This window comes from Campylobacter sp. RM12647 (assembly GCF_020138135.1).
Taxonomy (GTDB): Bacteria; Campylobacterota; Campylobacteria; order Campylobacterales; family Campylobacteraceae; genus Campylobacter_E.
Map to the genome: position 1 here is coordinate 1 of NZ_JACGAS010000004.1, position 57671 is coordinate 57671.

Sequence of the window (57671 nt, forward strand, 5' to 3'; positions counted from 1 at the left end):
GTGATTGCGATTTTATTAGCATCATTTTTTTCATAATTTAAAAATTCAAAAAATTCAGTTAAACCATTTTGCATAGCAATCATAGGATTTAAAGATTTTTTGATTAAATAGTATAAAATTCCTATAACTACAATAATAAATATTATAAACTCATAAATCGAATTCATCATACTATTGTGAATAGTATCATCAATATTTGCCTTTGGCATAATTGAGCAAACATCATATCCTGTTAATTTATCTTCTAAACAATAAGCTATATATTCTTTATCATTTTTATTAAATATAAAATTACCACTATTATCATTTTTATAATAATTTTGTAATTTACTTACAAATTCTTTTTTCCATTCAGGATTTCCTAAATCATCTTTATTAGAACTTGAAATAATCTCATCATTTTTATCCAGAATTATCGTGCTAGAATTTTTTAAAGAATTTGCTCTAGTAATCTCATCGCTAAAATCATCAATTAAAATATTACCACCAACAACAGCTACTATTTTATTATCAATTACTACAGGTGCAAAAATAGTTGTGGCTGATTTTTTACTTGAAACATCTTGATATACTGAAGATAAATTTGCTTGCTTTAATTCTAAAGCTTCTTTATACCAAGCTCTAGTTCTACCATCAAAATTAGGGATTAATCTAAAAGTTAAATCAGATTCAGCCTTATAAACATCGCCATTTGTTAAACCTACAAATAAACCTTTAAAATCTAAAATCTTATTATCATCTTCTATTATTTGCTTAATAAAATTTGGGCTTACATCTTTTGCTTCTTCAAATTTTTTAGCAATTTTTTTAATATTATTTAATTTTACATCTATATAAGAATTTATATATAAATTCTTTAAAGTTATATCATTTCTATTTAATTCATTGTAATTTGAATTAATAATAGTTTTAACTCTATTTAATTCGTATGAAGTTAAAATTACTGATGCAATTATTAAAACTGCGGTAAGATATATGGAAATTTTTTGTGATAGTTTCATTTAAATCCTTTTTTGTAATAATTTAAAAAGGCGTAGTATAAATAAACAAAGTTAAATAAAACTTAAGTAATAATAATTATTAATTAAAAATATTAACTAAAAGAATACAATTTTAATCCTATTTTAAACAAGAATTTAAAATAGGACTTTATATTTATTTATCAATATTTTTTAAAGCCATTACGAATTGAATTCTATTCTTAACCCCTACTTTTTGATAAATAGTTGAAGTTATAGCCTTTATAGTTCTTTCGCTAAGTTGCAAAATATTAGCAATTTGTGCGTTGTTTAATCCATCTTTTATATAATTTGCAACTACTTTTTCTCTATCAGTTAATAATTCATATAAATCATTATTATCTTGTTTATAGCTTTGATTAATAAGACTTATCATATTACTAATAATATCAGGCAATAACCATATACCGCCATTACTAATACAATTAATTGCATCTATAAAGTGAATTTTTTGCATTCTTGCGTTTGCATACCCTTTAGCATTGCCATTTAAAAACGCTTGAGATTCTATAAAATTTGGATTTTTTGATATAGCTAGACATTTAAAATTATATTTTGATAATTCTTTTATACTATCAATATTATCGCAAATTATAACATTAGCATCTTTGTATTTAGCTATTATTACATCTAAATAATTTGTTGAATATACATTAAAATCATTCAATATTTCTTCTAAATAAGTTCTTAGCTCTTTATCTTCTACATTTATAATTATTTGCATTATCTTTCCCTTAAAGCATTTTGTTTGGTTTTAAATATTGGTTTTAATAAATAATCTAATATAGTCTTTTTACCAGTAACAATATCAGCATTTACTATCATACCCACTTTGATATTTAGTGGGTGTTCATCTGTTCCTAGATGATTTTTTTCTGTTACGATTTTTACTAAATAAAAACTCTCTCCTTTATCATTGGTTTCTGTATCGGCACTAATTTGCATAACTTGTCCTTCAAGTCCGCCATAAATACTAAAATCATAAGCACTTACCTTAATAATAGCTCTTAAACCTTCTCTTAAAAATGCCACATCAGCAGGTTTAACCTTAACTTCAGCAATCAATCTATCATCAAGTGGAACTATTTCAGCTATATTTTCACCTGGCTTGATTACTCCTGAAACAGTATGAACATTAAGCTTTGAAACTATACCATTTACAGGGCTTTTTACTAAGGTTCTATCAACCCTATCATCAAGACCTATTTGACTTTTATTAATTCTAGCAATTTCAGCATTTGTTTCATTTAGTTCTTTTTTAGAATCATTAATAAAACCTAATCTTATTTCATTTAATGTAGCTTCTAATTTAGGTAGCGATAATCTTGCTTGAGATAATTCACCCCTAATATCATTTAATTGTCTGCTAATTTGTAAATATTCAACTTCACTCACACTACCTTTTTTATAAAGACTATAAGTCAAATCATTTTGTTTAGATACTAAATTATAACTCGTGCTTAAATGGTTGATTTTTGATTTTAGTTCCTTTATTTCGCTTTCTTTTTGAGAAATTTTTTCTTTTAATTGCTCTATATTACTCTCATATAAACTTTGTTCGTTTTTTAAAGTCTGTGGGAAAATTTTATTTACTTCATCTTCGCTTAAAATACTAATATCAAATTCTTTACTATTTGCTTGAGCAAAAAGCCTAATTTTTTTAGCCAAAAGCTCACTAATTTTTACTTCACTCTCGCCTAAAGAACTCTCAAAACTTTTATTATCAATCTTAAGTAATACTTGACCTTTTTTTACAACATCACCTTCTCTTACTAATAATTCTTGAACTATACCACCTTCTAGGTTTTGAACTACTTGATTTTGACCACTAGGCACTACCTTGCCCTGCCCCCTTGTAATCTCATCAATCTCTGCTACACTCATCCAAGCAATCAAACCAATTACACAAGTAATAATTATATAAAGCATAGTTTTTGTTTTTTGAGAGCTTTTTGATAATACAGCTTGTGATAAGCTATTCATAAAATCTAAATCATCTTTTGTATAGTTTTTCATTTACTAGCTCCTAACTTTGCTAAAACTTCTTCTTTACTTCCATCTAAAACTACCTTAGCATTATCAATTACAATTATTCTATCAACTAGATTAAGAAGTGATTGTTTATGAGTAATTACTATTAATGTTTTATCTTTGCAAGCTTCTTTTAAATTATTTATAACTTTTGCTTCTGTTTGAGTATCTATTTGATTTGTTGGCTCATCTAATAGCATAATAGGTGTATTTGTTATAAACGCTCTTGATATTGCAATAGCTTGTCTTTGACCCCCACTTATACCTTCTCCACGCTCATAAACAGGCATATCAAATCCAAGTGGGTGAGAATTTACAAATTCACTAACGCAAGAAATATTTGCAGCTTTTATAATTTCTTCATCACTTGCATAAGGTGCTTTATAAACTATATTTTCTCTTAAAGTGCCTTTAAATAGCATAATATCTTGAGAAACATAACCAATATGTTCTCTTAAATCCACTGGGTCAATTTGCTCAATATCAATACCATCTACATGAATACTGCCTTTACTTGGCTCATAAAGTCCCATAATTAATTTTTCTATAGTTGTTTTTCCACTACCATTTTTACCAATAATTGCAACTTTTTCTCCAGCATTAATCTTAAAGCTAACATCACTTAAAGATTCTTTTTTAGCTTCTGGATAAGCAAATGAAACATTTTTAAACTCAATACCACCTAAGAAATTATTTCTTCTTACGAATTTTTTGCCATTTTCACGCTCTACTGGCATATTCATAATATCATTAAGGCTCTTATAAGCTGTTTTAGTCTGCTCGTAATTTGATATAAGAGAAGCTACCTGACCCATAGGAGATATTGCACGAGAACTTAAAATCACACTAGCAACAAGACCACCCATACTAAGCTCCATATCCTTAATCATATAAACACCTAATACAACAATAGCAATAGTGTTAAATTGAACTAAAAACCCTGTAACCATAGGAATAGAACTAGATAATAATTTATTTTTTATACTTTTATTAGCAATTTCTCCTGTTGCTTCTTCGTATATCCATTGAGAAGAAGATGCTGCACCTAAAGTCTTAATTGTCTCAAGTGTATTTAAACTCTCAATTAAAACACCATTTTTAAATGCACTTGCTTGATATGTGCTTTCTATTGAAGTTTGTAAAGGTTTTCTAATACTAAATGTATAAATTAAAATAAGTATCATCACAACAACAGGAACTACTACTAAATGCCCTGCTAGAAAATAAATTGTTGCTAAAAATATTATACAAAATGGCAAATCCACAATAGCAGCAATACTAGCATTTGCAAAAAAACTTTTAAGCGTATCAAATTCTTTTAGATTTTGTGCAAAAGAACCAACACTAGCAGGTCTAGAACTTAATTTAATATCCAACACTCTTTCATAAATTAATGAGCTCATAATAATATCGCTCTTTTTTGAAGCTGTTTCTAAAAAATAAGCTCTAACTAATTTAATAATCATATCAATTGTATAAACAACAAATACTCCTAAAGCTAAAACCCATAAAGTCTCAATTGCATTATTAGGCACAACCCTATCATAAACATTCATTGTAAAAAGCGGACCTGCTAAAACAAATAAGTTTATGATAAATGAAGCTAGTAAAACATCTACATAAATTGATTTTGATTTTTTAAGCGTATCCCAAAACCAATGCTCATTAGGGTTATTTTTAAGATTATTTATTTCATTTTTAATAACAAATTCTCTTTTTAAATAAAAAGCATAGCCTAAATATTCTTCTTCAATTTCTGCTTTGCTAACCAATGTAGCTGCACCATCAAATCCTGGAAAAATAATACTTAATTTATCATTATCTTGAAAACTTTGTAAAATACATGCTTTTTGGTCTTTTAGCATTAAAATACAAGGCAATACTAAATTAGGAATATCTTTTAAATCTTTTTTCACTAATGTGCTAGCAAAACCAGCTCTTTTTGCAGCTCTACTAAAAAGAGATTTTTTATTATTTTTTGAAAATAGCTCTATACCGCCTAAATTTTTATCATAAGGCAACCCAGCCGTAAGTGCTTCGGCACTATAAGGATTGTTATAAAGCTTAGTAAGAATAACTAGACAATCTAGCAATTCATCTGTTTTTGTATTTATCATATTTCTTCCTTAACTTTACTTGTGTAATTTCCTTGAACTAAATTAATATTTAATTCTTTTATTTTGTTGTAAGTTTCTTCATCTTCTATACCTATTGCAATTATTTTTATTCCTTTTGAATTTAAGATAATTTCTAAAGCATTTTTAGCCCCACTAGCATTAACATCTTCTAATAAATCAAGCAATGTTCTTGCCTGAACTTTAATATAAGAAATATTTAATTCATTTAAAATACTTAAGTTTTCTTTGTTTAAAGTAAAATGGTCAAGCCCTAAAGCTATATCATAAGTCTTAGCAAATCTTGAAAACTCAATAAGATTTCTAATATTTAATTCCTTACTCATAGCAAGTTCTAAATAAACTTTTTCATTTTTTCTAGTTTTGAATATTTTTTCTAATTTTTGATAATTTTCTGCTTTTATTAAATCATTTGAAATATTTACAGAAATTCCTGATTTAAATTCTTCACTTAAAGCCTTACTTAATACATAAATATCTAATTCTTTTGATAAATTAAGCTCATTTACAATAGGCATAAAATAAGAAGCATTTTTTAATTCATTTTTATATTTTAATCTCAAATATAATTCTTTATGATATACATTATTATCAGTATCTAAAACTTCTTGGCTAGCAAAACAAAAATCATTATTATTCATAGCGTTATAAATAAATGTTCTAAATTGCTCTTTACCTAAGATAATATTATCAGAATTATTTGATTTGTTTAAAGAATAATTAGTCTTATTTTTAATTAACAATAAGTCTAGTTCAGCAAGAATTTCATTTAGCTTTTTTCCTTCATAAGAACTTAAAGAACTGCTTATTAAAAACTCACTATCATCAAGTCCAAATTCTTTAAATAAATCTTTTATTTTATTTAGATAATTTACGCAGTTTTCTTCAAAACCTAAAGAATTCTCGCCTAAAACAGCGAAATCATTTTCATTAATTGAAAACACACATTCACTATCAAAAACCTTATCATTATCTCTTAAAATATCTGATAATCTTCCTAAAAATTCCATAGATTTATTAAAACCTAAAATCTTTTTTAGATTATAAGTTTCTTTAATACTTAATAAAAAGCAATATCCATTTGAATATTCTTCCCTACTTTTAATTGATTCAAATTTATTTATAAAATATCTTCTATTAAATAGCTTAGTTCTTTCATCTTTATAAAGCAAATCATTGTATTTATCTAGTGTTTCACTCTCTTTATCAAATATATCTTTAACCTTACCTACCATTGAGTTCATTGCCATTACCATTTTTCTAACTTCTTGGGTAAATGGTAGTTTATTTTGTATTATAAACTCGTGTTCAAGTATAGCTTCTGCTTGTTTTCTAACCTTATTTAGTGGTGCTAAAATCGCTTTTAGTGAAAAATAAATTAAAATCATAGAAACTATAAAAATAATCACTAAATTAATAAACAATTCTTTAAGGGTTGTATAAAGTTGCTCGTAAGCAAATGCAGGGCTAATTTGCACATAAATAGTGCCTATTTTATTCCATTGTCTAATCTCAAAACTCTCAACAGGAGTGCTAATATTTACAAGTTTTACAAATAAATCACTAACTCCATAAAATACTTTTTCTTTACTTTTATCATAAACTATCTCATCATTTGCGTCAGTGAATTTAATTTCTTGATAATATCCACTATCAAAAATAGCATTAATCATAAGCTCAACGCTATCTTTATCAACATTATCTAAAGTAGCAATTGATAATCCTAGTGAAGTTGCTGTATGCTTTGCATTTGCACTTAATTGCTCGTTTATAAAATCATTTGTAGTTTGATAGTTTTTAACACCAACAATAGCTATTATAATTAATATAAAAACTATAGCACCTAATAAAATTTGCTTAAATAAAGTCATAAATCACCCTTTTTTAAATTCTCTAAATAACTAGACCAATCTTTTGTATATTTTGAAGATTTTGCCGATAATTTACCGCTTGATGCTTGTTGTGCTAAAAATAAGTCTTTAGCATTAAACGATAACACAGGCTTTAAATCAACTCTTTTATTTGCTCTTTTAATTGAATTTGTATTACTATCTAAAATAAAAGGAATATCGTTAGGTTTTTCATAATATGCTAAAACCATATGAGAAATCCATTTGCCATTTAAATTAGCATATACGTATGTAAAAAATAATTTTTCTTCACTAACTCCTAAATCAAGTAAAGTAAGATATTTTGCGATTACGAAATCTTCGCAATCTCCAAAACCCTTTCCAAGCGATTCAAATCTATTAGCCCAATAATCAGTCTTACCCCAAGTTATCATATCATCTTGCCATTTTATAATACTTGGGTCATTAAAAAATTCATTAACTTTTACTAATTTATTTGCATCATTTGTATTTTGTATATCTTGCATTAGCTTATCTAGTTTTTCAAGTCTTTTAACACTAACTTGTCCGTAAGTCTTCTCCATTCTAACATAAGTTTGTGGTTTAATGAACGAAGAACTAGATAAACTAATACCGATAAAAAGAGTGAATAAAATCACTCTTTTAAAAATTCTACTATACATCAATTACTTAATATCAGAGATTGAGCAAGCTTTATTAATGTATTGTTTTGCATAACCATTAACAAAACCTTCAGAAATTACACCCATATTATCAAGCATTTTGTATTGGGTTAATAAAATATTGCTCTTTGTATTAATTAATTCTTTAGCAGCTGAAAAATATTCGCTTTGAGCATCTAATACATTGATTAAATCTCTTTTACCAATTTTAAATTCATCTTCATAAGTTAAAAGTGTAGATTTAGCGTATTCAACATAATCATTTAAATAATTTAATTTATCATTACTAATTTTATATGAATTAAATGCGTATGAATTGCTTTCTTCTAATTCTCTTAAAGTAGCATTATAATCCATTTGACTTGCTAATGCCCCTATTTTACTTTTTTCAACATTTAGCTTATCTTGACCTTTATTAAATAGGTTGTATGAAAATCTTAAATAAGCACCTGCTGAAGTATCTTTAGTATCTGCTTGTAAATCTCTAAAGATTTTATCTTTTGCATAGTTTGCACTTAATTCTAAGTCTAATTTAGGTAAATAATTTCCTTTTTTAACCTTTGTTTCATATTCAAGCACATTGATATTTTCAGCTTGAATTCTCACACTTGGATTACATTTTTTACTAATTTCATTTAAGCCTTCAACTGAACTAGGAATTGCATAAGTAAATTCTGGCATTACAAGAGAATTAATATCTACATTTTTACCAAATAATCTTGTAAATCTTGATTCAGCATCTTTAAAATCGTTTTCTGCTGATAATAAGTTATTTTTAGCAAGTGCTAAACGGCTTCCTGCTTGTCTTTCTTCACTAGCTCTTGCAAAACCTGAACTTGTTCTATCTTTGATTAGAGCATAAATATCTTCGTGAGCTTTTACATTTTTTTGTGCTATTTCAAGTAATAGTTTAGTTTTTATCATATCTAAATATGCTTTAGTGCTATCATATACGATTTCATTTGAATTTTGAATTACTTTATAAGCTGTAGAATTTGTAATGTGGCTTTGTTGAGCCTTGCCATTCATATCTTTTCCACCATTAAATAAGTTTTCTGTTAAAACTATTGAAGCATCGTGAGTTGTGCCTGTTCCTTTTTGTTCAGGTTGTACATTAACTTTTTTCTTTTTATTAACATATCCACCATTTGCATATACATTTAACATTGGATAATATTCAGCACTTGCTATATCTAAGTCTTTTAAAGATTTTAAATATTCTTGTTTATAAGTATTTACACTTGGGTTTGTATCAAGAACACTAGCAATCATTTTATTTAAAGTAATTGAATTAGCGTCTTCAACATTGTTAAATGCAGGAATATTTAAACCATTATCATTTTTTTCATCTAAACTATCTAACATACTTGAAACAGATGAATTATTATCTACAACAGCTGGTTCGCTAGTTAATTCGTCATTGTTTAAATTAGTATCTACTTCACTATCAACCTTAGAAAATTTAGGTTCATTTGGTTTTCTAGTCGTAAAATAAGCGTCTTTATAGATAGAATTTGAGCGAAGATAGTTTCTAATCTCTGTTACTTTTGATTTAGACATATCAGCAGTTTCAACAACTACGGTGTGATATGTGCTATTGTTTACACTTTGTGGGTCACTAGCTCTTGCTTTTACCACCAATTCATTAGCGTATTTGCTACTATTAACAACTTTTTCAATATTTGATTTTATTTTGTTTAATGTAGCATAATCGTCTTTTTTAAAGCTGGCTATGAATATATTATATTCAGCTGCGTGCAAGCAACTAGCCGCAATAATAGATGTGATTAATGTTTTTTTCATCATTGTTCCTTAAGTTTAAAAATAAATTAAAGGTATTACTTTAATTAATTAAACTTAATATTTCCATAGATTTTTTACTTTTTTTTATAAAAAATTTTAATCTTATATAATTTTTAAGTAATTATTAAAAAATTATTTTATTTTTATAAAATTTAAAAATATTATTAATGATAAAACATCAGCACTTCCACCAAAACTAATGTTTTTACTTGAGTATAAATTATTTAATTTATTAATAATTTTTATTATTTTACTATCATCATATTTACTAAGTTTTAAGCAAGTATTTTTTACTTGTAAATAATTATCATAATTATAATTTAATCTTTTTATTAAACTCGTATCATCTATTAAATATACGATATAAAATAAAGTCTTTAACAAACTTATATCATTTTTAATCTCAAAAGCTTGATAGAATTTAAAAGCCTTAAAAGTATTTAAAAATCCTTTCTCAACCTCATCTCTTATCCCCTTAATCCCAAATCTTTGAAAGCAAATCCCACCGATTGAATTAAGGTTATTATTTAATTCATTTTGACATAGATTTACACATAAATCTTTTGTAATTTTTGAGATATTTTCAAGCGATAATTCATCTTCACTTTTGCTACAAGCAAAAATCATAATCGCAAACAAAAATAAAGCACCTTTATGAGTATTTATATTATTTGTGGCGTTAAACATAGATTTTTCTGCTATTTGACCTATTTTTTTAAGCCTAATAAAATCATTTCTTTTTGATAATTTTGCTAAAGTATAAAAGCTATCAAAATATTCTCTTAATTCACTTACGCTATCTAAAAAGGTATAAAAGTTCATATCATTATGAGAATTTGAACTAAATCTATCAACCAAGCCGATTTTAGGAGATAAGCTAACTTCATACAATAATGCCTTTAAAGCAGCTTTGCTAAAATTATTTTTAATACTTTTATTTATGCAAATATGCACATAAAAATCATCAAATAATTCATCAATTTTTTTATATATGCTAGATTTTGTATGAGTGTTATTTCTTTGACAAACTATGGCTAATTCATCACATAAAAAGCACTTCCTACCTGCATTTCTTAACTTAATTGTCTCGTTATTAAAATACACATCAAAATCAAATAATCTTGAAAAATTATATTTATTTTCTAAAGATATAGTGAGTTTTTTTATATTTAAAGCTTCATCATCAATCGCAAATAAGCAAAATAATTCATCTAAATTAACACTATAATTTATGATATTTCCTAAACTAAGCGCTTCGTTAATTCCGAATAAAAACAACTCTTTAACTTCACTAATATTAGCTATTTTATACATATAAGGAAGATTTAGACTAAAGCAAATTACAGGGGTTTTATAAATATTTTCGTATTCAAGTCTTGCATTAAATCTCTTTTCTTTTTGTTCTAAAACTAGCTGAAGCAAATCTTTTTGCATAATTTCAAATTCCTTAAATGATTTTAATATAATGTATCTAAAAAACTATTAGGAATTTTAAATGAGATTATTTACAAAAATTACTTTAACATTTTTTTTAATTTCTTTTATAGTTTTAAGCATTACTTCTGTTTTTATTTTTATACAAAGCAAAAAATTAATTGAAAACGAAATTACTCATAAAATAGAAGCAATATCAAAAACTCTAGCAAAAAATATTAATATAAATAATCCTAATTTAAATGAAGATATAAACACATTAAGTAAAGAATTAAATCTTGATTTCATAGTAATAATAGATAAAAATCAAAAGCGACTAACCCACCCTAATAAAGATTTAATAGGCACTTTAGTAGAAGGCGGGGACGCTAAGCAAGTCTTAAACGGACAAGGACATTATATCTCAATAGCAAAAGGTTCTTTAAAACGCTCAATTAGAAGCTTTAGCCCAATTTATAAAGATAATCAAATTATAGGTGCTGTAATAGTTGGAGTATTCGTAGATTATCTAAATCAAATAATTTTAGAAGAAAATAAATATAATTTTATTTTGATAATTATTTTTATAATAATCATTTTAATACTAGCAAAAATACTAAATAAAAATATAAAAAACATATTATTAGGTTATGAACCAAAACAAATAGCTAATTTAGTTGCAAGACAAAACGCTATCTTGCAATCCTTAAATGATGGGATAATTGCAGTAGATGATAAAAACACCATTACTTTAATAAATGATAAAGCTAAAGATATTTTTAAACTAGCCTTAGTAGATAATGATTTAATAGGAAAAAATGCCAATATTATCCCACATTCAAATATGCAAAAAGTATTAAATACAAAAATAGCTGAATTAAATCAAGAGCAAATATTAAACGAAATCACAATTTTAACAAATAGAATTCCATACTTTATAGATAATAATATAGCAGGAGTTGTAGCGTCTTTTAAAGATATAAAAGAAGTTAAAAAATTAGCAAATGAGCTAATAGATGTCAAAAAATACGCCGAAGCCCTAAGAGCAAATCATCACGAATTCTCAAACAAACTTCACATAATAAATGCCTTATTAGAAAATAATAATATAAATGAAGCAAAAAATTATTGTGATGAATTGATTTTAAAAAATAAAGAGAATTTAAATAAATTATTATGCAATATCAATGATAAAGTAATCCTAGCTTTTTGCGAAAGCAAATTCGCCTTTGCAAAAGAATTGAAAATCAATATAAATCTTAATAAAAAATCATTTTTAGATAATTTAAATGATAGTAATTTACAAAATGATATTATTAGCATTCTTTCAAATTTAATAAATAATTCAATAGACGCATTAAGCAATACAGAAAATAAAAATATAGAAATATTTATAAAAAATAATAAAAACTACCTAAAAATTCAATGCAAAGACAATGGCTGCGGCATTCAAAATAAAGAAAACTTATTTACTAAAGGCTATTCTACTAAGGGTGAATTTAGAGGATATGGACTTTATTTATGTGCTAAAATTGTTGCTAATTATGATGGAACAATAAGTGTTAGTAAATTAAAAAATGGAAGCTCTTTTAGTGTAATTTTAAGGATTAATAATGATTAAGACAATAATAGTTGAAGATGATTTGATGGTGCAAGATATTAATAAAAACATTCTTTTATCAGTAAGTGAGTTTAAATTACTAGCTTGTTTTACTAAAGTAGATGATGCTATAAATTATTTGCTAAGTAATGAAATAGATTTAATATTGCTTGATTTAACCTTGCCAAATACTGATGGAATTGAGCTTATTAGAAGAATTAAAAGTGAGTTTAGTAAGATTGATATTATTGTAATTTCTGCTAGAAATGATAGCTTAAGCTTACAAAAAAGCTTAAATCTAGGAGTAATTGATTATATTCTAAAACCATTTAAACAAAATAGGCTTGAAAGCTCGCTAAATCAATATAAGTTAAGAAGAAATCTACTAAATAGCAAAATCAATCAAGAAAATATTGATAAAGCTCTTTATAAACAAATTGATGAATTACCAAAAGGAATTGATAAAAATTCTTTAGCTCTTATAAAAGATAAAATAAAAGAATTTAATACTTGGTTTAATGTCAATGAATTAGAAAAACTAACAAATATTTCTAAAATATCTCTTAGAAAATATCTAACTTATTTAGAACAAATTAATTACATTACTTCAAAACTAGAATATAAAGCCAAAGGAAGACCACAAATATATTATAAATTAAACTAATTTACTTATTTTAATTATTTAAAAGCTTTTTTAAATTACTTAAATTTACAAAATCTTAATTCTTCTTAAAATGAAAACTCAAATTATTTTTAAAGGAGTTTTTATGAAAGAAAGACAAATAGGTGGTGTAAATTTATACGCATTTTGTGTATTTGCACTTATTGTATTTTTCACTTGCTATTTTGGAAAACTTCCTAAAGATATGGTAGGCGGACTTGCTATTACTATGATTTTAGGAATACTGCTTGGCGAAATTGGTATGAAAGTGCCTATTTTAAAAAATATTGGCGGACCAGCTATATTAAGCATTTTTGTTCCATCTTGTATGGTTTATTATGGTTTATTAAATCAAAACTCAATAGATGCTATAACATTTTTCATTAAGCAATCTAATTTCTTATACCTTTATATAAGCGTTTTAGTAGTTGGAAGTATATTAAGTATGAAACGAGCAATTTTAATTGCAGGGTTTTTAAAAATGTTTATACCTTTATTTATAGGAACTTTTTTAGCTATTATAGTAGCATATTTAATAGGTTCAATTACTAGTATAGGCGGAACTCACGCTGTATTTTATATAGCAATTCCTATCTTAAGTGGCGGAGTTGGAGAGGGAATTATCCCACTAAGTGTTGCTTATTCAGAAATTTTAGGAAATGCCAATTCATCAAATATAATAGCACTTCTAGCACCTGCTGCAATGCTTGGAAACTTATTTGCAATTGCTTATGCAGGATATTTAAAAAATCTAGCTCTAAAAAAGCCACATTTAAGTGGAAACGGGCTTTTAGTAAAAACTAAAGAAGAAAATATCAATTCTTTAAATAACGATACCTTGCCTTTTGATATTAAATTAATGGGTGCTGGTTTGCTCGTTGCGGTATGCTATTTTTTAATAGGAAAATTATTAAATATGATAATTTCAATTCCTGCTCCAATTATTATGATTATTATGGCTGCTATTACAAAAGTTTTAAACATAATGCCAAAAAGCCTAGAATACGGAGCTAATTTCATATATCAATTTGTAAGCAAAAACCTAACTTGGGCTCTTTTAGTAGGTGTTGGAGTTATTTGGACACCTTGGAAAGATGTAATTGCTGCAATTAATATTGCTTTTATAATAATTTGCTTTAGCGTAGTTACTACTATGGCACTTACTGGGTATTTTTGTGCAAAGTTTTTAAATATGTTTGAGATTGAATGCTCTTGCGTTATGGTTTGTCATTCAGGACTTGGTGGCACAGGAGATGTTGCAATTCTAGGCTCTTGTAATAGAATGGAGCTTATGCCATTTGCACAGATTTCAACTAGAATTGGTGGGGCTTGCACGGTTATAGCTGCTACATTTTTATTTGCACAATTTGGAGTTTAAGATGATTAGCGTTGGAACTATTGAATCAAATGATTGTTTAATTAATATTCAAAAACATAAGGAATTTCAAATCGTATTTATAAATGAAGAAGAAAATCCTTATGCAAAACATATTAAGAACTTAATTCAAAATTATTGTAAAGAACACAAAAATACAAATGTTTTAATAGAGATAAATGATAAAGGTTCTTTAGATTTTTGTATCTTAGCAAGGCTAAAAACAGCATTAGAAAGGTTAGAAAAATGAGAAGAACATTGCTATTTATACCAGGAAATAATGCAGGAAATATTCAAAACGCAGGATTATTTGGAGCTGATGCTATTATATTTGACTTAGAAGATGCAGTAAGTCCTATGCAAAAAGATAGTGCCTTAAATCTAGTTTGCAATGCCTTAACTATGCTAAATTATGAATGTGAAAAAATAGTTAGGATTAATTTAGAGTATGCAAAAAACGATATTTTAGCACTATCAAAAACTAAAATTAATAGCATATTAATCCCAAAAGCTGAAAATATAGAAGAGATTAAAGAACTTATCAAATACACTAAGAATTTAAATCCAAAAATTGAAATTTTACTTTTAATAGAAACTCCACTTGGCTTATTGAATGCTAAAGAATTAGCATTTTTAAATGGCGTTAGTGCTATTTGCTTTGGTGCAGAAGATTATACGAGCGAAATTGGTGCAAGAAGAAGTGAGAGTGGAGTTGAGATTGATTTTGCTAGAAATTATTTATTAAATGTATGTAAGGCTGCAAAAATAGATGCAATAGATACTCCATATACAAATATAAATGATGAAAATGGATTAATAGCCGATACAACTTATATTAAAAATCTAGGATTTGATGGCAAATTAGTAATTAGCCCAAGGCATATTGATATTATTCATAATTGCTTTAAACCTAGCGAAAAAGAAATAATCTGGGCTAATCAAGTCCTAAACGCTATAAAAGAAGCCGAACTTAAAAAAAGTGGAGTAATTTCACTAAATGGCAAAATGATTGATGCGCCTATTGTTAGTCGTGCTAAAAAGATTTTAAAGGAAATTCTATGAATATTGATTATATTAAAGATTATGGAGAAGTAATTGCTTTTAACGGAGCATTTAGCTTAAAACCTAAAGAAAAAGCATTTAAAAAACATATAAAATTATCAAACCCAACTGATAATAAAGTCTATACAAATGTAAAAGAATTAATCAAAAAAACAGGCTTAAAAAGTGGAGATACAATATCATTTCATCATCATCTAAGAAATGGAGATAAAGTAGTAGGAATTATCTTACAAGCTTGTGAAGAGCTAGGCATAAATGATTTAAAACTAGCAATTAGTGCAATTTTCCCAGCTCATGATTTTTTAGTAGAATATGCAAAAAAAGGAATAATAACTCAAATAGATACAAACTATTGCACAGGAAAAGTCGCAAATGCTATTTCTCGTGGAGAATTTAAAAAAGTAGCTATTTTTAGAACCCACGGCGGTCGTGCTAGAGCAATTTATGCTGGGGATTTAGAAATTGATGTAGCATTTATTGCAGCAAGTGCAACTGATAACACAGGGAATATAAACGGCACTATGGGCAAAAATGCCTTTGGCTCAATCGGTTATGCTATGCCTGATGCAGACTTTGCTAAAGTTAGCGTTGCAGTAAGTGATACTATATATCCTTATCCATTAAGCAATCCTAGTATTACTCAAGATAAGATTGATTATGTTTTAATGGTTGATGAGATAGGTGATCCAAATGGTATTAAATCAGGCACAACTGATATTACAAAAGACCCAATTCAGCTAAAAATTGCTAAAACAACGGCTAATTTAATAGATGAAAGTGGGCTTTTAAAAGATGGTTTTTCATTTCAAACAGGAGCTGGTGGGATAAGCCTTGCAAGTGCTCATTATGTAAAAGAAATTATGAAAGAAAAAAATATCAAAGGCTCATTTATTATGGGCGGAATAACTGCATATTTAGTTAGTTTATATAATGAAGGGTATTTTAATAATATTTTTGATGTTCAAGGTTTTGATTTAGAAGCTTTAAAATCATTGCAAACTAATCCTAATCATTACGAAGTTAGCTCAAGTTTGTATGCAAACATTCACACAAGCTCTCCTATAGTAAATAGACTTGATTGCGTTGTTTTAGGAGCAACTGAAGTTGATACTAATTTTAATACCAATGTAATGACTAGTTCAAATGGATATATTATGGGCGGAAGTGGTGGGCATAGCGACGCTGCTGCAGGAGCAAAACTAGCAATAATTACTACTAATTTAATTAGGACTAGAAAAGCTATCGTTAAAGAAAAAATAAACTCAATTACAACTCCAGGCGAAAGCATTAATGCACTTGTTTGTGAATACGGAATTGCACTAAATGATAAAACTTTGGCAAAAACCTTAAAAAACTCAAGGCTAAAAATACTTGATATAAAAGACTTAGCTAGTATTGCAAATAATATTTGTGGAGTTTGTGAATATGAAAAATCAAATAAAAGAATAGTAGCCGTCGTTGAATATCGCGATGGCAGTGTAATTGATGTAATAAGACAAGTCTAAAACAATTAAAGAATTTGAAAATTAATTTTCAAATTCTTTTTAATTAAAACTCTTGCCAATTATCAAGACCTAATTTTTTCATTCTTACAACTCCCCAAAAAGCTAAAATACAAGACAATAAAGTCCAAGCAGCAGGAGCAAATAAGCTAAATTTTGCTAAATATGTAATAATTGCCGGAGTAAATCCTGCAAAAAATATTGCAACTAAATTATAAGAAATACTCAAACCACTACTTCTTACATGAGCAGGAAATAATAAACTCATAATAGCAGGTGCTAATCCAACAAAAAAGCTAATTAATAAACATAAAATTATATGAATAGCAAATAATAAAAAAGCATTACTACTACCTAATAAAACATATAAAGCCAAAAATGGAATAAAAGATAAAAGCCCAATAGAAATCATAAGAGATTTTATAAGACCAATTTTATGTGCTATAAACACTGCAAAAAAACACCCTAATGTCAAAAATATATTTCCTAAAAAACTAGCCGTATAGCCTAATTGCATATCATAGCCTAAGAATTTATGATAAAAAGTAGGCATAAAAATAATTAAACTATAAACTCCAGCAGTCCATAATGTGCTAAAGAGCATACCTGTAAAAATTCTACCTTTATAATCTTTTAATAAATCTTTTAAAGGTGCTTTGTTTTTGTTCTCTTTTTGTTGCTCAATAAAAACTGCACTTTCATTAGATTTATTACGAATATATACACCAACAGGAATAATCAAAAGCCCGAAAGCAAAAGCATATTTCCAAGCACCATCATAAATATCTTGAGTAGTAAATATAGTAGTAATAATAACTCCAGCTAATGCAGATAATATATTAGCAATTCCAATGGTTGATTGCAAAAATGAAGCATATAATAATCTTTGCTTTTTATCAGCATTTTCTAATAAATAACTAGTTGCTCCACCGATTTCTCCACCTGCACTAAATCCTTGAAATAATCTTGCTACTAAAAGCATAATAGGAGCTAAATATCCTATATCTTGAAATTTTGGAGTTAATACTATAATAATTATTCCTATAGCCATTGTTGAAATAGTTAGCAATAAAGACTTTTTCCTACCATATTTATCACCTATATAACCACATAATATAGCACCAATAGGTCTTGCTATAAAACCAACCCCAAATAATAAAAAAGTATTAATCATATTAGTAATTGGGTCTGCTTCTTTTGGAAAAAAATTAGCACTAATATATACTGCAAAAAATGCGAATAAAGAAAAATCATACCATTCTAAAGCATTACCCATAGAAGCTGCTATAACGGTTCTTGTTCTATTTTTCATAACCACTCCTTAATATGTTATTTAAAATAATTTGAGTGCCAATAGCTGCATCTTCAAATGAGCTTTCTTCATCAGGATGATGAGATAAACCATTTTTGCTAGGTATAAAAATCATACCCATAGAAGCTATCTTAGCTATAAAAGCACTATCATGCCCTGCCCCACTTGGCATAATAATATTACTTACTTGTAGCTCATCTGCTGTTTGTTTTAAATTCTTAATAATTAAATCATCAGCAGGAGTAGCATTAGAATCTGATACTAATTTATAATTAGCGTCTAAATCTTTTAACTTTTCTTCAATCTCTTTAATAAAATTTATTCTTATTAAATCATCTTCACTTCTTAAATCTATACTTATTTTTACACTATTAGAAATAACATTAGCAGCATTAGGCATTACACTACACGCCCCAACGGTTGCTACCGTATAAGCTTGTTTAGAATACTCAATAGCTTTATCATTTAACCATACAATAAATTTTGAAGAATTTAATAAAGCATCTTTTCTTAAATGCATAGCTGTTGTTCCTGCGTGATTGCTTAAACCTTTAAATTCCACATTAAATCTTGAAATACCTACAATTTTATTTACAATACCAATCTTAGTATTTAAACTCTCTAACATATTTCCTTGTTCAATATGCAATTCATAACTTTCAATAAGCTTACCTATTCCTAATTCGTTAAAAGTTCTAAATGATTTATTACCACCTGATTTGATTATCATATCTGATAATTTAGTATCATTAACCTTAATATCAAGTTGTTCTTTACTCAAATTACCAGACATTCCCCTAGAACCTACGCAAGATAAACCAAAATAATTAGGCTCTTCTCCTAAATAATCACAAAAAATTAAAGTTTTATCTAATTGTATATCTTTTAAAGCTGTAGCAATTACCATAGCAGATACAACACCTAAAACTCCATCAAATCTACCACCACTAGCAACGGTATCGCTATGAGAACCTATTATAATACATTCATTACTTTTGCCCTTTTTAATAGCTAACATATTGGCAAAATCATCATATATAACATTAAGTCCTAAATTTAAAAAATGATTTTTAATATATTTTCTACCTTCTTCATAAGTATTAGTAAATACCAATCTAGTAAAAGGACGATTTGTTTCTGTAATTTTTGCTAAATTATTTATATGAAATTTAATATCATCTGCAAGTATTTTCATATCAATTCTCGTTAGGATTTATAAATTTTGCATTAAATTTATATACATTTTTACCATCAAATACTTTATTACCCCTAACATAGTGTTCATTTATTTTATAAAGCATTTCATAGCCTTCATACAAACTATAATCAAGATTACTAAAACCATCTTTTGCATAATACTTATAAGTATCTTCGCTTAAAATAACAAAATCAGCATCATTTCCAGCTTTTAATTCTCCTTTATTTGGCAATTTAAACAATTTCGCTGGATTAGTTGATAGTAATTTAGAAGCTAAACTTAAATCTACATTTCTTTTTTTACATTCACTTAAAAATAAAGGTAATAACACTTCAAGACCGGCAGCTCCACTAGAATTTAAAAATATATTCTCATTACTTTTTCTATCTTTACTCCATCTTACATGGTCTGTTGAAACCACATCAACTAAGCCATTTTTTAAACATTCCCATATAGCTTCTTTGTTGGCTAAATCTCTTATTGGTGGGTTGATTTTAGCAATACCATTTAATCTTCTAACCTCATCTTCTTCAGAGCAAATTAAATAATGCAAACAGCATTCAACACTAGCTTTGTAGCCATCTTTTTTATAATTATTAGCAATTTCTAAAGCTCTTTTATTAGAAGCATGAACAACATGAGCTTTCGCTCTTGCACTAGCTCCTAATTCATATATAGTATTTACAGCTATATTTTCAACCCACTCAGGGCGAGATAAATTATGTGCTTTATAGTCTGTTCTTTCTTGTTTTATTTTTTCAGTTAGATAAATAACACTTTCATGGTCTTCATTATGCACTCCTACCATTACATCATATTTTGCACATTCAAGCATAACTTCATACATTAAATATGGTGGTATTCTAGGAAATCTAACAGGGTCTGTTCCGAATAAAGATAATTTAAAGCCACAAGCACCTAATTTTATTAATTCTTCAATATTTTTTATACCATCTTCTGGATTTATGGTCGCATAAAGAGCAAAATCAACATAAGAATTTTCTAAGCCATCTTTTAATTTTTTATTAAAATTATTTGCGTTTGATATAAGTAATCCTGCATCATAAGGCATTTCTACCATTACACTAACACCACCTGCACTTGCTTGTTTGCTTGCTAGTTCAAAATCTTCATTATTTGCTTGAGAACGAGAATGCACTTGAGAATCAATAGCCGATGGAAAAATAATCTTATCTCTTAAATCAATTGCGTCTTCACTAAAACCATAAATATTTGCTAATTCTTTTATGCTCTTTTGATAATCTTTTTCTAAAAATAATTCTACTCTACTAAAGAGCTCTTCTTTAACAACTAAAACACCAATACCTATAGTATCTTTTAATACTAATTTAGAAACATAAGTTTTCATTTTACTCCTTTATTAACTTATGTTTTTAGGATACTAGATATATTGATAAAAAGATAGAAAAAAAGAAAAATATTAAAGCTTGTATTACTTTTAGTAACACAAGCTTAAAGAATTTGAAAATTAATTTTCAAATTCTTTCAATGATTAATTACTGCATTCGTCTAATAAATAAGCAATATGTTGCCAAGACATATTAGTAGCATCGCTAAGTCCTACTTCGCAAGTGCTAGATGAACTAAAGCCTCTTTTAACATTAGTGCTTGAATAAAATTTCTTAAAATTATTTGTAGCACTTATATTTAGCTTAGGAGTTAAAAAGCCTTTATATCCAGCAAATCCACAGCAATATGTATCATTATCAATTACTATTTCATCAGCACATAATTTAGCTAAACTCATTATGCTATCTTCTATATGCATTTTTCTAGCAGCACACATAATATATAAGCCTATTGGCTCATTTACTTTTGTAATTTTTAATCTTGGAGCAATTACTTTGTATAAATATTCACTCAAATCATAAACTTTACCTTTATGATTTTTAACTACCTTAGCCGAACAGGCAGAATGATCAATCACAACGCTGCAATTTTGATTAGATAAATACTCATTTAATTTTGCTTCATTAGCAATTTGAATATTTTCATAATTCTCATAAGCTTTTCCGCAGCATAAATCATTTGGAGCGTAGATTATTCCAATTCCTGCCTTTTTACATAGACTTTCAAATACTTCTTGAATGCTTCTTTTATCACTCATTTTTGCATTAGGCTTAAATGCTTTATTTAAACAACTTGTAAAATATATAACATTTTCTTCTTGAGTATTTGTTGAATACTTATAATCATTTGCTCTAGGCAAGTAATTTCTACTTTGTGGTAAATTAAATGTAGCTAGTAAATTATTTAATTTGTAATTATCAAATTTATTAGCAATTTTTAAAGAAGTTTTTGCTAGAGCTAAAGTAGTTTCGTGGTGATTATAAGCAAAATTACCAATAATTCTTGAAATAGTTCCTTGATTTGCTTTTCTATATTTTAAGCTAAAATCAGCAAAATTAATACCTAAAGGACATACCATAGAACAAACCCCACAAGCAGCACAGGTAGTATCTACATAAAAATTATAAAGCTTTTTCATATCTTTTAATTTTTTCTTGCTATCTTCGTCGTTTAATTCTTCTAAACTCTTCATCTCTTTAAGCACTGCAATTCTTTGTCTAGGGCTTAGGCTGATTTCATTTGATGGACAAAATCTCTCGCAAAATCCACATTCCATACATAAATTTAAAGCTTCATCAACAGGGCTTTGGTTTTTGATATTTTTCTTATAAATATCTTTATCTTTTGTAATAATTACATCAGGATTAAATATATTATCTTTATCAAGAATATCTTTTATCTTGCAGTTTATAGCATAAGCTTTTTTACCCCACTCAATCTCAACAAAAGGTGCAACCATTCTTCCTGTGCCATGCTCTGCTTTAATACTTCCACCAAAACTAGCTACTACACTTGACATTTTTTCTACTAATTTTGCAAAATTTTCAAATTCGGTTTTATCATTTAAATTAGGAGTAATGATAAAGTGAATATTTCCAGCTAATGCGTGACCAAAAATAATACCTTCAAAATTAAATTCTTTAAATAAATCTTGAATAGCACTAATACCATTTGCTAAATCTTTTATCTCAAAACACACATCTTCAGTAATAACAGTAGCTCCAACAGGTCTTTTACTAGCTGCTATTGGTAAAAGCGCTTTTCTAATCTTCCACCATAAATCATATTCGCTTTTTTCTTTAGAATAATATGATTTAAAAGTTTTACTTGAAAGCTCTTTAATTTTAACTATATTTGCATTTAAAACTTCTTCATTATCGCTTTCAGTTTGAATTAATACACAGGTATTATTGTCTTTTATATCACTTAATAAATCTTTTAATTCATCATAACTACTAGCAGCTTTTAAACTAGCATAATCCATAATTTCAGCTGAATTTATAAAATCATATTTTGCAAATTCACTAATAGTATTTGCAGCGTCGCTAATATCATTAAAAAATAATAAAGCACAGGCTTTATAAGGTAAATCATCAATAGTTTTAAGTCTTGCTTCACTAACAAAACCTAAAGTCCCTTCGCTACCTACAAATAAATGAGCTAAAATATCTATTTCATCATCATAATCAATGAAAGAATTTATAGCATAGCCTGTTGTGTTTTTGATTTTAAATTTGCGTTTAATTAATTCATATAATTCGCTATCATTTTTAATCTCTTCTTTAATAGCTCTAATTTCATTAATTAAATTAGCGTGAGTTCTTTTAAATTCTTCCACATTTGCTTTATCTTTAGTATCTAGGATAGTTCCATCATTTAATATCACTCTAATACTATTTAAAGTTTTATAAGAATTATCCTTAGTTCCACAACACATACCACTTGAGTTATTAGCAACAATACCACCAATTAAAGCTGAATTAATCGTAGCAGGGTCTGGGCCAATTTTTTTACTTAATTTAGCTAATGATAAATTAGCATTAATTCCAACAACACCACAACCTAAACTAATCTCGCTAGCATCATCATTTATAGCGATTTTTTTGAATGCAAACTTAATTACTACTAAAACACTATCCGTTGAGCTTTGACCGCTTAAGCTAGTTCCTGCTGCTCTAAAGTTTAATGGAGTTTTATATTTATTTGCTAGTCTAATTATTTCTTGTATTTCGCTCTCATTTCTTGCTATTACTACTATCTTAGGGACATATTTATAACAAGACGCATCAATTCCATAAGCAAAACATCTAAGATAGTCATTAAATATCCTATCTTTAAACATATTCTTAGCTTCATTATAAAATAATTCATAATTATTCATATTATTTCTCCTTTTTTCTTCGTTAATCAAATTAATGTTATTTTACATAAATTATTTGGAATTTAAAAAAGAATTTAAAAAAAGATTTTTAATTAAAGGATTAATATGCTTACAAGTTTTATTATCTTAGCCATTGTTTTATCAATTCTAATTGGCTATAAAACTCGTTTAAATATAGGATTTTTTGCAATTATATTTGCCTATATTATTGGTGCGTTTTTTATGGATTTAAAGCCTAAAGAAATTATTTCTTATTGGCCTGTTTCTATATTTTTTGTTATTTTTGCGGTTTCGTTATTTTATAATTTCGCAAGTGTTAATGGGACATTAGAAAAACTAGCTGCATTTTTGATTAAAAAATTTGAAAATTATCCGTATTTTTTACCTTATGCTATATTTTTAGTATCGGCTTTAATTGCTGCAATGGGTGCTGGATTTTATAGTGTTTTAGCCTTTATGGCTCCAATTACTTTTTTACTCTGTGAAAAAACAGGTCTTGATAGAGTTGGTGGAGCTATGGCTATTAATTATGGTGCTTTAGGCGGGGCAAATTTCCCAACTTCTCAAAGTGGAATAATATTTCGCTCTCTTATGGAAAAATCAAGTATAAATCCTGATATTGCATTTTCTAATGCTTTTGTGATATTTTTATTTACTTTTATTTTGCCTATTTTTGTAATCAGTCTTTTTGTATTTAAAGCAAAAAAATCTAATATAAAAATAGAATTATTAAGCGAAAAAATTACTTTTAATGATAAACAAAAAACCACACTAATTTTAATGGCGCTTATGATGGTTTTTGTATTAGCTTTTCCTTTATTACACATTGCATTTCCTAATGAAAAAACTATAACTTTTATAAATTCTAAAATAGATATAGGATTAATAGCTATTGTTTTTGTAGCTATATCATTGCTTTTAAAATTAGGAGATGAAAAGCAAGTTATAGCACTTATTCCTTGGGGGACTTTGATTATGATTTGCGGAGTTGGGATACTTGTTAGCATTGCTACTAAAGCAGGTGTGATTAATCAATTATCAGGCTTTGTAGAAAGCAATGTGCCAAAAATAATTGTCCCTATTATGATGATGATAATTGCAGCTATTATGTCGCTATTTTCTAGTACTTTAGGAGTGGTTACTCCTGCACTTTTCCCACTTGTGCCTACATTAAGCAATGCAAGTGGGTTTAGTGAAGTTGTGTTATTTACTTGCATAGTAATTGGAGCACAAGCTAGTGCTATTTCTCCATTTAGCTCTGGAGGTTCATTGGTTTTAGGAGCGATTGCAAACGAGCATAAGGATAGTTTATTTAAAGGCTTGATTGTAAGAGCAATTCCTATAGGTTTTATAGCAGCATTAATTGCTGGAATTATTGTTATGAATATTTTTTAAGGAAGAATTATGTATATAGATACTCACGCTCACATTTTTAGAGCAAATATAAGTTCGGCTAATGTAGTTAGATATGTGCCAAATTATGATGCAAGTTGCGAACAATATTTGGCTAATTTAAAGGAATTTAATTTTTCTTATGGAGTTTTAGTTCAGCCTAGCTTTTTAGGTTTTGATAATTCATATTTATTACAGGCTTTAAAAGAGCATTCTAATTTAAGGGGAATTGTGGTAATTGACCCTAATAATATTAGTGATTTAAAAGAAAAAAATGTCTGTGGATTAAGGCTTAATCTAATAGGAAAAGATAAGCCTAATTTTGATGATTATAAAGAAGCTTTAGAGTATATTAAAGAATTTAATCTTCACATAGAATTACATAAAGAATTAGATAAATTATTATTTATCATTGATGATTTAGCCAAATATAATGTAAAAATTATGATTGATCATCTTGCAAGACCTAATAAAGATACTTTTAAATTATTAGATGAGTTTAATAATTATAAAAATTTAGATATTAATTTTAAAGTAAGTGGTTTTTATAGATTAGATGAAGATTTAGCGTTTAGTAAAGATGTATTTGATAAATTAAGCGATATTTTTGATATAAAACGCTTTGTTTATGGAAGTGATTGGCCGCATACAAATTACGAAAGCAAAATAAATTATCAAAAAGCTTTAGATGATTTTTTAAAAGTTACTAATGATAAAGCTAAAATTATATTACAAGATAATGCTAAAGAGCTTTTCTTTATATAAATATTTTTAATTCTTATTTAATTTAGTTAAATAAGAATTATTTTAAACTTAATATGAAAAGTCTAATCTAAATGATAAACTTCTTTCATATTAAGCCATTTTTGACCTGCATAGCCAAGTGATATTTGGCAAGGGTCTGTGCAAGCCCACCACTTACGAGTATTCTCATCGGCTGCCATTTTTGCCATATCAGCTTCGTAATCACTCCCTACATACTCAAAATAAGCGAATAGATATTCGCCAAAATTATAAATTGAATAATTACGAATATTGCAAGCCTTTATCATCTCATTTACACCTTCCATAGGATTTGCGTGAAGTCTTTCGTATTCAGCTAATTTTTCCGGAATAACTTTTATAATTTGCCCAAATCTTTGCATTTTAAATCTCCTTTATTTTATAAATTTCTTTTGCGTTTAAATAAAAAATCTTTTCTTTTAAATCATCACTTTTAAAATGATTTTCAATTATTCTAATCCATTCATTTGGTTTTAACTCACTTACAGGATAGTTTGAGCCAAAACAAATTCTACTTTCTCCAAAAATATTAAATGCCATATCAAGTAATTTTGAATAATCCTTACCTAAAATAAAATCATCTTGACAAGATAATTTCATATAAATATTTTCTTTTTTAGCAATTTGCCTTAAACTATCTTCGCCGCTAAAATCCTTAATATTTGCAAAATGATTAAAGATAATTCCTGATTTAAATTCCTTTGCAATTTTGCTAAAATTACTTAGCTCATCTTCGTTTATACAAACTTCAAACATTAAATCATTTGCATTTACTAGATTAATAGTCTTTTTAAACTCACTGCCTAAGCAATATCCACTTGGCTTTGTATGTAAAACTTCTCTAAAACTAGCACCACCTATCGTAGCAAGGCATAAAGCAAGTAATTTTTTATGTTTAAAGCTAAGTATTTTTGCACTCTCTTGGCTAGGATTATTTGCATTTATTTCTACATAAACTCCACCTAAAAAATCACTTTTGCTAAACTCATCTAAATATTCATCAAAAGAAAAATCTCTTTGCAATCTAGTTGGGGCGTTTTGCACCCAACTAATATCATTTTTATCCCATATATGAAAATGCGTATCAATTATTTTCATGACTTTTTAGTCCATAAAAAGCTATATAATGCTACATATAAAAAGCAAGGAGCTAAAGCTAAAAATCCCGCACCTGTGCCATAATTATCATTTATTGAACCCATAATTGTAGGCATTATTGCACCACCACAAATACTCATTACTAAGATTGAGCCACCAAGTTTTACTTGATTTAATGGCAAATCCTTTGTAGCAACGGCAAAAATAGTAGGAAAACTAATACTCATAAAGAAAAATACTAAAATTAAAGCATAAACACTAATCATTCCATCAGCAATATATAAATAAAAGCACAATGCAACATTTATTAATGAATAAAGTCCCAAAATACTCTCACCTTTAAATTTTTTCATAAGTGGAGTTGTAACAATTCTTCCTATCATAAACGCAACAAGTGCAGCTGAGAAAAAATATGCTGATTTTTCATCGCTTAAAGCTTTTTCTCCTAAACTTGCTGTATGTTCTACTGCGTAATTTATAAAAAACGCTCCTGCTCCAACTTGAGCTGCAACATATAAAAATTGAGCTAATACGCCTAAGTTAAAATGTCTATGTTTAAATACATCAATTGATTTTGAGTTGTCTTTATACTCTACTTCTTCACTTACTTCGCTACCTTCTGGAATTTTATTAAACACAAATGCAAGTAAGATTAAAAACACTACTAAAGCAATTCCTACATAAACCATTTGCACATTAAACATATTTTCAAGTAATGCTTGTTCTTTTTCTGTATCAGTTGCATTTTCGCCACTATGAGTGATTGATAAGAATAAACTTCCACCAATAATAGGTCCAACAAATTGTCCAAAACCATTAAAGCTTTGAGCTGCATTAATTCTAAAAGAAGCGTTTTTCTCATCTCCTAGCTTTGTCATATAAGGATTTGCATTAGTCTCAAGTGCTCCAAGCCCGCACGCAAGAATGAAAAATGCAAATAAAAACATAGAAAAACTAGCCATATTAGTTGCAGGAATTATTAATAAGCAACCAATCGCATAAAGTGCTAGTCCTGTAATAATCCCAACCTTATAAGAAAATCTTGAAGCAATCCAGCCAGCAGGAAGTGCCATCACAAAATACGCCCCAAAATAAGCCATTTGCAAGTAGCCACTATTTTGTTGAGTAATGCCTAGATGATTTTGAAAGTTTTTATTCATAACATCAACAAGTCCATAGCTAACACCCCATAAGAAAAATAATGAAGTTACTAAAATAATTGCAATTTTTACATTTTTATTCATTTTTTCTCCTTAATTTTCCCAGTTTAATGCACGATCAAGATGCATATAACCACCATCTGGAGTTAAAATCTGCCCTGTTGTGTGAGATGCTCTTGGGCTTATTGTAAATACTGCAGTATCAGCTATCTCTTCGCAAGTTGTAAAGCGATGACCTAGTGGAATAAATTTTGCAATTTCTTGATATTGTTTTTCAGGGTCAGAGAAATTTTTAATCCATTTTTCATAAAGTGGAGTCCAAACTTCAGCAGGGCAAATACAATTTACTCTAACATTATCAGGTGCAAAAGCGCAAGCCCACTCTCTTGTCATTGCTATTTGAGCGCCTTTTGCACTTGCGTATGCTGTGGTTCTTCCTTGACCTGTGATACCTGTTTTACTTGAGATATTTAAAATACTTCCTTGCTCTTTTTTAATATATGGAAGGCAGCATTTTGTCATTTCATAATAATGAAATAAATTGCTCTCATAACTTTTAATAAGCTCTTCAGTTGTAGCACTTTCAATATGAAGATTATCATTCATACCTGCATTATTAACAAGTGCGTAAATTGAGCCATATTTAGCCACAATTTGCTCTACAACTGCACTAATTTCTTGCCATTTTGATAAATCTAATTGATAAAAGCCGTAATTTGGGCAAAGTGCTTTAATTTTGCTTTCAAAATCACTATCAAGCTTAGAGCGAGATACGATAACAGGAATTGCACCTTCATTAGCTAAACACATACTAATGCCGCCACCAATACCTTTTCCACCACCTGTAACAACTACAACTTTTCCTTTTAATCCTAAATCCATAATTTCTCCTTATTTAATATTTGTGTAAGATTTTTTTAAATGTATTAACATAAGCACTCCTAAGAATGCGACCAAGCATAAAGCAATTAAACCTGCATAAGAACTATTAAATTGACTTTCGGCATAATTTTTTAAATTAGGCGCTACAAAACCACCAAGATTGCCTAAAGCCCCAATCAATGCTATTCCTGCTGCTGCTCCTGTGCCTTTTAAGATTTGAGTTGGTAAATTCCAAAAAATAGGCTGAATCGCTATAAAACCAACAGCTGCTAAAGATATGAATAAAATAAATAAAGCTAAAGAATTTATAAATACAGATAAAAACATACTAACAACAGCTAACAATAATAATGCAATACTAAAAGAACTCCAAGCTCTTAATTTATCAGCATAACTTGTAATAATAGGTAGAGCAATTAATACAACAGCCCAAGGAATTGCACTAATAATTCCAACCTTTAATCCAACATTTGTCCCTAAAAAATGTGAAACTTGAGTAGGTAAATAAAATAAAACCCCATAAACACTAAGCTGAATTGCAAAATAAACTAAAACGAATTTCCATACAATAATTGATGATAAAGCTTTGCTAGAATTTAATTCTTCTTTATTATTTTGTTCTTTTTCAAGTTCAGCAATTAAAATTGCTTTTTCTTCTTCGCTTAACCATTTAGCATCTTCAGGTTTACTTGCAAGTTTAAAATAAGCATAAAAACCAACTATAACAGTAATAGCACCTTGGATAATAAACATCCATTGCCAATTTTTAAACCAAATGCTAGGTGCATAATCTAATATAGCCCCTGTAATTACGCCACCAAGCATTAGTGCAAGCGGTGCTCCTAATTGATAAAACCCATAAGCTTTTGACCTATAAATAGTAGGGAAAAAATAACTAAGATATAAAATAACCCCTGGGCTAAATCCTGCTTCGCTAAGCCCTAATAAAAATCTTAGAATATAAAAACTTGTTTCATCTTTTATGTAAATCATAGCCATACATACAAGTCCCCAAGTTATCATAATTCTACTTAGCCAAATTTTTGCTCCTAATTTATGCAATAATAAATTTGATGGAATTTCAAATATCGCATAGCCTATAAAAAATATCCCCGCACCTAAAGCATATGCAGCTTTGCTAATACCAGCGTCTATTTCTATATAATCTTTTACATAAGCAATATTTGATCTATCTAGCATTGCTAAGCAAAACATTAAAAGTATTAAAGGCATTATCTTTAAATACATTTTATTAACTATTTTTTCCATAAATCCCCCTTTATTTACGACTTAGCAAGTTGTTGCTAGTCGCCAAACGCTAAAATCATTTTGTTTATTGATTTCTGCTTTTGTTAATTTGCCTTCACTAATTTTTACGATTAGCTCTATTAATTCATCTCTAATATCTTCTTTACTCTTATTGCCATCTACGATTTCGCCTGCGTTTAAATCAATCACATCAGCCATATTTTTCGCACAAAAATTATTTGTGCTTAGCTTAATCGTTGGAGTTACAGGGCTTCCTGTTGGAGTTCCACGACCTGTAGTAAATACAACTAAATTAGCCCCACCCGCAACCATAGCACTAAGCTGCTCTATATCATTTCCTGGAGTATCCATAAATGTAAGACCCTTTTTAGTAACTGGCATTGCATAATCAATCACATCTACAACTTTGCTTGTCCCTGCTTTATAAACACAACCAAGGCTTTTTTCTTCAATAGTAGTTAGCCCACCTGCTATATTTCCTGGGCTTGGATTTGCACCACGAATATCTGAGCCACTATTTTTTACATTTTCTTCAAAGCCATAGATTTTTTCATATATCTTTTTCTCAACTTCAGCATTAATTGCACGCCTTGCTAAGATATTTTCAGCTCCTATTAGCTCGGTTGTTTCAGCTAAAATTACAGCTCCACCATTCTCTACTACATAATCACTTAAACTTCCTAGCGATGGATTTGCACTAAGCCCACTATAAGCATCACTTCCACCGCATTCAGTGCCTAAGATAATATCGCTAAAATCACCTTCACTTAATTCACATTTACTAGCATTCTCAAGCATCTCTTTAACTATTTTTATGCCTTCGTTTGTTGTATTTGTAATACCGCCTAGCTCTTGAATACTAATTGCTCTTATATCTTTATAAGGAGCTAAACTTTTTGCTAATTCTTTAACAGAATTTGAACTAATAGTCTCACAACCAAGCCCAACTACAAGTGCTGCATATACATTAGGATTTGCACAATTTCCAGCCATTAGCATTCTTGTTTGCTCTGCATCAAAATCAAGCTGACTACATCCGTGCTGATGAGTTACATATACAGCTTCAGGACACGCTTTAGCAATGTTTTCTACGACCTTATTAGCACATACAACGCTAGGAATTATTAAGACCTTATTTCTTAAGCCAAACTTGCCATCTTCTCTTCTATAGCCTTTCAAAATTACTTTTTCGTGTTTTGAATCTTGTGCGTTTAGATTTTTCTTATTTGCACTCTCTTGGCTTAGTCTTAAAGCATTTTCTAATTTTGAACTATCACAATTATCTCCCCTACCACGAACACCTTCGGTGTTGGTTGTATGAACCCACTCTCCTTTTTTTATATCAATACTAGCTGCTCCTATTACTTCGCCGTATTTAATGATGAAATCACCTTTTTTAATATCAGTTAAAGCGAATTTATGTCCGCTTTTAATATCATTTAATAAGGTAACTTCATTAAAAACTTCGCCTTTGTTTAAATCACTTATTGCAGTTGCAACATTGTCAATTTCACTAACTTTTAAAAATCTATTTTTCATAATTTAACCTTAAATTTATTTTTTGCCCATTTAGAATAATAAGCAGTAATTATTGGCACAACAAAAGCTGTTACTACAACGCAAGTGCTAACTAAAATCGTTGCATGTTCTACTAATGGTTTAAAATCTGGATAAAAATCAGCAACTAACATCGGAGTAGCCGCAGCTGCTCCTGCAGTACTTGATGCTGCTATACCTGCAGTTCCATTGCCTTTTGCAATAAAAATATCTGCAAATATTAATAATATTCCTGTGTATATGATTACAATAAATGCTAAAACCAATCCAGATAATCCAGCATCAAGAATCGAGCTTAAGTTTATAGTACTTCCAAGTGCAAAACCAACAAAAATTATCATTGGCTCATTTAATTTAGTTAAAAATTCTCTAAAATCTTCATCTAAATTACCCAATACAAAACCTAATACAAATGGAATCATTAATCCTATAAAGTTTTGTATAGGAAAAGATGCTAAACCACTAACCCCCAAAATTAACATAGTAAATAAAGGACCACTTTCTATCATTAACAATAAACTAGCACCAGCTTCTTCTGTAGTTCCGTATTGTTTTGTTAAAGCCGTATAAAGACCAGCATTAGTCATATCCATTGCAGCAACTACTGCTAATGTGCTAAAACCAACAAAAAAGCCTTCAGTTATCATACCGTTAGGAACAAGCTGTTTAACTATAATACACGCCATAAATGCGGCAAATATTTTAGTTGCTAACAATACTCCAGATTTTTTTAAAACTGTTGTAGTAGCCTTAAGTTTAATACTTGCTCCAATACCTACAAACCAAACAGCAAGCATTACTGTTGCACCTGTTCCTAAGGCATTAGTAAAAGGTCCAAAATAAGCCAATTTATCAGGAAGAAAAGTATGTATAATAGCACCTAATAACATAGGAACTAACATCATACCACCTGGAACCTTTTCTAAAAATTTCTTAATTTTCATTTTAAACCTCTATTCAGAGTATTCTCTCTATGTTTTTAACTAATTCTTTTGCATATTCGAATTTTTCATCAAGTGCTTTTAAGGTCTCTTCGCTTAGTGGGTGAATGCTTTTGTTTGCAAAAGCAAAACCACGAGCTTTAAGTAAAAGCGCAAATCCCATAGGAAATGATAAGCTCATTCCAAATCTAATAGCTGGTAGCAAGGCTTTTTGAAGCTTGATTGCTCTTTCATAATTTTTCTCATTATATGCTTTATAAATCGCACTCATAGCGTCAGGGAAAACACATCCTGCACTTGTCATTGAACCTTTTGCACCCATCATTAAAGCTCCAAAATAATGCTCTTCACGACCCACAAATACATCAAAATCACTTGGCACAACATCTAAAATATGGTTTAGCAACAAAGCATCTCCACTGCTATCTTTAATACCTACAATATTTGGTAATTTGCTTAATTTTTCAATTAGATTTAAGCTCATTGCAGGTGCAAAAAGTGGAATATTGTAAATATAAAGTGGGAGTTTTACTTTTGCTTGCAAGTCTTTTACATAAGTATAAAGCGTATCATCATTAAACTTATAATAATATGGCATCATAAGTAAAAGCGCATTAGCCCCTTTTATATAAGCTTCGTTTGCAAGGTCTAAGCTCTCTTTATAAATACAACTTCCTATCCCACAAATAACAGGCACTTTATTATTTGCAGCTTTAATTGAAAGCTCTAGCATTTTTACTTTCATATCGTATGGCATTGCTTGAGAATCTCCCGCACTACCATTACAAAATAAACCATCAAGTCCTTTTTCAATGCCCCATTCACATATCTTTAAAAACTCAACTTCGTTAATACCTCCATCATCTTTATATGGTGTATATAAAGCTGGTAAAGTTCCTTTTAAAATTCCCATAATTTCTCCTTAATTTTGTATATACAAAAAAATTAAATTTTATTTTTTGTATTTAAGAAAGAATATGCAAAAAATGATAAAAATTATGAAAAATAAATTAAATAAAATTAATTTTTTTGAAAAAGTGTTACTTTTTGTAAATTAAAATTTATATTTTGTATATACGAAAGAATTTTTATTAAATTTTTCTTTTGTAAAATATATAAATTTTAAAACTAAAGGCGAAAAATGATATATTTACCTAATGAATTAAGTAAAATCAGCAAAAATGTTATAAGTTCTAATTATCTTAATCTTTGTTTATATGAAACTAGAAAAAATGATGATTATTATGAAGTATTATTTGATGATTATGCTCTTGTTTTTATAAACGATGGATACAAAATGATACATACTAAAAAGCAAGATTTTACAATTAATAAAAACGAGATTTTGTTTTTTACAAAAGGCTCATATTTGATAAAAGACTGCGTAGAAAATAACTATTATAATTCAATTATAATTTGTTTTAAAGAAAGCATTTTAATAGAGCTAATTTATAAATATAAAGCCCTTTTAAATAACAATTTTACAACCAATGAGCATATTTTTAAGCTAAATTCTAATGAATTATTAAGCTCAATTTTTACATCATTTTTACCTTGTTTTAGTTATAAAACCAATGAAGATATTTTAAAATTAAAATTTGAAGAATTATTTTTAGCCCTACTTTATAGCAAGAATAATCAAAGTTTTTTATCATTTTTAAAGACCATAATTACTAATTTTAAACTATCTTTATATCAGATATTTTCGTATTGCGAACAAGATTTTCAAAGTGTAAATGATATGGCAAAAATATCTAATATGTCCTTAACTACTTTTAGCAAAAACTTCAAACAAAGTTTTGGAATTAGCCCTAAAGAATGGCTTGATAATAAAAAATTTGAAAAGGCAAAATTCTTATTAGAATTTTCAAACAAAAACATTACAGAAATATGTTTAGAAGTAGGATTTAACTCCCCTGCTTGGTTTATTTCACGCTATAAAAAAAGATATAATAAAACCCCAAAACAATTTCAAAAATCAAAAAACTTATATTTTTTACATTAAAACTATTAGAAATAAAATTCTTTTTTCCTTATAATTTTTCAAAAATTATTTAAGGAGAAAAGATGAAAAAATATATTTTAAGTATAGCATTACTTGCTAGTATGAATGCAATGGAAGTTAAAGAAATCAATGCTTTTGCTTCGCCTGAGAGTGTTGTGGCAAATAAAGATTATGTATTTGTCTCAAATGTGGGTCAAAAAATTGAGCCTTTAAACAAGGATTTAGATGGTTATATAAATATAATCTCAAAAGCTGATGATAAAATCAATGTATTTGTAAAGAATTTAAATGCTCCAAAAGGTATGAAGATTATTAACAATACACTTTATGTTGTAGATATTGATACTTTATACGGCTTTGATATAACAAGCAAAAAAGAAGTATTTAAGCTAGAAATTAAAGGCTCGGTATTTTTAAATGCAATTGAGAGCTTAGACAATGATACTCTTTTAGTAAGTGATACTGGCACTTATACGATTTTTGAAATCAATTTAAAAGATAAAAATTATAAAACTTTTATGAATATTGACAAAAGTTATGGTGGTCCTAATGGCTTATTGATTGATAAAAATTCTTTATATGTTGTAGGATATGATCCTAGTGAAAAAGATGGTGGAGCTATTTTAAAAATTGATTTAGCTAGTAAAAATGTAGAAAAAATAAGTGATAATTTAGAGCAATTTGATGGAATTGTTAAAATTAATGATGATATTTTAGTATCTAGCTGGGGTAAAGAGCTAAATGGTTATATTTATAAACTTAATCAAAATAAATTAGAAAAGCTAGATTTAAAAGCACTTAAAGGACCTGCTGATATGTTTTATGATAACTATACAAACACACTTTTAGTGCCTGAAATGGCTAATAATTCTTTATTAAAAATCAAATTATAATTAGAATTTACTATGAGAAAATCTCTCATAGTAACTTAAAAACTTAAAGCACTTTTAACCTCATCGCTAGCCATTTCTATACTCCAAGCAGGTTCAAACACTAAATCAATATCAACACTATCTATTCCATCTACACTTAAAACAGAGTCTTTTACCCAAGTTATCAGTAAATCATGCATAGGACAAGACTTAGTAGATAAGGTCATAGTGATTTTACAATATGAATTATCAATTTGTATATCATAAATAAGCCCTAAGGCTAAAATATCAAAACCCACTTCAGGGTCAATTACATTTGAAATTGCATTAATTACTTGCTTTTTCATTCTTTGCTCCTTTGTAATTTATATAAGTAAAAAAATTGATTACATTAATTAAAAGACCTATATTTAACGCTATATATAAATAAATTGATGAACTAAAATAAAGAGAAATTACTAAGCATATATTAATTAACATAGTAAAAAAAGCTGCTTTTTTAATCACCATATCATCTAATAAAGGGACTTTTATTTTTCCAATTAATTTTGAAATAAAATGAAACCATATTAAAAATGGCAAAATCTTATAAATATGTGCGATTATAAAAGGTAAAATAGTTGCAAAAATTAATAATTTAATAGCTAAAGCATAGTCTAAAACATAAAATTCTCTCATAGCTAAAAACGAGCCAATACAAGCAAAAACAATATTTAAATTCCAATAATCTTTAGCCTTTCTTGTTCGTATTTTAAGTATATATAAACACCAAAATACAAAACAAGCTAGGGAAAAAATCGCTATACTTTTATGAAAAAATGCTAAAAAATACGCCACTAAACTAAGCCATAATAAATAATTTTTATGCTTATGAGTTAGTGCAAACATTGGCAATAATACACTAGCAGCACCTATACAAATAAACAAAATAAAACCTAACATAAAATATATATGAAGATGAAGAATTAGTTCATAATCTAAATATATAAGCCCGTTTAAAATAAGCACAATTAAACCAGCGCAAACTAAACCTAATGCTAAAAAAACAACCCCACAAAATAAAGCACTTTTAGCAATATTATTAAAATCAAAAAATGATATTAAAAACAGCACAATAAAATAAAAAACACTTAAAATCATAGCAAATACGCTATATTTTAGTAATTCCAAATCATAATTTAAAAACGAATACATAATAAAGGCTAAAGAGATATTGCAAATAAAACTCACAAAAAATACACCTTTTATACTAAAGAATGCTTTTTCATAAATTACCGAGCTTAATTGATAAAGGCTACCTATTATTATATTTAAAGCAAATCCAGCAAAAAAACAATGTAAAAACGCTTTAAATTGATAACTCTCAAAATCATAATTTGAATAAGAAAATAAAAACATAAAAGCTAATAAATAGCAAAATGCAAATATAAAATAAATAGCCACCACTTTAAATGGTGGTGCGAATGCGTTTAACATAATTTAACCCTTATGGATGGTCTTTACAAGCTTCATCAAAATTGCTATGCTCTTTAATTTTAGTAAATACTAGCCAAAAAAGTCCATCTTTTTGTGTAGTTTGAATATCATAATATGGCTTCACGCTAGGAAGTAAGCCTAAAGGATTTTTATGATTTAGCATAATTAATTTTTGATTAGGCTTTAAATTATTTAAGCCAACTCTAGCATTTATCATAGGTTCAGGTGGCATACACTGACTACTATCAAAAGCTAAATATTCATCATTTTCATAAAACTCAACCGTAGCATTTGCTAAACTAACTTTTTTCCAAGATTTAAAATCAAACATTTTTTCTCCTTTTTTCTCACTATTCTAAAAAAGTTTAAAAATTTTGACTTTGACTTAAGTCAATTTGAAGTTCAAAAAAAAGAAAAATTAAATACTTAAATAAATTTTTAAATCAAATTCCTAAATATTTATTTGCTATAATAAACCTTATTTTTACAAGGTTAAATATGAATATAAATCAAATAATTAATTTTAAATTTAATTTTAAAAAGATTTTATACAAAGCTTTATTTATTGTTTTTATAATAATTCCACTTTTATATATTTTAATTATGAGTTTATATTTATTAGAATTTAATCCACAAAAATATAGTAAAAACTGAAAGCTTGTGAGAAGTTTTTAACCGGATATTTATTTATTGATATTACAAATACATTAAATATATTTTTTAAATATGATAGCTTTATTGTAAGACCTTTTTTAAATATAGCTAAAAATTATTATGATGAAGGTAAAAAGCTCTTGCCAGATGATAGTATTGAAGATATTATGTGGTGGGTTTTGTATTATAAACGCATGTATGGCTTAACTAAAAAAACACAAGATTATAGTATGTTAGACAAGCTAAGCTACGATGATTATCAAGAAATCTATGAAATGATAAAAAGAGTGCCTTATGGTAATATTTATTATGATGTAGATATTATGACAGAATATAGACTATCTAATATGCTTGGTTTGGTTATGCTATATATGTCTCATTCTCCACATAAAAGGTCATATGAATATTATATAAAAGATTATGATAAAGCAAGTGAAATTTATGAGCTTTTAAATATAGCTTTTAATAAATACTATACATATCAAGCAGAGAAAAAATTTAATTACGCACTATACCTAGAAGTAGTCATAGATATCTTAAGAACTTCAGCATTTAAATATTATAGTGAAAACAATTACTACGATGGAACTTCAAAAATAGATGTTACTGATATACCTTTACCTGATTATATTTGTAATGCTACAGACACAATAAAAATTAATGAATACTTTAAAAAAGCTATTTTATTTACAGATAAAAGTAATGTATATATAAAAAATATCTATGATGGTCCGGTTAATTATTTATATGCTTTACATAAATATTGCCCAGAAGATAAGGAAATAAGATACAGAATGCTCAATGTTATTGTTAATAAATTTCAACCAATGTATAAAAAAGGAGAATTAAATGATAGATGAAGTGCTTATACTAGCAATATTAAAAAGCTTTTGAATATATTTTGCATTTATTTTTAGCTGAAGACCACGAAGCCCAGCACTAAGCACAAAATACTCAAGCTCTAAAGCTCTTTCGTCAATAAATCTAACATAATCTTTTTTCATACCAAAAGGCGAACAACCGCCCCTAATATATCCTGTTTTATCCTTTAATTTATCAAGTTTTAAAAGGCTTAAGGATTTTTCTCCTACCGCCTTTGCAAAAGATTTTAAATCTATTTCTAAATCCCCTTGAATACAAGCAACATACAAGGCATTTTTACCCTCGCAAACTATGGTTTTGTAAATATATTTAATATCAATTCCTGTCTTTTTTGCTACGCTAATTGCTGATAAATCATCATCTACTTCATAGCTTAATAATTCATAATCTATTTTTAAAGTATCTAAAAACCTTGCTGCATTAGTCTTTTTAATCATTTGCTATTCTCTGTCCGAATTTAATCGCACCAACTTGGCATTCAAGTTTTAAATCATCGCCTAAGATTAAAATAGTAGAACCCATCAAAAATCTTCCTAGCATTTCGCCTTTTTTTAAGCTTACATTATCATAGTTTTTCTCATAATCACTTGCATTTTTCATATTAGTTTGCACGCTTGTATCAAAATCAAATTCCATCTTGCCAACATTTACAGCCCCTACAAAAACCATATAAAAAATATCTCCACTATCTTTTTTGCAAGTTAAAACCACACGCTCATTTCTTGAATACAAATTATCATGCTTACTAAGTGCTTTTAAATTAACGCTAAAAAGCTCCGCATAAAAATATTTTAGATTTAAAACCTGCATATTACAAGGACTATGATAATTGTGATAATCCCTTGGGCTAAGATAAATATTTAAAAAATCAAGCTCATTTTTAGGAGTAAAACCTAAAAGCTCTTTAATATCATAATCTTTACCTTTTATACTAAATGCCTTTAAATTTGAGCTTTTTGCATAACTTAAAATAGTGCCATCACAAGGACTTATAAAGCCGCTTTCAAATTCTCTTGGCTTTATTAATCTTCTAGTAAAAAGAGCTAATAAACTATCGTATTCTTTATAATCTTTAAACTCATCTAAAGGTATATTAAAATGCTTTACATAAGTTTTGTTTATATAATTTTGCATAATTTTTGGATATTTTATGCTTACTAATTTACCAAAAATTCTTGAAATTGTTTTTCTCATTATATTCCTTAAAGTCTAATTATTACTATTTCACTAGGTGCTAAAAAGCGTATAGATGGACCCCAAAATCCAGCACCACTACTAACATATAATTTAGTTTTTTTACCGATTTCATAAAGCCCGTGCAAAAATCCTTGCTGCATAATAACCAAAATACTAAATGGGAAAATCTGCCCTGCGTGAGTATGCCCTGATAAAACTAAATCAAATCTACTCAAATCAAATTCCTTAGCTACAACAGGTTGATGAGCTAATAAAATATTGTATTTAGTATCATTAAAATTTTTATAAATTGGGGCTAAATCCATTGGCATTCCATATTTTGCACCCTTTAAATCATTTATGCCACTAAGCACTATTTTGCCTAAATCTATGCTTTCGTTTTCTAATACTTTTATATTAGTTTGTTTTAATTTTGCTAGGATTTTTGTAGCGTCGTGGTAGTATTCGTGATTGCCCGTTACATAAAAGCAAGGCATATTAAAGGTATTTAATAAATCCAAATAATCAATCTCATCTATATTAGTATCTATTAAATCTCCCACAATTACTACATAATCAACTTCTTGATTATTGATTTTTTTAATCAAACCTAGTAAAAAATCTTTATGTAAATTCTTGCCTAAATGCACATCACTTATCATTGCAATTTTTATTCCCAGATTTGTATTTAAATCTACATATTTAATAGGTGGAATTTTAATTGCCTTAAATATACCTTGTAAAAAACACCCAAATGCAACAAATAAAACACCTAAATCACAAATTAATTTTAAAGTTTTTCTTCTATTTGTGTCTATATTCTTTACGCTTTTAAAGGCTATAAATTTAACAATATCATAAATTAAAGCGATTAAAAAGAAGAAAAAAGAAAAACCCAAAAGAATTGATAAAATAGTATAAACAATCTCAGGCAAAAAATCAGCTCTCATAGAAAACAAAAATACAACATTAGATATAAATAAAACTACGCAAATTATTAAAAAAAAGCCTTTAAATCTAGGGAAAATTACTCTAAATAATTGTCTATAAATATAAGCATTTGCAATAAAAACAGCAATACAAAATACAATAGCAAATAATAAATGGTGTAAGCTCATAATTAATTCTCGTAAAGTGATTTTAAATATTTTTCATCATGAATTATTAAGTTTTTATCATCATCAAAACTAATAATTCCATCATTTTTAAACTTAGCTAAAATTCTAGAAAAAGTCTCAGGAGCTAGATTTATAAATGAAGCTAATTGGATATGTTTTATGTTCTTAAATACTTCGCTTTGTTCGCAAACTAATTTAGCTAACTTTGCTTCAGCACTTAAAATCATTTCATTATGCACAAATTCTGATAAATAAATTAGCTTTTTTGAAATTCCAGTCAATAAAGCTAGAACAAAATCAACCTTAGTTAAAAACTTATTTTTAAGTTCTTCAAAATCAATTTTAATAACTTCCCCACTATTTAAAAAACTAGCACTCGCAGGAAAAGGTATATTTTCAAAATTAGCTAATTCGGCTACAAAAGAAATCGGAGTTAATTTATGCATAAAAATTTCAGCTCCTTTTTGATTAGTTTTATAAACCTTAATATTTCCTTTAATTAATAAGTGCAAATACTTACTACTTTCACCTTCCATAAATAGCATTTCACCTTTTTCATAACTTTTAAAAATGCAAATTTTGGCTAATTCTTCAAGCTCGTTTTCATTAAAATCTTTAAAAAAATAAATTTTTTTTAATACTTCTTTCATTGGCACTCTTTTTACTTTCTTAAAATAGAATTATGAAAAATCATATCAAGGAATTACAAATGTTTAGATTTGCCCCATCACCTACAGGCGATATGCATATAGGGAATTTAAGGACTGCCGTTATTAATTATGTATGCGCGAAAAAATATAATAAAAAGTTTATTTTAAGGATAGAAGACACAGACACAGCTAGAAATATTCAAGGCAAAGAAGAAGAGATTAAGAGTATTTTAAATTTATTTGGGATTAATTGGGACGAATACTATGTGCAAAGCACTCATCTAGCAACTCATCAAAAATTAGCAGCAAAATTATTAGAAAATGGTTCTGCTTTTAAATGCTATTGCACCGAAGCTGAATTAGAAGAGAAAAAAGAATTAGCAAAAAACGAAAAAAGAGCTTATAGATACGATGGAACTTGCGAGAATTTAAAACAAGATTTAAATAAACCATTCGTAATAAGACTTAAAAAGCCTAAAAACACAATTACTTTTAAAGATGAAATAAAAGGCGTTTTATCATTTGAGCCAAATGATGTTGATAGTTTTGTGATTTTAAGAGCTGATGGGACACCTACATATAATTTTGCATGCTCTATGGATGATATGTGCGAAGGAGTTAGCTTTATTATCCGTGGAGAAGACCATGTAAGCAATACTCCAAAACAAGAACATATAAAGGCGTCTTTAGGCTTTAATGAGAGTATGCAATATGCACATTTACCTATCATTTTAGACGAAGAAAGCGGTCAAAAAATGAGTAAAAGACAAGAGCATTCAAGCGTAAAATGGCTTTTAAATGAAGGCTTTTTGCCTGATGCGATAGCTAATTATTTACTAGCTTTAGGCAATAAAACCCCTAATGAAATTTTTACGATGTATGATGCAATTTCTTGGTTTGAAATAAGCAATATTTCTAAATCTCCAGCTAGATTTAGTATGACAAAATTAAGATTTATAAATAGAGAACATATTAAGATTTTAGATGATGAAATTCTAGCTAGATTATTGTTTAAAGATGAGTTTTTAGCTAAGTTTAGTAATGTAAAAGTATTAGCAAAATTAGCAAAACTTCACTTAGAAGAAGCAAGTACTTTAAATGAAATTAGAGCTAAACTTAGTGGATATTTTCTACCATTTAATATAGTTTTTGCTAACAATTTAGATTTTAGTGAGAGTGCGAAATTATTAAAAGCTGAATTAGAAAAATCAAACATACCTAGCAAATACGAAGAATTTAAACTAAATCACAACGCTAATTTAAAAGGCAAACAATTATTTATGAGCTTAAGATTATTGCTTAGCGGTTCGGCTCACGGCCCTGAATTAGCACAAATTTATGAGATTATGCAACCTTGTATGAATGAGTTTTTAAAGGTAAAAGATGAGCTTTGCTGATATTGTAGTTTTACTACTTGTATTAATAATAAGAGGACTAAATATTTATTCTTATTTAGTTATTGCCTATTGTTTATTTTCGTTTTTTCCACAAGCTTTTACAAGCCCTATCGGATATAAAATATACAATATTGTATATAAATTAGTAAGACCTGCCTTTGATTTAGTATATATGATAATACCGCCTAGATTTTTAAATATAGGTATGGTAAGTCTTGCTCCTATTGCTGTTTTTGTAGGAATACATTTATTACAAATCGGATTATTTGAATTAGTAAAAATCGTAAAAGGATTATTATGAAAAAATTAATTAGTATATTGTTAATTACTCAAGCTTTATTTTCATATACTTATGAAGAATTAAAAAATGAGCCAAACTCACTTGCTAAGGACTTTTTTTTATATAATTTATTAAAAAATAATGAGATAAAAAAAGAAGATTTAAAAGAATTTAAAACACATATTTTCCGTTTTGCTGGAGTTATGAAAAAAGAATATGAAAAACTAAGCAAAGATATTAAAGAAGAGCCAAAGACATTACCTGCTGATTCTTGCTATAATTATTCAATCAATTCTATAATGAACGCAGATGAAAAATGTCAGATATTTAGACTAAAAGAAATAAATTTTGCAAAAAAGTTAAGCAAAGAAAACCTAATAAAACTAGCAAATATTTATAAACAAAAAGATAAAAATCTAAGCTCACAATTAAGCATATTAGCTAACAAAAACCCTGTGGCAGAAAGCATTAAAAAAGGTGATGGAAAAACCTTAATGAAGCTTTATTACGATGGATATAAGCTAGATGATTTTTCTCCAGGGCCACTTACTCGTGCTAGTATGATGGAACACCCTAATGCTTATAAATTTTTAAACTCAGCTATAGTAGATGATAAATATCCAAAAATAAAAGAGAAATTAGCAAGTCTTGATAAAGAAGACGCTAAAGAAGATTTAGCATTTGCACTAGGTTTAAATGCACTTATGTTTAATAAAAATGCCTTAGCAGAAAAATACTTTTTAAGAGCGAATAAAACTTATAAATATAAAAGACCAAAGGATAATGCTTTATTTTTTGCTTATTTAGCTAGTAATAAAACTAGACATTTAGATACTTTAGCAAATAGTGATGATTTAAATATTTATAGTATTTTAGCAAAAGAGCTAACAAACACACCATTACCGACCATCATCACACCAAATCCTACAAAAAGCATAGATTATCCTATAAATAATGCTTTAGTTCAAGCTAGATTTATGAATGACATTAAAAACGCTGATACTCAAAAGCTTAGCGAAATGCAAGAATATTTTAATACCAAAAATACTCAAGGACAATATCTAGTAATTAGCGATAAATTAAGTAATTTTAAAGATAATATTTATCCAATACCATTTCCTGAAGAATTAGCCAATTATAGCGTAGAGCAAAAAGCACTAATTTTAGCTATTGCTAAACAAGAAAGCAGATTTTTACCAGCTTCTGTAAGCACTTCTTATGCTTTAGGTATGATGCAATTTATGCCTTTTGTAGCAAGACATACTGCTAAAGTTGATTTTAATGATAATGATTTTGATGTTACTCAAATGTTTGACCCAAAAATAGCTTATAAATTCGCAAACGCTCATTTAAATACTCTTAAAAAAGGAGTTAAGCATCCTATATTTATAGCTTATGCTTATAACGGGGGCTTAGGATTTACTCAAAGAATGCTAAAAAAAGATTATATGTTTAATCCAAATTCTAAACTAAAATCATACGAACCATTCTTATCAATGGAGCTTGTGCCTTATTTAGAAAGTAGATTGTATGGTAAAAAAGTTTTAGCAAACTATTATATCTACCTAAAAATATTAGGTCAAAATGTAAAAATGAGTGATTTAATAAAACAAATAGATAAAAATCAATAATATAGGTATTTTTACCTATATTATCCTTAGCTTTTGCACTAAATTATAAGAGCTAAAAACCATTTAAAGCTTAAATACTAGTATAAAAACTATATCAAAAAAACAATTCACATGATTTTAATAATTTACTTTATAATAATTGATATATGCTTTAAATATTGCAGTAATAAAAAATAAATTATATTTTGGGTTTAAAATCGCTATTAAATGTTTTTAAAAATACTTAATTTTTATATATGCTTATTTAAAAACTATATAACTTATTTAAATTCTTAAAAATTATTTTATAAAATATAAGAACTCTTATTTTATATACTTTTCATACTTAATTGTAATTTACAAAATTAATTCAGAGCTTGCAATCTATTTTTGTGTAAAAATATAATATTTACTAAATTTTACCATCAATAAAAATAAACATTAAAAGATATTTTAAATTAAGATAAATTAGGAATTTCAAATTGAAATTCCTAAAATTAAGGATAAATCCTTGTAAGACTAGTTTTTAATAAATTATTATTCTACTTCTGCATCTACTGCATCATCTTTTTCGCTTTTTTTAGCGTCTTTGCTATCATCTTTTTTGTAAAGATTTTCAGCTAATTTATGACTTGCGTCACTTAGTTTTTTCATTTTCTCATCTATTTGAGCTTTTGTTGCGTTTTCATTATTTACTACATCATTTAGCTCATTTATTGCACCTTCAATCTCTTGTTTAATTGCAGGTTCAACTTTATCTCCTAAATCATTTAGGCTTTTTTGAACTTGATGAACTAGGCTTTGAGCTTGATTTTTCGCATCTACTACTTCTCTTCTTAATTTATCAGCTTCTTTGTTTTTCTCAGCTTCGTTTATCATATTTTTAATCTCTTCATCACTTAATCCGCTTGAACCTGTGATTGTGATATTTTGAGCTTTACCACTTGCTTTATCTAATGCACTTACCGTTAAAATACCATTTGCGTCAATATCAAATGTAACTTCAATTTGCGGCACACCTCTTGGAGCTGCTGGGATACCTTCAAGGTTAAAATTACCAAGAGATTTATTATCACGGCTAAACTCACGCTCACCTTGTAAGACATTAATAGTAACTGCACTTTGATTATCTTCTGCAGTTGAGAATGTTTGACTTTTTTTAGTAGGAATTGTTGCACCTTTTTCTATAATTTTACTCATAACTCCACCTAAAGTTTCAATTCCAAGACTAAGTGGAGTAACATCAAGTAAAAGCACATCTTTTACATCACCTTGAATAATTCCTGCTTGAGTAGCAGCACCCATTGCAACAACTTCATCAGGATTTACGCTTTTATTTAGTTCTTTTCCAAATACTTTTTTAACTTCTTCTTGAACTAAAGGCACACGAGTTGAACCTCCAACCATTACTACTTCTTTAATCTCGTTTTTGCTAATTCCTGCTTCACTTATAACTTCATTGATTTTTGTAATAGTTTCAGCTACAAGTGAGTCAATCATTCCTTCAAATTGAGCTTTTGTGATTGTTTTTACAAGGTGTTTTGGACCTGTTGCGTCAGCTGTAATGAATGGTAAATTCACTTCAGTTTGATTTGTGCTTGAAAGCTCTTTTTTAGCGTTTTCTGCTGCTTCTTTCAATCTTTGTAACGCCATTTTGTCATTTCTTAAATCAATTCCTTGCTCATTTTTAAACTCAGTTGCTAAGAAATCAATTAATTTATTATCAAAATCATCTCCACCTAAAAACGCATTACCACCAGTTGCTAAAACTTCTACAACACCATCACCAGTTTCTAGAATTGTAACGTCAAATGTCCCACCACCTAAGTCATATACTGCAATTTTTTCAGCACTTACTTTATCAAGACCATAAGCTAGAGCTGCTGCAGTTGGTTCGTTTATAATTCTTAATACATTTAACCCTGCGATTTGACCTGCTTCTTTAGTAGCTTTTCTTTGTGCATCGTTAAAATATGCTGGAACGGTAATTACCGCATCAGTTACAGATGTTCCTAAATAGCTTTCAGCATCTTCTTTAAGTTTCATTAAAACTTTTGAAGAAATTTCTTGTGGAGTGTAAGTTTTACCTGCAATTTCTATCGCACAAGCACCATTTCTATCTACTATTTTATAAGGTAAATGTTTTGCCGCTTCTTTAGCATTATCTTCATTCATCATAAGACCCATAATTCTTTTAATTGAATAAATTGTTTTTTCTGGGTTTGCTACTGCTTGGCGTTTTGCACTATCACCTACTAAAACTTCGCCTTTATCTGTAAATGCTACTATTGAAGGAGTTGTGTTTTTTCCTTCTTTATTTGGAATTACTTTTTTTTCTCCACGCTCATAAATTGCTACACATGAATTTGTTGTTCCTAAATCTATACCTATTGCTTTTCCCATAATTTTCTCCTTTTATTTTGATACGCTTACTTTACAAGCTCTAATTATTCTGTCATTTATCATATAACCCTTTTGAAACATAGCTGCAACACAATTTGGCTCAAGCTCTGCTTCAACATGCATCATAGCTTCGTGATAACTAGGGTCAAATTCATCACCTTCATTAGCTACGATTTCTTTAATTCCGTGTTTTGCTAGGATATTTTTAAATAAACTTAAAGTATTATCAATACCTTGTTTAAGTTGTTTTGAAAACTCATCATCTGCTTCAAAATTACTAGCATTTTCTAATGCGTCTAAAACAGGTATTAAATCCTTAAGAAATCCTTCTTGTGCATATAAAACAGCACTTTGCTTATCTTTTTCTAAGCGTTTTTTATAATTTTCAAAATCTGCATTAGCTCTAAGATAAGCGTCTTTTAATTTTGCAAATTCTTCATTTGCCTTATCAAGCTCTGCTCTTAAAGCAATTTCTTCATTACTTAACTCATTTTGTTCGCATTCACAATTTTCATTGCATTCGCAAACTTCTTCGTTATTTACTACATTTTCTTCTTGCGTGGCTTTTTCGCTCATATCGCCTCCCTTAATTGATTTAAAACATTTTCATAGTCTGTAAAAATACTACCTGCAATTATTAAAGAGCTTTTATTTTGCATATAATTACAATCTAATTTAACTCCCATAAAATCAGGTAAAAATAGCTCATCATAAATCAAGTTATTAGTAAAATAATCAAGTAACTTTAAATTCATAATAGAACTAAATGAAGAAAGTTTTACAATATTTGCAAAAATTTTTTCTCCACATATAAATTTAATTTTATTTTTAAAAGAATTTTCAATATCACTTAAAGTATTTATTAAATTTAATCTATATAAAATAGTCTTAATATCATTTATCTCGTATCCTTTTAACTGATTAAAAAGTATATTTAATTCATCATTAAAATCAATCAAAACCCTATTTTCTATAAAATCTAAAATAATAAATCTATTTTCAATGTTTAAAATATCATTTAAAAATATTTTTTTATTATCAACAATAAGGAAAAACAAATCATTCTCGTTAGCAACTCTTAATAAATTTAAAGTTGAGTTTAATTCTAATTTAGAATTTAATTCATAATTAAAAAATTGCTTCCAATAATATTTCATAGCTTTTTGAGTAGGAATTCTTCCACCGCTTGCGTGAAGTTTTGAAATATAACCATCACTATCAAGTTGTTTAAAATAAACTCTTATAGTGCTTGCAGGAACATTCAAACTATCTTGCAATAACATAGAGCCAATTGGATTTTGCTCGCTTAAATAAGCTTTAATCATTTGCTCTAGTATAAAATCAGTTTTTTTACTCATTATCACTCATACCTTAAAATTGATAAACGAATTATATCACTTGAGTTGTTAACTATCAAGTAACTATTTAGTCTAATACACTCAACTTAATTTAGTAAAATTATTTAACCATATATTTTATACATTATTTCGTATATATTTTATTTTTTAATGTATTGATTTAAGGATATTTTGTATTTTTTATATTTTTTTACAAATATAAACTCCGTTTTAGCGAAGTTTAATTTTTAAAATCGTATAATTTAAAAATGATTGAGACGAACGATATATTTAATTTATTACATAATGCGATAGAGAGTAAAGAAAATGGTAAGAAAATTTCTTTGCAAGCAATGTCGCAGCGTTTAGGATTACCTATGCGAACTTATCAAGACTGGCGTTTAGGTAATTCTAAACCACAAGCAGTAAAAGCTGTATTTACAATGCTTTGTGAATTAGATGATGATGAGTTATTATTTTTAATGTCTCGTATAAGAAAACAATTAAAGGATTAAAAGTGATTACCGAAAAGGAAAGAATAGAGCTTGATATGATATTTAATAGTATTAGAACAAGTAAAAAAAATATAATAAAAAGATATTTAAAAAATATCTGCAAAAAACTTTTATATCCTCGTAAAAAGCAATATAATCATCAATTTAATTAATTTTCAAATTCTTTAACCTAAATTAAAGAATTTGAATCATATCTTAGATATTTTAAATTATTTTATTTCAATACTTTCAATAATATCGCCTTGGCGGATACTATCAAGAACCTTTAAGCCATCTTCATTATTAACTTGACCAAAAATCGTATGAACTCCATCTAAGTGTGGTTGTGCTGAATGACAAACAAAAAATTGAGAGCCACCAGTATCACGACCAGCGTGAGCCATAGATAAAGTCCCTCTTAAATGCTTATGCTCTTGATTTTTACATTCACATTTAATATTCCAACCAGGACCACCTGTGCCTGTGCCTAAAGGACAACCACCTTGAATAACGAAATTAGGAATTACTCTATGAAATTTTAGACCATTATAAAATCCATTTTTTGCTAAATGAACGAAATTTAAAGTAGCTTGCGGGCTATCTTTAAATAAAGTTAATTTCATATCACCTTTATTAGTCTTAATAATAGCTTCATTAATATTTTCTAAATCTGCAAAATTGTCATATACTTTTAACATAATTTTTCCTTATTCTATATTTGTATAAACTGCTTGAACATCATCATCTTCTTCAAGCTTATCTAATAATTTTTCAAGTTCAGTGATTTGCTCTTCACTAAGACTTATTGGATTGTTTGGGACATATTCAAGTCTTCCACTAACAAGCTCTAATTTAAGCTCATCAATTCCTGTACTAAGCTCTTTAAAGCTATCATAAGCTCCAATAATTCTTACATTTTCTTCTTCATCTTCTAATTCTTCTAAACCAAAATCAATTAGGCTTAATTCTAATTCTTCTAAATCCATATTAGGTTTTTTACATACAAAAACACTTTTTCTTGAAAATAAAAATTCTAAACTACCATTTACAAGTGGAGTAGCTCCGTTTTTGTTAAAAATAGCTTTTATATTAGCTGCGGTTCTATTGGTATTATCAGTAGCAACTTCAACTATAATTTGCACTCCGTAATTAGCTTTAGCTTCATAATGAAGGCTTTTAATATCGTTTCCATCTTTACCTGCTGCTCTTTTTAATGCCGCGTCAATATTATCTTTTGGCATATTTTGAGCTTTTGCTGTTGCTATTGCTGAACGAAGTTTTGCGTTCATTTCAGGGTCAATTCCACCTTCTTTTGCTGCAACTTCAATAGCTTTTGCTAACTTTGGAAATATCTTACTCATCTTATCCCAACGAGCTTCTTTTGCTGCACGTCTGTATTCAAACGCTCTTCCCATATTCACCTCTTATAATTAAAATTTGGTTAAGATTTTACAAAAACAAGGATAACTAATGATTAGACCTGCTAGAATGAGTGATTATAAGGCTTGCGAGATTTTAGACTTAGCTATGGCTGAGTTTAGTGAAAACTTTTTTAACGAGAAAGACTATCATAAAAAAATAGAAAAATTTTATGAATTTTTTGGCAAGGAAAAAACTAGATTTTGTCTTGATAATTTATTTGTATATGAAAAAGACAATCAAATTATTTCAATTTGTTGTGCTTATGGCGATAGAGAATATAATGATGACGCTTTAAAGCAATATTTAAAAAATATAAACTCAAATTATGAGATTATAAAAGAATGCGATAAAGACGAATTTTATATAGATAGTGTAGCGATAATTCCTAGCTATAGAAAAATGGGAATATTAAAAGAAATGCTTGAATATGCAATTAATATAGCAAAAAATAAAGGTTATAAAAAAATTACACTAATAACCAAATCTTCACAAATATACGAAAGATATGGTTTTAAAGTAATAAATGAGTGTAAAGAATTTGAAAACTATTTTAAAATGCTAAAAGAAATTTGAATATATTAATTTACAAATAGTGCAAAAAACAATAATTATAAAAACCCATCTAATTATATTTATATTAATTTTTAGAAGGCATTTACCACCTAAATAAGCGCCTATTATCCCACCTATTCCCATAATAAGACCAAGTTTAATTAAAACATCATAAAAGCACAAAAAGAAACATAAAGAACAAACATTGCTTGTAGTGTTTAATAATTTAGTATTTATTGATGCTTGCTTTAGATTAAATCCTAATAAAGAAGTAAATGCTAATATCCAAAATGAGCCAGTTCCTGGTCCTATAAAACCATCATAAAATCCCAAAATAACACCAAAAATTATTAAAAATAAAGTAGTGCTTAAAATAGCTTTTTTGTTTATATTCCCTAGATTTGGCTTAAAAATAGTATAAATAAATACTAATATTAAAATAACTAAAATAAGTGGCATAATAGCTTCATTAGATATTAAAAGCAAAACATAACTTCCAAGAATTGAAAAAATTGCTGTTATTAAAATTCCAAGTCTTAATTCTTTAAATTTTATTTCTTTTCTTAAACTAAATACAGCAGAAACTGCAGCCATGCTAGCCTGCAGTTTACCCGTTGCAATAGCTAAAGATGGTGGCACTCCAAGTCCTAAAATCACAGGCAATGTAACAAGTCCGCCACCACCAACAACAGCATCAATAAAACCACCAATAAATGAAGCTAAAAAGCCTATAAAATATTCTAATAAACTAAATTCCATAAAGAAATTATATAATAATTTTAGTTAAATTATACAAGACTAAATAAGTTTATAAAAAGTCTTTTATATAAATAAATTTTATAATTTGTAATAAAAATTATTTTAAATAATATTCATAAGTTAGTTTAAGTAAAGTTATAAAAACAATAACTAAAAATATTTTTTTGATAGAATCACTTTTGTATTTTAAAACAAATTTAGCACCTAAAAATGCTCCAAATATACCACACATAGCCATTTTTAGACCAAGTGAATAATAAATCTTAAAATCTATCATAAATATTATAAGAGAAATCATACCGCTTGCCATACATAAAGCTTTAGCATTAATACTTGCTTGTTTAATATCTTGACCTATTAAACTAATGCTAGTAAATATCCAAAATGAACCTGTAGCAGGCCCTAAAAATCCATCATAAAATCCTATCAATAAGCCAAAAAACGGATAGAATAATTTTTCACTAATTATTTGCTTAGCTTTAATACTACCTAGTTTTGAATTGAAAATAGAATATATAAAAATCAATAAAAGAGTAAATAATATAATGGGTTTTAATGGTTCAGGATTAATTATTAAAAGAACCCTAGCACCTAAAATACCACCTATTATGCTAAAAATCATTCCTATAAATACTTTTTTAAATTCTATATATTTAAAAAGGGTTGAAAACGAACAACACATCGCAAACATTGCTTGAAATTTGTGAGTGCTAATGGCTAATTGTTCTCCTAAACCAAAAGCAATTAGCATAGGTATTATAATAAGCCCTCCACCGCCGCAAATTGCATCAATAAAGCCAGCAAATAATGCCGATATTAAAACTATAATTTCTTGTATAATACTAATTTCTGGCATTTTTAATTAATTCTTGTAAAGAATTTTCATCATTAGTCTGAGATATTCTATATAAAGCAAAATCGTATTTTAAAGGGTCTTCATTGCAAAAATTTTTTAAAGCCTTACTAAGCTCTAACATACATTTTTGATCAGCTTGTTTTCTTTTAATAAGCCCTAACATAAGCCCCATTTTATGTGTATGTGTATCAAGTGGCATTAGTAAATCAGCAGGGCTAATTTCACTAAACAAACCTAAATCTAAATTATCATTTCTTACCATCCAACGATAATACATACAATATCTTTTATACGCACTTGTATTATTAACTTTACTAAAAAAGAATTCATACCCATCACTTCTATAATCATTCAATGAATAAATCTCAGTAATTAAAGCTTGAATAACTTCTAATATTTTATTATTTTTGCTTGTTTTATAAATTTTATGACTAAAATCTTTTATACTTGATTTTTCTTTAAATCTTTTTAGACTAATAAAAATCTCTGCTACATCTCTTTCGTTTTGAAATCTATATTTGTGATTTATTTGCCTTATTTCTTCATCACTTTTATTAAGTAAAGTAAAATCAAGTTTTTTTAAAAATTTTACTATAGCACCAGCATTTCCATACGCAAATAAAGCGCATATTAAAGCAATAAATTCTATATCTTTGCTATTAATATTATCATATACTACTTGCAATGGGTCAGGATGTGAATATAAATTATCAATTGTATTTTTAATACCACTTTGTTCATCTAATAATTTTTTTATCATATTCTCTCTTTTAAAGAAGTAATTTTTATATAAGATTCTTCTAATCTACTTCTACTTATTTTGCCATCATCTACCGCTTGACTTATAATATCAACAACATAACTTGCTGTATCTCCATACTTTATCCTAGATAATCCAAAATATAATATATCAACTCCAGCATTTATACTATCAATTATCCTATCTTTAAAATCTATGCCATCTAAATCACCACCTAAGATATCATCACTTACTATTACCCCATTAAATGATAAGTCATTTTTTAATATATTAATGATTTTCTTAGACATATTTGCTGGTTTTTTATCTAGTATAGGATAAATTTTATTTGAAACCATTATCATATCAACTTTATTAGTTTGTGTAAAATCATAAAATGGCTTTAAAAAACTTAATCTATAATCTTTAACAAAACTTGAAGAATTATTCATATCTCCAGGAAAAGTTTTAGCTGCTATTAAAATATTACTTTGCCTAAAAGCATCAGAGTATTCTCTAGCATAGATACTAAGTTTATCTAATAAATCATTAGTTATACTAGTATTTACCCCTAATGTTAAATTTAAATTAAGTCCTAATTCTTTTAAATTTAAAGCTGATTTTAGATAATTCAATCTAGCATCATTAATATTTAAATTCTGATTAATAAAATCAGGTTCTTTACAATATAAAAAATCATAATTTTTATCTAAATCTTTATAATCAATACCTAAAAATAATGGATTTACAATTGCTATATTTTTAAATCTACTTACTAATTTTTTTGCCTGTTCAATATCTGTGAAATTATTTGCCCTAAAAACTATACCACCAACTTTTCCAAGACTAGCTTCTTGACCTAATTTTCTTATATTGTATTCTTTAATATCTTTTCCATTAAAACCTATCATAATCATCTGACCAGCTAGTCTTTGGGTGCTTATATTTGATAAATTTTGAGAATACAATACAATATTTACAAATAATATAATTAAAAATTTTTTCATTTTTTTAATAAATCTTGTAAGCTAGTTTTTACATTCTTGCCATTTAAAATTAATAAAATTTCATTAGCAATAGGACAATATATATTATGTGTTTTTGCAATTTTACAAACTGATTTAGTGGTATCAATTCCTTCAGCAACTTCATTTAATTCTTGCTTAATTTCATCTTGATTATAGCCCTTTGCAAGCATTAATCCCACTCTGTAATTTCTTGATAATGTTGAGCTAGCAGTTAAAAATAAATCACCTGCCCCACTTAAACCTAGAAAAGTATTATCTTTAGCACCAAAAAACTTACCAAATCTAGTAATTTCTATAAGACCACGAGAAATAAGAGCAGCTCTTGCGTTATTACCTAATTCTAAACCATCACAAATTCCACTAGCAATAGCAATAATATTTTTATATGCACCACAAATCTCAGCACCAACGACATCATTATCGGTGTATGTCTTTATAAAACTAGGAAAAAAATTAGCAAATTCTTGATTTAACTTATCATTAACACCACTAATTACAAGTGCTGTTGGTAAATTTTTACTAACTTCTGTTGCAAAAGATGGGCCAGTTAAAACACTAATATTTTCTATTGGAAAAAACTTAGAAAATACATCGTGTAAAAACAAGTCTTGATAAATACCTTTTGAAGCGATTAATACATAATTATCATTTAAATTACTAAAGTTAGCTCTAAGATAATCATAGGTTCCTTGAGCACTTAATGCAAATATTAAATATTTACTTTTTTTAGCTTCGTTTATATCAATATATTCACCTGATTTTTTACTAAAAGAACAAATATTTACTTTGTTATTAAGTGAGATAGCATGAGCTATTGCACTACCCCACTTACCAGAACCAATTACGCTAATCATCCAAGCTTAGCCTTTAAAAGCTCATTTACTTTATTTGGATTAAAAGCTCCTTTGCCTTCTTTCATAGTCTGCCCTACAAAAAATCCAAACAATTTATCTTTACCCGACTTATATTCAGCTACCTTATCTGCATTCTTAGATAATATTTCATCTATTATTGCATTAATAGCACCATCATCACTAACTTGTTTTAATCCTAGTTTATCAATAGCATCACTTACACTTATATCGTTTTCAAACAAATAAGCTAAAACATCTTTGCCTGCTTTATTTGATATTTCACTATTTTCAATAGCTTTTATCAAATCTGCTAATTTTTCTTTTCCCACAGGAGAATTTGTTATATTTAATTCACCTTTCAATAAACCCATTAATTCTACACTTAACCAAGTTGTACTAAGTTTTGGAGAACAACCTGATTTTATTAAATATTCAAAAAACATAGCCATTTCTAGTGAGCTTACTAAAACCTTAGCATCATCTTCTTTTAGCCCATACTCGCTAACATAACGAGATATCTTCTCATCTGCAAGTTCAGGAATTGCAACATTAATCATATCAGCACTAGCAAATACAGGTAATAAATCAGGGTCTGCAAAATATCTATATTCAGCAGCTTCTTCTTTGCTTCTCATAGGTTTTGTAACAAGTCTTGTAGTATCAAATAATCTTGTTTCTTGAACTACTTCACTATCATACTTACCATCCATCCAAGCAGCTATTTGGCGTTCTTTCTCATACTCTATTGCTTTTTGAATAAATTTAAAACTATTTAAATTCTTAATTTCTACTCTTGTATAAAATTTATTATCGCCTTTAGGTCTGATAGATATATTAACATCACATCTAAAAGAGCCTTCTTGCATATTAGCATCACTAATATCTAAAAATCTTATAATAGAATGAAGTTTTTTAAGATAAGCTACAGCTTCATCAGCGCTTCTAATATCTGGCTCACTTACAATCTCAAGTAGTGGAGTTCCCGCACGATTTAAATCTACTAAAGAATTATCGTTTTCGTGAATATTTTTACCTGCATCTTCTTCAAGGTGAGCTCTAGTAATTCCTACTGTTTTTTTACCAAAATCACCTTCAATTTCTAATTTTCCACCTTCAACTATTGCCACATCAAATTGTGATATTTGATAAGCTTTAGGTAAATCAGGATAAAAATAGTTTTTTCTATTAAAAATACTTACTTCATTAATTTTTGCGTTAATTGCTTTACCAAAATATATAGCCTTTTGTAAAGCTTCTTTATTTAATACAGGTAAAGCTCCAGGCAATGCCAAACACACAGGGCAAACATTAGTATTAGCAACTTCACCAAAACTTGTCGCACAAGAACAAAAAATCTTAGTTTTTGTATTAAGCTGAGTATGAACTTCTAAACCAATAACTACTTCAAATTCCATTAATGCTCCTCATCAATTGCAATAGCACTAGCTATATATACATAAGTTAAAATCATAAATACAAACGATTGTAAAAATGCCATAAATGTTAAAAGAAAATATGGTGGAAGCGGAGCTACGATTGGAACTAAAGCCAAAATAACACCTAAAAATAAATCATCTCCTTTAATATTTCCAAAAAGACGGAAAGATAAAGAAACTATACGAGAAAAATGTGATATCACTTCAACAACAAACATAAGTGGAGCAATCACTTTAACGGGACCAAAAAAATGCTTGAAATACTTACAAAATCCTTGAGTTTTTATGCCTTCGTAATGATAGTATATAAAAACAATTATTGCTAAAGGAAGTGTTAAATTTAAACTAGCACTAGGAGCTTCAAATCCAGGAATTATACCTATTATATTGCTTACAAAAACAACTAATCCAAGAGTAGCGATTAAAGGAACATATTTTAAAGCTGCTTCCTTTGAGCCTAAAGTATCTTTACCCATAGATAAAACACCATCTAAAAACATTTCCATAATATTTTGAATACCTTTTGGAACTAATTGCATTTTAGAAGTTGCTAATTTTGCTAAAACCAAAATAATTGCAATAACTAAAACGAAATGAATTAAATAAGTAATCGCTTTATTGTCATCAGCTATAAAATCACTAAATAAAAATAAATTGTGCATTTATTATCCTTAAAATTTGAAAGTAATCTGC

Annotated in this window: 57 protein-coding genes and 1 pseudogene; 18 read left to right on the forward strand and 40 right to left on the reverse strand. The window is 27.6% G+C overall.

Features of this window, described 5'->3' with window-relative positions; translation table 11 throughout:
* From AVBRAN12647_RS02385 to AVBRAN12647_RS02420, 8 genes are all read right to left on the reverse strand, one after another.
* The coding region (locus tag AVBRAN12647_RS02385) for a cache domain-containing protein (protein WP_336607021.1) at positions 1 to 1001 on the reverse strand (1001 nt) is incomplete at its 3' end.
* A 154-nt stretch (positions 1002 to 1155) separates the two neighbouring features.
* On the reverse strand, positions 1156 to 1743 hold the full coding sequence (locus AVBRAN12647_RS02390; RefSeq protein WP_214118426.1) for a response regulator transcription factor: 588 nt from the start codon (positions 1741 to 1743) through the stop codon (positions 1156 to 1158).
* Positions 1743 to 3035 (reverse strand): HlyD family type I secretion periplasmic adaptor subunit, encoded by a 1293-nt coding sequence (locus tag AVBRAN12647_RS02395; RefSeq protein WP_214118428.1) that lies wholly within the window; start codon positions 3033 to 3035, stop codon positions 1743 to 1745. The genes AVBRAN12647_RS02390 and AVBRAN12647_RS02395 overlap by 1 nt, the downstream gene beginning before the upstream one ends.
* On the reverse strand, positions 3032 to 5167 hold the full coding sequence (locus AVBRAN12647_RS02400; RefSeq protein ID WP_239803607.1) for a type I secretion system permease/ATPase: 2136 nt from the start codon (positions 5165 to 5167) through the stop codon (positions 3032 to 3034). The genes AVBRAN12647_RS02395 and AVBRAN12647_RS02400 overlap by 4 nt, the downstream gene beginning before the upstream one ends.
* On the reverse strand, positions 5164 to 7056 hold the full coding sequence (locus AVBRAN12647_RS02405) for a bifunctional diguanylate cyclase/phosphodiesterase (RefSeq protein WP_214118432.1): 1893 nt from the start codon (positions 7054 to 7056) through the stop codon (positions 5164 to 5166). The genes AVBRAN12647_RS02400 and AVBRAN12647_RS02405 overlap by 4 nt, the downstream gene beginning before the upstream one ends.
* On the reverse strand, positions 7053 to 7718 hold the full coding sequence (locus AVBRAN12647_RS02410) for a transglutaminase-like cysteine peptidase (RefSeq protein WP_214120625.1): 666 nt from the start codon (positions 7716 to 7718) through the stop codon (positions 7053 to 7055). Before AVBRAN12647_RS02410 ends, AVBRAN12647_RS02405 begins: the two co-directional genes overlap by 4 nt.
* Before the next feature lie 3 nt (positions 7719 to 7721).
* Positions 7722 to 9521, reverse strand: a complete 1800-nt coding sequence (locus AVBRAN12647_RS02415) for a TolC family protein (protein WP_336608566.1) — start codon at positions 9519 to 9521, stop codon at positions 7722 to 7724.
* A gap of 132 nt (positions 9522 to 9653) precedes the next feature.
* Positions 9654 to 10955 (reverse strand): triphosphoribosyl-dephospho-CoA synthase, encoded by a 1302-nt coding sequence (locus AVBRAN12647_RS02420; protein WP_336614638.1) that lies wholly within the window; start codon positions 10953 to 10955, stop codon positions 9654 to 9656.
* Between the two features lie 61 nt (positions 10956 to 11016).
* Here AVBRAN12647_RS02420 and AVBRAN12647_RS02425 point away from each other — a divergent pair, with 61 nt between their 5' ends.
* The 6 genes from AVBRAN12647_RS02425 to citF all read left to right on the forward strand — a co-directional run bounded on the left by AVBRAN12647_RS02425 (position 11017) and on the right by citF (position 17137).
* Positions 11017 to 12555: a sensor histidine kinase gene (locus AVBRAN12647_RS02425; protein ID WP_336609373.1), complete on the forward strand. Its 1539-nt coding sequence runs from the start codon at positions 11017 to 11019 to the stop codon at positions 12553 to 12555.
* On the forward strand, positions 12548 to 13198 hold the full coding sequence (locus AVBRAN12647_RS02430; protein WP_214118448.1) for a response regulator: 651 nt from the start codon (positions 12548 to 12550) through the stop codon (positions 13196 to 13198). The genes AVBRAN12647_RS02425 and AVBRAN12647_RS02430 overlap by 8 nt, the downstream gene beginning before the upstream one ends.
* Positions 13199 to 13301: 103 nt before the next feature.
* Entirely contained in the window at positions 13302 to 14573 is a 1272-nt protein-coding gene (locus AVBRAN12647_RS02435) for a 2-hydroxycarboxylate transporter family protein (RefSeq protein WP_336609374.1), read from the forward strand.
* A gap of 1 nt (position 14574) precedes the next feature.
* Positions 14575 to 14820: a hypothetical protein gene (locus tag AVBRAN12647_RS02440; RefSeq protein ID WP_336609375.1), complete on the forward strand. Its 246-nt coding sequence runs from the start codon at positions 14575 to 14577 to the stop codon at positions 14818 to 14820.
* Positions 14817 to 15632, forward strand: a complete 816-nt coding sequence (locus AVBRAN12647_RS02445) for an HpcH/HpaI aldolase/citrate lyase family protein (RefSeq protein ID WP_239803603.1) — start codon at positions 14817 to 14819, stop codon at positions 15630 to 15632. The genes AVBRAN12647_RS02440 and AVBRAN12647_RS02445 overlap by 4 nt, the downstream gene beginning before the upstream one ends.
* A complete protein-coding gene (gene citF, locus AVBRAN12647_RS02450; protein ID WP_336614639.1) occupies positions 15629 to 17137 on the forward strand; it encodes a citrate lyase subunit alpha in 1509 nt (502 codons plus the stop codon). Before AVBRAN12647_RS02445 ends, citF begins: the two co-directional genes overlap by 4 nt.
* 43 nt (positions 17138 to 17180) lie before the next feature.
* Here citF and AVBRAN12647_RS02455 read toward each other — a convergent pair whose 3' ends face one another.
* The 4 genes from AVBRAN12647_RS02455 to AVBRAN12647_RS02470 all read right to left on the reverse strand — a co-directional run bounded on the left by AVBRAN12647_RS02455 (position 17181) and on the right by AVBRAN12647_RS02470 (position 23896).
* On the reverse strand, positions 17181 to 18446 hold the full coding sequence (locus AVBRAN12647_RS02455; protein ID WP_336608573.1) for an MFS transporter: 1266 nt from the start codon (positions 18444 to 18446) through the stop codon (positions 17181 to 17183).
* Entirely contained in the window at positions 18436 to 19641 is a 1206-nt protein-coding gene (locus AVBRAN12647_RS02460; RefSeq protein WP_214120168.1) for a hydantoinase/carbamoylase family amidase, read from the reverse strand. Before AVBRAN12647_RS02460 ends, AVBRAN12647_RS02455 begins: the two co-directional genes overlap by 11 nt.
* A 1-nt stretch (position 19642) precedes the next feature.
* Positions 19643 to 21013 carry a dihydroorotase gene (locus AVBRAN12647_RS02465; protein ID WP_214120167.1) on the reverse strand — a complete coding sequence of 457 codons (1371 nt, stop codon included), beginning with the start codon at positions 21011 to 21013 and terminating at the stop codon, positions 19643 to 19645.
* Positions 21014 to 21157: 144 nt separating this feature from the next.
* A complete protein-coding gene (locus tag AVBRAN12647_RS02470) occupies positions 21158 to 23896 on the reverse strand; it encodes an FAD-binding and (Fe-S)-binding domain-containing protein (protein ID WP_336614640.1) in 2739 nt (912 codons plus the stop codon).
* 105 nt (positions 23897 to 24001) lie between these two features.
* On the opposite strand from AVBRAN12647_RS02470, the gene AVBRAN12647_RS02475 reads away from it, so the two are divergent.
* Both AVBRAN12647_RS02475 and AVBRAN12647_RS02480 read left to right on the forward strand, forming a co-directional pair.
* Positions 24002 to 25291 carry an SLC13 family permease gene (locus AVBRAN12647_RS02475; RefSeq protein ID WP_239803599.1) on the forward strand — a complete coding sequence of 430 codons (1290 nt, stop codon included), beginning with the start codon at positions 24002 to 24004 and terminating at the stop codon, positions 25289 to 25291.
* A 9-nt stretch (positions 25292 to 25300) separates the two neighbouring features.
* The gene (locus tag AVBRAN12647_RS02480) at positions 25301 to 26053 is read left to right on the forward strand and encodes an amidohydrolase family protein (protein ID WP_214120164.1); all 753 of its coding nucleotides are present in this window, start codon (positions 25301 to 25303) and stop codon (positions 26051 to 26053) included.
* A gap of 62 nt (positions 26054 to 26115) precedes the next feature.
* Here the strand turns inward: AVBRAN12647_RS02480 and AVBRAN12647_RS02485 are convergent, their stop codons facing one another.
* From AVBRAN12647_RS02485 to AVBRAN12647_RS02525, 9 genes and pseudogenes are all read right to left on the reverse strand, one after another.
* The gene (locus AVBRAN12647_RS02485) at positions 26116 to 26433 is read right to left on the reverse strand and encodes an L-rhamnose mutarotase (RefSeq protein WP_214118470.1); all 318 of its coding nucleotides are present in this window, start codon (positions 26431 to 26433) and stop codon (positions 26116 to 26118) included.
* A gap of 1 nt (position 26434) precedes the next feature.
* Positions 26435 to 27169: an amidohydrolase family protein gene (locus AVBRAN12647_RS02490; RefSeq protein ID WP_336614641.1), complete on the reverse strand. Its 735-nt coding sequence runs from the start codon at positions 27167 to 27169 to the stop codon at positions 26435 to 26437.
* On the reverse strand, positions 27166 to 28413 hold the full coding sequence (fucP, locus tag AVBRAN12647_RS02495) for an L-fucose:H+ symporter permease (protein ID WP_336614642.1): 1248 nt from the start codon (positions 28411 to 28413) through the stop codon (positions 27166 to 27168). The genes AVBRAN12647_RS02490 and fucP overlap by 4 nt, the downstream gene beginning before the upstream one ends.
* A 9-nt stretch (positions 28414 to 28422) precedes the next feature.
* Positions 28423 to 29211 carry an SDR family oxidoreductase gene (locus AVBRAN12647_RS02500; RefSeq protein WP_239803597.1) on the reverse strand — a complete coding sequence of 263 codons (789 nt, stop codon included), beginning with the start codon at positions 29209 to 29211 and terminating at the stop codon, positions 28423 to 28425.
* A 9-nt stretch (positions 29212 to 29220) separates the two neighbouring features.
* Entirely contained in the window at positions 29221 to 30480 is a 1260-nt protein-coding gene (locus AVBRAN12647_RS02505; protein ID WP_267523673.1) for an MFS transporter, read from the reverse strand.
* Between the two features lie 21 nt (positions 30481 to 30501).
* Positions 30502 to 31662, reverse strand: coding sequence for a UxaA family hydrolase (locus AVBRAN12647_RS02510; RefSeq protein ID WP_336614671.1), 1161 nt, complete (start codon positions 31660 to 31662; stop codon positions 30502 to 30504).
* A gap of 99 nt (positions 31663 to 31761) precedes the next feature.
* Positions 31762 to 32019 (reverse strand): annotated as a pseudogene (locus AVBRAN12647_RS02515) (UxaA family hydrolase); the annotation flags it as partial.
* Positions 32016 to 32981, reverse strand: a complete 966-nt coding sequence (locus tag AVBRAN12647_RS02520; protein ID WP_214118481.1) for a 2-keto-3-deoxygluconate permease — start codon at positions 32979 to 32981, stop codon at positions 32016 to 32018. The gene AVBRAN12647_RS02520 and the pseudogene AVBRAN12647_RS02515, both read right to left, overlap by 4 nt.
* A gap of 13 nt (positions 32982 to 32994) precedes the next feature.
* Positions 32995 to 33891, reverse strand: a complete 897-nt coding sequence (locus tag AVBRAN12647_RS02525; RefSeq protein ID WP_336614643.1) for a dihydrodipicolinate synthase family protein — start codon at positions 33889 to 33891, stop codon at positions 32995 to 32997.
* Between the two features lie 228 nt (positions 33892 to 34119).
* On the opposite strand from AVBRAN12647_RS02525, the gene AVBRAN12647_RS02530 reads away from it, so the two are divergent.
* The gene (locus tag AVBRAN12647_RS02530; protein WP_336614644.1) at positions 34120 to 34983 is read left to right on the forward strand and encodes an AraC family transcriptional regulator; all 864 of its coding nucleotides are present in this window, start codon (positions 34120 to 34122) and stop codon (positions 34981 to 34983) included.
* A gap of 62 nt (positions 34984 to 35045) precedes the next feature.
* Positions 35046 to 35876: an ATP-binding protein gene (locus tag AVBRAN12647_RS02535; RefSeq protein ID WP_336614645.1), complete on the forward strand. Its 831-nt coding sequence runs from the start codon at positions 35046 to 35048 to the stop codon at positions 35874 to 35876.
* 35 nt (positions 35877 to 35911) lie between these two features.
* On the opposite strand, the gene AVBRAN12647_RS02540 is transcribed toward AVBRAN12647_RS02535, so the two are convergent.
* Genes AVBRAN12647_RS02540 through AVBRAN12647_RS02550 form a run of 3 tightly spaced genes read right to left on the reverse strand, consistent with a single transcriptional unit; the run spans position 35912 to position 37662 of the window.
* The gene (locus AVBRAN12647_RS02540) at positions 35912 to 36202 is read right to left on the reverse strand and encodes a metal-sulfur cluster assembly factor (RefSeq protein WP_214118489.1); all 291 of its coding nucleotides are present in this window, start codon (positions 36200 to 36202) and stop codon (positions 35912 to 35914) included.
* Complete coding sequence (locus AVBRAN12647_RS02545; protein WP_336607040.1) at positions 36183 to 37331, reverse strand: hypothetical protein; 1149 nt, start codon at positions 37329 to 37331, stop codon at positions 36183 to 36185. Before AVBRAN12647_RS02545 ends, AVBRAN12647_RS02540 begins: the two co-directional genes overlap by 20 nt.
* A gap of 10 nt (positions 37332 to 37341) precedes the next feature.
* Positions 37342 to 37662 (reverse strand): hypothetical protein, encoded by a 321-nt coding sequence (locus tag AVBRAN12647_RS02550; RefSeq protein ID WP_214118493.1) that lies wholly within the window; start codon positions 37660 to 37662, stop codon positions 37342 to 37344.
* 167 nt (positions 37663 to 37829) lie between these two features.
* On the opposite strand from AVBRAN12647_RS02550, the gene AVBRAN12647_RS02555 reads away from it, so the two are divergent.
* Both AVBRAN12647_RS02555 and AVBRAN12647_RS02560 read left to right on the forward strand, forming a co-directional pair.
* Positions 37830 to 37985, forward strand: a complete 156-nt coding sequence (locus tag AVBRAN12647_RS02555; protein ID WP_214142747.1) for a hypothetical protein — start codon at positions 37830 to 37832, stop codon at positions 37983 to 37985.
* A gap of 140 nt (positions 37986 to 38125) precedes the next feature.
* Positions 38126 to 38845 carry a hypothetical protein gene (locus AVBRAN12647_RS02560; RefSeq protein ID WP_336614646.1) on the forward strand — a complete coding sequence of 240 codons (720 nt, stop codon included), beginning with the start codon at positions 38126 to 38128 and terminating at the stop codon, positions 38843 to 38845.
* On the opposite strand, the gene AVBRAN12647_RS02565 is transcribed toward AVBRAN12647_RS02560, so the two are convergent.
* The 4 genes from AVBRAN12647_RS02565 to AVBRAN12647_RS02580 are packed head-to-tail and all read right to left on the reverse strand — an operon-like array spanning position 38831 to position 41811.
* Positions 38831 to 39304: a YbaK/EbsC family protein gene (locus AVBRAN12647_RS02565; RefSeq protein ID WP_214150280.1), complete on the reverse strand. Its 474-nt coding sequence runs from the start codon at positions 39302 to 39304 to the stop codon at positions 38831 to 38833. The two genes, AVBRAN12647_RS02560 and AVBRAN12647_RS02565, sit on opposite strands and share 15 nt — an antisense overlap.
* The gene (locus AVBRAN12647_RS02570) at positions 39297 to 40061 is read right to left on the reverse strand and encodes a phosphatidylserine decarboxylase (RefSeq protein WP_336614647.1); all 765 of its coding nucleotides are present in this window, start codon (positions 40059 to 40061) and stop codon (positions 39297 to 39299) included. Before AVBRAN12647_RS02570 ends, AVBRAN12647_RS02565 begins: the two co-directional genes overlap by 8 nt.
* An 8-nt stretch (positions 40062 to 40069) precedes the next feature.
* Positions 40070 to 41161 (reverse strand): metallophosphoesterase, encoded by a 1092-nt coding sequence (locus AVBRAN12647_RS02575; RefSeq protein WP_336614648.1) that lies wholly within the window; start codon positions 41159 to 41161, stop codon positions 40070 to 40072.
* Between the two features lie 2 nt (positions 41162 to 41163).
* Entirely contained in the window at positions 41164 to 41811 is a 648-nt protein-coding gene (locus tag AVBRAN12647_RS02580) for a Crp/Fnr family transcriptional regulator (protein ID WP_336607837.1), read from the reverse strand.
* 59 nt (positions 41812 to 41870) lie between these two features.
* On the opposite strand from AVBRAN12647_RS02580, the gene gltX reads away from it, so the two are divergent.
* Genes gltX through AVBRAN12647_RS02595 form a run of 3 tightly spaced genes read left to right on the forward strand, consistent with a single transcriptional unit; the run spans position 41871 to position 45119 of the window.
* A complete protein-coding gene (gene gltX, locus AVBRAN12647_RS02585; RefSeq protein ID WP_336614649.1) occupies positions 41871 to 43208 on the forward strand; it encodes a glutamate--tRNA ligase in 1338 nt (445 codons plus the stop codon).
* Positions 43195 to 43509 carry a YggT family protein gene (locus AVBRAN12647_RS02590; protein ID WP_214118983.1) on the forward strand — a complete coding sequence of 105 codons (315 nt, stop codon included), beginning with the start codon at positions 43195 to 43197 and terminating at the stop codon, positions 43507 to 43509. Before gltX ends, AVBRAN12647_RS02590 begins: the two co-directional genes overlap by 14 nt.
* Positions 43506 to 45119, forward strand: coding sequence for a lytic transglycosylase domain-containing protein (locus AVBRAN12647_RS02595; RefSeq protein WP_336614650.1), 1614 nt, complete (start codon positions 43506 to 43508; stop codon positions 45117 to 45119). Before AVBRAN12647_RS02590 ends, AVBRAN12647_RS02595 begins: the two co-directional genes overlap by 4 nt.
* Positions 45120 to 45635: 516 nt before the next feature.
* Here the strand turns inward: AVBRAN12647_RS02595 and dnaK are convergent.
* The 3 genes from dnaK to AVBRAN12647_RS02610 are packed head-to-tail and all read right to left on the reverse strand — an operon-like array spanning position 45636 to position 48859.
* Positions 45636 to 47501 carry a molecular chaperone DnaK gene (dnaK, locus tag AVBRAN12647_RS02600; RefSeq protein WP_214118833.1) on the reverse strand — a complete coding sequence of 622 codons (1866 nt, stop codon included), beginning with the start codon at positions 47499 to 47501 and terminating at the stop codon, positions 45636 to 45638.
* Between the two features lie 12 nt (positions 47502 to 47513).
* Entirely contained in the window at positions 47514 to 48077 is a 564-nt protein-coding gene (locus tag AVBRAN12647_RS02605; RefSeq protein WP_336612408.1) for a nucleotide exchange factor GrpE, read from the reverse strand.
* A complete protein-coding gene (locus tag AVBRAN12647_RS02610) occupies positions 48074 to 48859 on the reverse strand; it encodes a hypothetical protein (RefSeq protein WP_214120281.1) in 786 nt (261 codons plus the stop codon). The genes AVBRAN12647_RS02605 and AVBRAN12647_RS02610 overlap by 4 nt, the downstream gene beginning before the upstream one ends.
* A 248-nt stretch (positions 48860 to 49107) precedes the next feature.
* Here AVBRAN12647_RS02610 and AVBRAN12647_RS02615 point away from each other — a divergent pair, with 248 nt between their 5' ends.
* Both AVBRAN12647_RS02615 and AVBRAN12647_RS02620 read left to right on the forward strand, forming a co-directional pair.
* Positions 49108 to 49353: an XRE family transcriptional regulator gene (locus AVBRAN12647_RS02615; RefSeq protein WP_214118828.1), complete on the forward strand. Its 246-nt coding sequence runs from the start codon at positions 49108 to 49110 to the stop codon at positions 49351 to 49353.
* Between the two features lie 2 nt (positions 49354 to 49355).
* Positions 49356 to 49505: a hypothetical protein gene (locus tag AVBRAN12647_RS02620; protein ID WP_214118826.1), complete on the forward strand. Its 150-nt coding sequence runs from the start codon at positions 49356 to 49358 to the stop codon at positions 49503 to 49505.
* Positions 49506 to 49562: 57 nt separating this feature from the next.
* Here AVBRAN12647_RS02620 and AVBRAN12647_RS02625 read toward each other — a convergent pair whose 3' ends face one another.
* Positions 49563 to 50030, reverse strand: coding sequence for a peptidylprolyl isomerase (locus AVBRAN12647_RS02625; RefSeq protein ID WP_214118824.1), 468 nt, complete (start codon positions 50028 to 50030; stop codon positions 49563 to 49565).
* 9 nt (positions 50031 to 50039) lie between these two features.
* The gene (locus tag AVBRAN12647_RS02630) at positions 50040 to 50747 is read right to left on the reverse strand and encodes a YebC/PmpR family DNA-binding transcriptional regulator (RefSeq protein ID WP_214118822.1); all 708 of its coding nucleotides are present in this window, start codon (positions 50745 to 50747) and stop codon (positions 50040 to 50042) included.
* 55 nt (positions 50748 to 50802) lie between these two features.
* On the opposite strand from AVBRAN12647_RS02630, the gene AVBRAN12647_RS02635 reads away from it, so the two are divergent.
* Positions 50803 to 51327, forward strand: a complete 525-nt coding sequence (locus AVBRAN12647_RS02635) for a GNAT family N-acetyltransferase (RefSeq protein ID WP_336607048.1) — start codon at positions 50803 to 50805, stop codon at positions 51325 to 51327.
* Here the strand turns inward: AVBRAN12647_RS02635 and AVBRAN12647_RS02640 are convergent.
* From AVBRAN12647_RS02640 to AVBRAN12647_RS02670, 7 genes are all read right to left on the reverse strand, one after another.
* On the reverse strand, positions 51313 to 52065 hold the full coding sequence (locus AVBRAN12647_RS02640; protein WP_336614651.1) for a TSUP family transporter: 753 nt from the start codon (positions 52063 to 52065) through the stop codon (positions 51313 to 51315). The genes AVBRAN12647_RS02635 and AVBRAN12647_RS02640 overlap by 15 nt on opposite strands.
* A 97-nt stretch (positions 52066 to 52162) precedes the next feature.
* The gene (locus AVBRAN12647_RS02645; protein ID WP_336614652.1) at positions 52163 to 52921 is read right to left on the reverse strand and encodes a sulfite exporter TauE/SafE family protein; all 759 of its coding nucleotides are present in this window, start codon (positions 52919 to 52921) and stop codon (positions 52163 to 52165) included.
* On the reverse strand, positions 52908 to 53681 hold the full coding sequence (locus tag AVBRAN12647_RS02650; protein ID WP_214118814.1) for a TIGR02757 family protein: 774 nt from the start codon (positions 53679 to 53681) through the stop codon (positions 52908 to 52910). Before AVBRAN12647_RS02650 ends, AVBRAN12647_RS02645 begins: the two co-directional genes overlap by 14 nt.
* Entirely contained in the window at positions 53678 to 54667 is a 990-nt protein-coding gene (locus AVBRAN12647_RS02655; RefSeq protein ID WP_239803584.1) for a glycoside hydrolase family 3 N-terminal domain-containing protein, read from the reverse strand. Before AVBRAN12647_RS02655 ends, AVBRAN12647_RS02650 begins: the two co-directional genes overlap by 4 nt.
* Positions 54664 to 55542 carry an NAD(P)H-dependent glycerol-3-phosphate dehydrogenase gene (locus tag AVBRAN12647_RS02660; protein WP_214118811.1) on the reverse strand — a complete coding sequence of 293 codons (879 nt, stop codon included), beginning with the start codon at positions 55540 to 55542 and terminating at the stop codon, positions 54664 to 54666. The genes AVBRAN12647_RS02655 and AVBRAN12647_RS02660 overlap by 4 nt, the downstream gene beginning before the upstream one ends.
* Positions 55539 to 56957 carry an Asp-tRNA(Asn)/Glu-tRNA(Gln) amidotransferase subunit GatB gene (gatB, locus tag AVBRAN12647_RS02665; RefSeq protein WP_336614653.1) on the reverse strand — a complete coding sequence of 473 codons (1419 nt, stop codon included), beginning with the start codon at positions 56955 to 56957 and terminating at the stop codon, positions 55539 to 55541. Before gatB ends, AVBRAN12647_RS02660 begins: the two co-directional genes overlap by 4 nt.
* On the reverse strand, positions 56957 to 57640 hold the full coding sequence (locus tag AVBRAN12647_RS02670) for a F0F1 ATP synthase subunit A (protein WP_336608589.1): 684 nt from the start codon (positions 57638 to 57640) through the stop codon (positions 56957 to 56959). Before AVBRAN12647_RS02670 ends, gatB begins: the two co-directional genes overlap by 1 nt.
* Positions 57641 to 57671 lie beyond the last annotated feature (31 nt).

Coding starts and splice junctions, on each gene's coding strand:
- AVBRAN12647_RS02390 (WP_214118426.1), bottom strand. CDS start 1,743: ATGCAAATAATTATAAATGTAGAAGATAAAGAGCTAAGAACTTATTTA.
- AVBRAN12647_RS02395 (WP_214118428.1), bottom strand. CDS start 3,035: ATGAAAAACTATACAAAAGATGATTTAGATTTTATGAATAGCTTATCA.
- AVBRAN12647_RS02400 (WP_239803607.1), bottom strand. CDS start 5,167: ATGATAAATACAAAAACAGATGAATTGCTAGATTGTCTAGTTATTCTT.
- AVBRAN12647_RS02405 (WP_214118432.1), bottom strand. CDS start 7,056: ATGACTTTATTTAAGCAAATTTTATTAGGTGCTATAGTTTTTATATTA.
- AVBRAN12647_RS02410 (WP_214120625.1), bottom strand. CDS start 7,718: ATGTATAGTAGAATTTTTAAAAGAGTGATTTTATTCACTCTTTTTATC.
- AVBRAN12647_RS02415 (WP_336608566.1), bottom strand. CDS start 9,521: ATGAAAAAAACATTAATCACATCTATTATTGCGGCTAGTTGCTTGCAC.
- AVBRAN12647_RS02420 (WP_336614638.1), bottom strand. CDS start 10,955: ATGCAAAAAGATTTGCTTCAGCTAGTTTTAGAACAAAAAGAAAAGAGA.
- AVBRAN12647_RS02425 (WP_336609373.1), top strand. CDS start 11,017: ATGAGATTATTTACAAAAATTACTTTAACATTTTTTTTAATTTCTTTT.
- AVBRAN12647_RS02430 (WP_214118448.1), top strand. CDS start 12,548: ATGATTAAGACAATAATAGTTGAAGATGATTTGATGGTGCAAGATATT.
- AVBRAN12647_RS02435 (WP_336609374.1), top strand. CDS start 13,302: ATGAAAGAAAGACAAATAGGTGGTGTAAATTTATACGCATTTTGTGTA.
- AVBRAN12647_RS02440 (WP_336609375.1), top strand. CDS start 14,575: ATGATTAGCGTTGGAACTATTGAATCAAATGATTGTTTAATTAATATT.
- AVBRAN12647_RS02445 (WP_239803603.1), top strand. CDS start 14,817: ATGAGAAGAACATTGCTATTTATACCAGGAAATAATGCAGGAAATATT.
- citF (WP_336614639.1), top strand. CDS start 15,629: ATGAATATTGATTATATTAAAGATTATGGAGAAGTAATTGCTTTTAAC.
- AVBRAN12647_RS02455 (WP_336608573.1), bottom strand. CDS start 18,446: ATGAAAAATAGAACAAGAACCGTTATAGCAGCTTCTATGGGTAATGCT.
- AVBRAN12647_RS02460 (WP_214120168.1), bottom strand. CDS start 19,641: ATGAAAATACTTGCAGATGATATTAAATTTCATATAAATAATTTAGCA.
- AVBRAN12647_RS02465 (WP_214120167.1), bottom strand. CDS start 21,013: ATGAAAACTTATGTTTCTAAATTAGTATTAAAAGATACTATAGGTATT.
- AVBRAN12647_RS02470 (WP_336614640.1), bottom strand. CDS start 23,896: ATGAATAATTATGAATTATTTTATAATGAAGCTAAGAATATGTTTAAA.
- AVBRAN12647_RS02475 (WP_239803599.1), top strand. CDS start 24,002: ATGCTTACAAGTTTTATTATCTTAGCCATTGTTTTATCAATTCTAATT.
- AVBRAN12647_RS02480 (WP_214120164.1), top strand. CDS start 25,301: ATGTATATAGATACTCACGCTCACATTTTTAGAGCAAATATAAGTTCG.
- AVBRAN12647_RS02485 (WP_214118470.1), bottom strand. CDS start 26,433: ATGCAAAGATTTGGGCAAATTATAAAAGTTATTCCGGAAAAATTAGCT.
- AVBRAN12647_RS02490 (WP_336614641.1), bottom strand. CDS start 27,169: ATGAAAATAATTGATACGCATTTTCATATATGGGATAAAAATGATATT.
- fucP (WP_336614642.1), bottom strand. CDS start 28,413: ATGAATAAAAATGTAAAAATTGCAATTATTTTAGTAACTTCATTATTT.
- AVBRAN12647_RS02500 (WP_239803597.1), bottom strand. CDS start 29,211: ATGGATTTAGGATTAAAAGGAAAAGTTGTAGTTGTTACAGGTGGTGGA.
- AVBRAN12647_RS02505 (WP_267523673.1), bottom strand. CDS start 30,480: ATGGAAAAAATAGTTAATAAAATGTATTTAAAGATAATGCCTTTAATA.
- AVBRAN12647_RS02520 (WP_214118481.1), bottom strand. CDS start 32,981: ATGAAAATTAAGAAATTTTTAGAAAAGGTTCCAGGTGGTATGATGTTA.
- AVBRAN12647_RS02525 (WP_336614643.1), bottom strand. CDS start 33,891: ATGGGAATTTTAAAAGGAACTTTACCAGCTTTATATACACCATATAAA.
- AVBRAN12647_RS02530 (WP_336614644.1), top strand. CDS start 34,120: ATGATATATTTACCTAATGAATTAAGTAAAATCAGCAAAAATGTTATA.
- AVBRAN12647_RS02535 (WP_336614645.1), top strand. CDS start 35,046: ATGAAAAAATATATTTTAAGTATAGCATTACTTGCTAGTATGAATGCA.
- AVBRAN12647_RS02540 (WP_214118489.1), bottom strand. CDS start 36,202: ATGAAAAAGCAAGTAATTAATGCAATTTCAAATGTAATTGACCCTGAA.
- AVBRAN12647_RS02545 (WP_336607040.1), bottom strand. CDS start 37,331: ATGTTAAACGCATTCGCACCACCATTTAAAGTGGTGGCTATTTATTTT.
- AVBRAN12647_RS02550 (WP_214118493.1), bottom strand. CDS start 37,662: ATGTTTGATTTTAAATCTTGGAAAAAAGTTAGTTTAGCAAATGCTACG.
- AVBRAN12647_RS02555 (WP_214142747.1), top strand. CDS start 37,830: ATGAATATAAATCAAATAATTAATTTTAAATTTAATTTTAAAAAGATT.
- AVBRAN12647_RS02565 (WP_214150280.1), bottom strand. CDS start 39,304: ATGATTAAAAAGACTAATGCAGCAAGGTTTTTAGATACTTTAAAAATA.
- AVBRAN12647_RS02570 (WP_336614647.1), bottom strand. CDS start 40,061: ATGAGAAAAACAATTTCAAGAATTTTTGGTAAATTAGTAAGCATAAAA.
- AVBRAN12647_RS02575 (WP_336614648.1), bottom strand. CDS start 41,161: ATGAGCTTACACCATTTATTATTTGCTATTGTATTTTGTATTGCTGTT.
- AVBRAN12647_RS02580 (WP_336607837.1), bottom strand. CDS start 41,811: ATGAAAGAAGTATTAAAAAAAATTTATTTTTTTAAAGATTTTAATGAA.
- gltX (WP_336614649.1), top strand. CDS start 41,871: ATGTTTAGATTTGCCCCATCACCTACAGGCGATATGCATATAGGGAAT.
- AVBRAN12647_RS02590 (WP_214118983.1), top strand. CDS start 43,195: ATGAGCTTTGCTGATATTGTAGTTTTACTACTTGTATTAATAATAAGA.
- AVBRAN12647_RS02595 (WP_336614650.1), top strand. CDS start 43,506: ATGAAAAAATTAATTAGTATATTGTTAATTACTCAAGCTTTATTTTCA.
- dnaK (WP_214118833.1), bottom strand. CDS start 47,501: ATGGGAAAAGCAATAGGTATAGATTTAGGAACAACAAATTCATGTGTA.
- AVBRAN12647_RS02605 (WP_336612408.1), bottom strand. CDS start 48,077: ATGAGCGAAAAAGCCACGCAAGAAGAAAATGTAGTAAATAACGAAGAA.
- AVBRAN12647_RS02610 (WP_214120281.1), bottom strand. CDS start 48,859: ATGAGTAAAAAAACTGATTTTATACTAGAGCAAATGATTAAAGCTTAT.
- AVBRAN12647_RS02615 (WP_214118828.1), top strand. CDS start 49,108: ATGATTGAGACGAACGATATATTTAATTTATTACATAATGCGATAGAG.
- AVBRAN12647_RS02625 (WP_214118824.1), bottom strand. CDS start 50,030: ATGTTAAAAGTATATGACAATTTTGCAGATTTAGAAAATATTAATGAA.
- AVBRAN12647_RS02630 (WP_214118822.1), bottom strand. CDS start 50,747: ATGGGAAGAGCGTTTGAATACAGACGTGCAGCAAAAGAAGCTCGTTGG.
- AVBRAN12647_RS02635 (WP_336607048.1), top strand. CDS start 50,803: ATGATTAGACCTGCTAGAATGAGTGATTATAAGGCTTGCGAGATTTTA.
- AVBRAN12647_RS02640 (WP_336614651.1), bottom strand. CDS start 52,065: ATGGAATTTAGTTTATTAGAATATTTTATAGGCTTTTTAGCTTCATTT.
- AVBRAN12647_RS02645 (WP_336614652.1), bottom strand. CDS start 52,921: ATGCCAGAAATTAGTATTATACAAGAAATTATAGTTTTAATATCGGCA.
- AVBRAN12647_RS02650 (WP_214118814.1), bottom strand. CDS start 53,681: ATGATAAAAAAATTATTAGATGAACAAAGTGGTATTAAAAATACAATT.
- AVBRAN12647_RS02655 (WP_239803584.1), bottom strand. CDS start 54,667: ATGAAAAAATTTTTAATTATATTATTTGTAAATATTGTATTGTATTCT.
- AVBRAN12647_RS02660 (WP_214118811.1), bottom strand. CDS start 55,542: ATGATTAGCGTAATTGGTTCTGGTAAGTGGGGTAGTGCAATAGCTCAT.
- gatB (WP_336614653.1), bottom strand. CDS start 56,957: ATGGAATTTGAAGTAGTTATTGGTTTAGAAGTTCATACTCAGCTTAAT.
- AVBRAN12647_RS02670 (WP_336608589.1), bottom strand. CDS start 57,640: ATGCACAATTTATTTTTATTTAGTGATTTTATAGCTGATGACAATAAA.